The organism is Sphingomonas phyllosphaerae 5.2, assembly GCF_000419605.1.
Taxonomy (GTDB): domain Bacteria; phylum Pseudomonadota; class Alphaproteobacteria; order Sphingomonadales; family Sphingomonadaceae; genus Sphingomonas; species Sphingomonas phyllosphaerae_B.
On record NZ_ATTI01000001.1, the window covers coordinates 2032865 to 2087523 of the forward strand.

Annotated in this window: 55 protein-coding genes and 1 tRNA gene (2 of these 56 running past the window's edge); 30 read left to right on the forward strand and 26 right to left on the reverse strand. The window is 67.8% G+C overall.

The window, feature by feature from the left end; genetic code table 11:
* The 6 genes from SPHPHY_RS0109460 to rpsB form a co-directional block, all read right to left on the reverse strand.
* Positions 1-195, reverse strand: partial view of a phosphatidate cytidylyltransferase gene (locus SPHPHY_RS0109460; RefSeq protein ID WP_051148409.1) — the 5' end (the start) only. Its footprint begins 639 nt before the window's first position; 195 of the gene's 834 nt are visible here — the first part of the coding sequence; the start codon lies at positions 193-195; its stop codon lies off the left edge, out of view.
* Positions 196-205: 10 nt separating this feature from the next.
* Positions 206-937, reverse strand: coding sequence for an isoprenyl transferase (locus SPHPHY_RS0109465; protein ID WP_022686442.1), 732 nt, complete (start codon positions 935-937; stop codon positions 206-208).
* 28 nt (positions 938-965) lie between these two features.
* Entirely contained in the window at positions 966-1523 is a 558-nt protein-coding gene (gene frr / locus SPHPHY_RS0109470) for a ribosome recycling factor (protein WP_022686443.1), read from the reverse strand.
* Positions 1510-2253, reverse strand: coding sequence for a UMP kinase (gene pyrH, locus SPHPHY_RS0109475; RefSeq protein WP_022686444.1), 744 nt, complete (start codon positions 2251-2253; stop codon positions 1510-1512). The genes frr and pyrH overlap by 14 nt, the downstream gene beginning before the upstream one ends.
* 178 nt (positions 2254-2431) lie before the next feature.
* Positions 2432-3364, reverse strand: a complete 933-nt coding sequence (tsf, locus tag SPHPHY_RS0109480; protein ID WP_022686445.1) for a translation elongation factor Ts — start codon at positions 3362-3364, stop codon at positions 2432-2434.
* Positions 3365-3481: 117 nt separating this feature from the next.
* A complete protein-coding gene (rpsB, locus tag SPHPHY_RS0109485) occupies positions 3482-4315 on the reverse strand; it encodes a 30S ribosomal protein S2 (RefSeq protein WP_028056711.1) in 834 nt (277 codons plus the stop codon).
* 291 nt (positions 4316-4606) lie between these two features.
* Between rpsB and SPHPHY_RS19840 the strand changes: the two genes are divergently transcribed.
* Entirely contained in the window at positions 4607-4843 is a 237-nt protein-coding gene (locus SPHPHY_RS19840; RefSeq protein ID WP_051148411.1) for a hypothetical protein, read from the forward strand.
* On the opposite strand, the gene SPHPHY_RS0109495 is transcribed toward SPHPHY_RS19840, so the two are convergent.
* Together SPHPHY_RS0109495 and SPHPHY_RS0109500 are read right to left on the reverse strand one after the other, a co-directional pair.
* Positions 4785-5591, reverse strand: a complete 807-nt coding sequence (locus SPHPHY_RS0109495) for a CDP-alcohol phosphatidyltransferase family protein (protein WP_022686448.1) — start codon at positions 5589-5591, stop codon at positions 4785-4787. The genes SPHPHY_RS19840 and SPHPHY_RS0109495 overlap by 59 nt on opposite strands.
* A gap of 11 nt (positions 5592-5602) precedes the next feature.
* Positions 5603-6325 carry a phosphatidylserine decarboxylase gene (locus SPHPHY_RS0109500; RefSeq protein ID WP_022686449.1) on the reverse strand — a complete coding sequence of 241 codons (723 nt, stop codon included), beginning with the start codon at positions 6323-6325 and terminating at the stop codon, positions 5603-5605.
* Between the two features lie 131 nt (positions 6326-6456).
* Between SPHPHY_RS0109500 and SPHPHY_RS0109505 the strand changes: the two genes are divergently transcribed.
* Positions 6457-7677, forward strand: coding sequence for an NADP-dependent isocitrate dehydrogenase (locus SPHPHY_RS0109505; protein ID WP_022686450.1), 1221 nt, complete (start codon positions 6457-6459; stop codon positions 7675-7677).
* 46 nt (positions 7678-7723) lie between these two features.
* Here the strand turns inward: SPHPHY_RS0109505 and SPHPHY_RS0109510 are convergent, their stop codons facing one another.
* Positions 7724-7924: a DUF5818 domain-containing protein gene (locus SPHPHY_RS0109510; protein WP_028056713.1), complete on the reverse strand. Its 201-nt coding sequence runs from the start codon at positions 7922-7924 to the stop codon at positions 7724-7726.
* Positions 7925-8016: 92 nt separating this feature from the next.
* Here SPHPHY_RS0109510 and SPHPHY_RS0109515 point away from each other — a divergent pair.
* Positions 8017-8092 (forward strand) — tRNA-Ile (locus tag SPHPHY_RS0109515).
* 11 nt (positions 8093-8103) lie between these two features.
* On the opposite strand, the gene SPHPHY_RS19845 is transcribed toward SPHPHY_RS0109515, so the two are convergent.
* A complete protein-coding gene (locus SPHPHY_RS19845; protein WP_196802153.1) occupies positions 8104-9747 on the reverse strand; it encodes a sensor histidine kinase in 1644 nt (547 codons plus the stop codon).
* Positions 9748-9931: 184 nt separating this feature from the next.
* Between SPHPHY_RS19845 and SPHPHY_RS0109525 the strand changes: the two genes are divergently transcribed.
* Positions 9932-10393, forward strand: a complete 462-nt coding sequence (locus tag SPHPHY_RS0109525; RefSeq protein WP_022686452.1) for an Lrp/AsnC family transcriptional regulator — start codon at positions 9932-9934, stop codon at positions 10391-10393.
* Positions 10394-10551: 158 nt separating this feature from the next.
* Here SPHPHY_RS0109525 and SPHPHY_RS0109530 read toward each other — a convergent pair whose 3' ends face one another.
* A complete protein-coding gene (locus SPHPHY_RS0109530; protein ID WP_028056714.1) occupies positions 10552-11823 on the reverse strand; it encodes a hypothetical protein in 1272 nt (423 codons plus the stop codon).
* A 149-nt stretch (positions 11824-11972) separates the two neighbouring features.
* Between SPHPHY_RS0109530 and SPHPHY_RS0109535 the strand changes: the two genes are divergently transcribed.
* From SPHPHY_RS0109535 to SPHPHY_RS0109560, 5 genes are all read left to right on the forward strand, one after another.
* Positions 11973-12719 (forward strand): YaaA family protein, encoded by a 747-nt coding sequence (locus SPHPHY_RS0109535; RefSeq protein WP_022686454.1) that lies wholly within the window; start codon positions 11973-11975, stop codon positions 12717-12719.
* Entirely contained in the window at positions 12719-13375 is a 657-nt protein-coding gene (locus SPHPHY_RS0109540; protein ID WP_022686455.1) for an SDR family NAD(P)-dependent oxidoreductase, read from the forward strand. Before SPHPHY_RS0109535 ends, SPHPHY_RS0109540 begins: the two co-directional genes overlap by 1 nt.
* Before the next feature lie 118 nt (positions 13376-13493).
* Entirely contained in the window at positions 13494-13787 is a 294-nt protein-coding gene (locus tag SPHPHY_RS0109550; RefSeq protein WP_022686457.1) for a hypothetical protein, read from the forward strand.
* Between the two features lie 105 nt (positions 13788-13892).
* Positions 13893-16661, forward strand: a complete 2769-nt coding sequence (gyrA, locus tag SPHPHY_RS0109555) for a DNA gyrase subunit A (RefSeq protein WP_022686458.1) — start codon at positions 13893-13895, stop codon at positions 16659-16661.
* Positions 16658-17011 carry a DUF952 domain-containing protein gene (locus SPHPHY_RS0109560; protein WP_022686459.1) on the forward strand — a complete coding sequence of 118 codons (354 nt, stop codon included), beginning with the start codon at positions 16658-16660 and terminating at the stop codon, positions 17009-17011. The genes gyrA and SPHPHY_RS0109560 overlap by 4 nt, the downstream gene beginning before the upstream one ends.
* Positions 17012-17109: 98 nt before the next feature.
* Here SPHPHY_RS0109560 and SPHPHY_RS0109565 read toward each other — a convergent pair whose 3' ends face one another.
* On the reverse strand, positions 17110-17541 hold the full coding sequence (locus tag SPHPHY_RS0109565; RefSeq protein WP_022686460.1) for a DUF488 family protein: 432 nt from the start codon (positions 17539-17541) through the stop codon (positions 17110-17112).
* 59 nt (positions 17542-17600) lie between these two features.
* Between SPHPHY_RS0109565 and trmFO the strand changes: the two genes are divergently transcribed.
* A complete protein-coding gene (gene trmFO / locus SPHPHY_RS0109570; protein ID WP_022686461.1) occupies positions 17601-18911 on the forward strand; it encodes a methylenetetrahydrofolate--tRNA-(uracil(54)-C(5))-methyltransferase (FADH(2)-oxidizing) TrmFO in 1311 nt (436 codons plus the stop codon).
* A gap of 230 nt (positions 18912-19141) precedes the next feature.
* Here the strand turns inward: trmFO and SPHPHY_RS0109575 are convergent, their stop codons facing one another.
* Positions 19142-19612, reverse strand: a complete 471-nt coding sequence (locus tag SPHPHY_RS0109575; RefSeq protein WP_022686462.1) for an Lrp/AsnC family transcriptional regulator — start codon at positions 19610-19612, stop codon at positions 19142-19144.
* A 95-nt stretch (positions 19613-19707) separates the two neighbouring features.
* On the opposite strand from SPHPHY_RS0109575, the gene phhA reads away from it, so the two are divergent.
* The 12 genes from phhA (at position 19708) to SPHPHY_RS0109635 (ending at position 30216) form a co-directional block, all read left to right on the forward strand.
* Positions 19708-20568 carry a phenylalanine 4-monooxygenase gene (phhA, locus tag SPHPHY_RS0109580; protein ID WP_022686463.1) on the forward strand — a complete coding sequence of 287 codons (861 nt, stop codon included), beginning with the start codon at positions 19708-19710 and terminating at the stop codon, positions 20566-20568.
* 23 nt (positions 20569-20591) lie between these two features.
* Positions 20592-21650, forward strand: coding sequence for a 4-hydroxyphenylpyruvate dioxygenase (gene hppD, locus SPHPHY_RS0109585; protein WP_022686464.1), 1059 nt, complete (start codon positions 20592-20594; stop codon positions 21648-21650).
* Between the two features lie 118 nt (positions 21651-21768).
* On the forward strand, positions 21769-23058 hold the full coding sequence (gene hmgA, locus SPHPHY_RS0109590) for a homogentisate 1,2-dioxygenase (RefSeq protein ID WP_022686465.1): 1290 nt from the start codon (positions 21769-21771) through the stop codon (positions 23056-23058).
* Positions 23059-23106: 48 nt separating this feature from the next.
* A complete protein-coding gene (locus SPHPHY_RS0109595; RefSeq protein ID WP_022686466.1) occupies positions 23107-23457 on the forward strand; it encodes a lipopolysaccharide assembly protein LapA domain-containing protein in 351 nt (116 codons plus the stop codon).
* Complete coding sequence (gene pyrF, locus SPHPHY_RS0109600) at positions 23457-24131, forward strand: orotidine-5'-phosphate decarboxylase (protein WP_022686467.1); 675 nt, start codon at positions 23457-23459, stop codon at positions 24129-24131. Before SPHPHY_RS0109595 ends, pyrF begins: the two co-directional genes overlap by 1 nt.
* A gap of 15 nt (positions 24132-24146) precedes the next feature.
* Complete coding sequence (locus SPHPHY_RS0109605) at positions 24147-24644, forward strand: hypothetical protein (RefSeq protein WP_022686468.1); 498 nt, start codon at positions 24147-24149, stop codon at positions 24642-24644.
* Between the two features lie 168 nt (positions 24645-24812).
* Positions 24813-25451 (forward strand): phosphoribosylanthranilate isomerase, encoded by a 639-nt coding sequence (locus SPHPHY_RS0109610; RefSeq protein WP_022686469.1) that lies wholly within the window; start codon positions 24813-24815, stop codon positions 25449-25451.
* Positions 25448-26677 (forward strand): tryptophan synthase subunit beta, encoded by a 1230-nt coding sequence (trpB, locus tag SPHPHY_RS0109615; RefSeq protein ID WP_022686470.1) that lies wholly within the window; start codon positions 25448-25450, stop codon positions 26675-26677. The genes SPHPHY_RS0109610 and trpB overlap by 4 nt, the downstream gene beginning before the upstream one ends.
* A complete protein-coding gene (gene trpA / locus SPHPHY_RS0109620; RefSeq protein ID WP_022686471.1) occupies positions 26674-27474 on the forward strand; it encodes a tryptophan synthase subunit alpha in 801 nt (266 codons plus the stop codon). The genes trpB and trpA overlap by 4 nt, the downstream gene beginning before the upstream one ends.
* Positions 27471-28337 (forward strand): acetyl-CoA carboxylase, carboxyltransferase subunit beta, encoded by an 867-nt coding sequence (gene accD, locus SPHPHY_RS0109625; RefSeq protein ID WP_022686472.1) that lies wholly within the window; start codon positions 27471-27473, stop codon positions 28335-28337. The genes trpA and accD overlap by 4 nt, the downstream gene beginning before the upstream one ends.
* 37 nt (positions 28338-28374) lie before the next feature.
* Positions 28375-29700: a bifunctional folylpolyglutamate synthase/dihydrofolate synthase gene (locus SPHPHY_RS0109630; RefSeq protein WP_022686473.1), complete on the forward strand. Its 1326-nt coding sequence runs from the start codon at positions 28375-28377 to the stop codon at positions 29698-29700.
* Between the two features lie 69 nt (positions 29701-29769).
* The gene (locus tag SPHPHY_RS0109635) at positions 29770-30216 is read left to right on the forward strand and encodes a DUF6628 family protein (protein ID WP_022686474.1); all 447 of its coding nucleotides are present in this window, start codon (positions 29770-29772) and stop codon (positions 30214-30216) included.
* Here the strand turns inward: SPHPHY_RS0109635 and SPHPHY_RS0109640 are convergent.
* Both SPHPHY_RS0109640 and SPHPHY_RS0109645 read right to left on the reverse strand, forming a co-directional pair.
* Positions 30213-31547 carry an AmpG family muropeptide MFS transporter gene (locus SPHPHY_RS0109640; RefSeq protein ID WP_022686475.1) on the reverse strand — a complete coding sequence of 445 codons (1335 nt, stop codon included), beginning with the start codon at positions 31545-31547 and terminating at the stop codon, positions 30213-30215. The two genes, SPHPHY_RS0109635 and SPHPHY_RS0109640, sit on opposite strands and share 4 nt — an antisense overlap.
* Before the next feature lie 68 nt (positions 31548-31615).
* A complete protein-coding gene (locus SPHPHY_RS0109645; RefSeq protein WP_022686476.1) occupies positions 31616-32065 on the reverse strand; it encodes a response regulator in 450 nt (149 codons plus the stop codon).
* 137 nt (positions 32066-32202) lie between these two features.
* Here SPHPHY_RS0109645 and SPHPHY_RS0109650 point away from each other — a divergent pair, with 137 nt between their 5' ends.
* Both SPHPHY_RS0109650 and rsmD read left to right on the forward strand, forming a co-directional pair.
* Positions 32203-33342 carry a pseudouridine synthase gene (locus tag SPHPHY_RS0109650; protein WP_022686477.1) on the forward strand — a complete coding sequence of 380 codons (1140 nt, stop codon included), beginning with the start codon at positions 32203-32205 and terminating at the stop codon, positions 33340-33342.
* Positions 33339-33878, forward strand: a complete 540-nt coding sequence (gene rsmD, locus SPHPHY_RS0109655) for a 16S rRNA (guanine(966)-N(2))-methyltransferase RsmD (protein ID WP_022686478.1) — start codon at positions 33339-33341, stop codon at positions 33876-33878. Before SPHPHY_RS0109650 ends, rsmD begins: the two co-directional genes overlap by 4 nt.
* 171 nt (positions 33879-34049) lie before the next feature.
* On the opposite strand, the gene SPHPHY_RS0109660 is transcribed toward rsmD, so the two are convergent.
* Both SPHPHY_RS0109660 and SPHPHY_RS0109665 read right to left on the reverse strand, forming a co-directional pair.
* Positions 34050-35333: an MFS transporter gene (locus SPHPHY_RS0109660; protein WP_022686479.1), complete on the reverse strand. Its 1284-nt coding sequence runs from the start codon at positions 35331-35333 to the stop codon at positions 34050-34052.
* 221 nt (positions 35334-35554) lie between these two features.
* Positions 35555-36049 carry a hypothetical protein gene (locus SPHPHY_RS0109665; protein WP_022686480.1) on the reverse strand — a complete coding sequence of 165 codons (495 nt, stop codon included), beginning with the start codon at positions 36047-36049 and terminating at the stop codon, positions 35555-35557.
* 98 nt (positions 36050-36147) lie between these two features.
* Here SPHPHY_RS0109665 and SPHPHY_RS19850 point away from each other — a divergent pair, with 98 nt between their 5' ends.
* A complete protein-coding gene (locus tag SPHPHY_RS19850; protein WP_081645415.1) occupies positions 36148-37134 on the forward strand; it encodes a type I restriction endonuclease in 987 nt (328 codons plus the stop codon).
* Between the two features lie 3 nt (positions 37135-37137).
* Here the strand turns inward: SPHPHY_RS19850 and SPHPHY_RS0109675 are convergent, their stop codons facing one another.
* Complete coding sequence (locus tag SPHPHY_RS0109675) at positions 37138-39462, reverse strand: ATP-dependent helicase (RefSeq protein WP_022686482.1); 2325 nt, start codon at positions 39460-39462, stop codon at positions 37138-37140.
* A 204-nt stretch (positions 39463-39666) separates the two neighbouring features.
* On the opposite strand from SPHPHY_RS0109675, the gene SPHPHY_RS0109680 reads away from it, so the two are divergent.
* The 3 genes from SPHPHY_RS0109680 to SPHPHY_RS0109690 all read left to right on the forward strand — a co-directional run bounded on the left by SPHPHY_RS0109680 (position 39667) and on the right by SPHPHY_RS0109690 (position 42224).
* Complete coding sequence (locus tag SPHPHY_RS0109680) at positions 39667-39987, forward strand: UrcA family protein (RefSeq protein ID WP_022686483.1); 321 nt, start codon at positions 39667-39669, stop codon at positions 39985-39987.
* A 106-nt stretch (positions 39988-40093) separates the two neighbouring features.
* Positions 40094-40507: a GFA family protein gene (locus SPHPHY_RS0109685; protein WP_022686484.1), complete on the forward strand. Its 414-nt coding sequence runs from the start codon at positions 40094-40096 to the stop codon at positions 40505-40507.
* 82 nt (positions 40508-40589) lie between these two features.
* Positions 40590-42224: an inorganic phosphate transporter gene (locus tag SPHPHY_RS0109690; protein ID WP_022686485.1), complete on the forward strand. Its 1635-nt coding sequence runs from the start codon at positions 40590-40592 to the stop codon at positions 42222-42224.
* Between the two features lie 47 nt (positions 42225-42271).
* Here the strand turns inward: SPHPHY_RS0109690 and SPHPHY_RS0109695 are convergent, their stop codons facing one another.
* Positions 42272-42613, reverse strand: a complete 342-nt coding sequence (locus SPHPHY_RS0109695) for a hypothetical protein (protein ID WP_051148412.1) — start codon at positions 42611-42613, stop codon at positions 42272-42274.
* An 83-nt stretch (positions 42614-42696) separates the two neighbouring features.
* Positions 42697-44829, reverse strand: coding sequence for a prolyl oligopeptidase family serine peptidase (locus SPHPHY_RS0109700; protein ID WP_231370395.1), 2133 nt, complete (start codon positions 44827-44829; stop codon positions 42697-42699).
* A gap of 63 nt (positions 44830-44892) precedes the next feature.
* Between SPHPHY_RS0109700 and SPHPHY_RS0109705 the strand changes: the two genes are divergently transcribed.
* Positions 44893-46308 carry an MFS transporter gene (locus tag SPHPHY_RS0109705; protein WP_022686488.1) on the forward strand — a complete coding sequence of 472 codons (1416 nt, stop codon included), beginning with the start codon at positions 44893-44895 and terminating at the stop codon, positions 46306-46308.
* 396 nt (positions 46309-46704) lie between these two features.
* Here SPHPHY_RS0109705 and SPHPHY_RS0109710 read toward each other — a convergent pair whose 3' ends face one another.
* The 5 genes from SPHPHY_RS0109710 to radA are packed head-to-tail and all read right to left on the reverse strand — an operon-like array spanning position 46705 to position 51208.
* Positions 46705-47037 (reverse strand): DUF423 domain-containing protein, encoded by a 333-nt coding sequence (locus tag SPHPHY_RS0109710; RefSeq protein WP_028056718.1) that lies wholly within the window; start codon positions 47035-47037, stop codon positions 46705-46707.
* A 2-nt stretch (positions 47038-47039) separates the two neighbouring features.
* Positions 47040-48803, reverse strand: coding sequence for a cation:proton antiporter (locus SPHPHY_RS0109715; RefSeq protein WP_022686490.1), 1764 nt, complete (start codon positions 48801-48803; stop codon positions 47040-47042).
* Complete coding sequence (locus tag SPHPHY_RS0109720) at positions 48803-49249, reverse strand: iron-sulfur cluster assembly scaffold protein (RefSeq protein ID WP_028056720.1); 447 nt, start codon at positions 49247-49249, stop codon at positions 48803-48805. The genes SPHPHY_RS0109715 and SPHPHY_RS0109720 overlap by 1 nt, the downstream gene beginning before the upstream one ends.
* Positions 49246-49800, reverse strand: a complete 555-nt coding sequence (locus SPHPHY_RS0109725; protein WP_022686492.1) for a CvpA family protein — start codon at positions 49798-49800, stop codon at positions 49246-49248. Before SPHPHY_RS0109725 ends, SPHPHY_RS0109720 begins: the two co-directional genes overlap by 4 nt.
* A gap of 40 nt (positions 49801-49840) precedes the next feature.
* A complete protein-coding gene (gene radA, locus SPHPHY_RS0109730; protein WP_022686493.1) occupies positions 49841-51208 on the reverse strand; it encodes a DNA repair protein RadA in 1368 nt (455 codons plus the stop codon).
* Positions 51209-51367: 159 nt separating this feature from the next.
* Between radA and SPHPHY_RS19855 the strand changes: the two genes are divergently transcribed.
* Positions 51368-52027 (forward strand): hypothetical protein, encoded by a 660-nt coding sequence (locus SPHPHY_RS19855; protein WP_022686494.1) that lies wholly within the window; start codon positions 51368-51370, stop codon positions 52025-52027.
* Positions 52028-52128: 101 nt separating this feature from the next.
* Here SPHPHY_RS19855 and alaS read toward each other — a convergent pair whose 3' ends face one another.
* Positions 52129-54659, reverse strand: partial view of an alanine--tRNA ligase gene (gene alaS / locus SPHPHY_RS0109740; RefSeq protein ID WP_022686495.1) — the 3' portion only. It continues 130 nt past the right edge of the window; 2531 of the gene's 2661 nt are visible here — the last part of the coding sequence; the start codon falls outside the window, past its right edge; it ends in the stop codon at positions 52129-52131.

A 54659-nucleotide genomic window follows, 5' to 3' on the forward strand; every position in this document is an offset into this window, starting at 1 on the left:
CTGCAGGTCGCACCACTCCGCCATCATGAACAAGGCGATCACGATCGACAGCAGCCAGAAAGCGATGTCGCCCAACACGATCGCCGCGGAGGCGATCGCGATCATCCCCACGCTGGCGATCATCCGCAGCCGCAGGTTCGACGGCGTGCGCAGCTTGGCATCGGGGGTGTGCGGAAGCGGGAGATCGTCGCTCATGCGGTGCGCGTCACAGCCCGCCGTAGCGGCGCTGCCGCTGCCCGAACGCATCGACCGCGGCGGCAAGATCGTCGGCGCCGAAATCGGGCCACAACGTCTCGACGAACAGCAATTCGGCATACGCCGCCTGCCACAACAGGAAGTTGGAAAGCCGCTGCTCGCCCGAAGTGCGGATAAGCAGGTCGAGCGGCGGCAGGTCGCGTGTCTCCAGCTGCGTTTCGATCGCGTCGGCGTCGATCGCCGTCGGATCCAGCCCGCCGGCCGCCGCCTGCACAGCCAGCGCGCGCGCCGCCTCGACCAGTTCGGCCTGCGCGCCATAGTTCAGCGCGATCGCGAGGATCGGCCCGCTATTCCCTGCGGTCCGCGCCAACGCATCATCGATCAGCTCGACGACGTCGGCCGGGAAGCGGCGGTAGTCGCCCAGCACCCGCAATCGCACATTTTCGCGAACCAGCTCGGCGAGGTCGTTGCGGATGAACAGCTTCAGCAGCTTCATCAACCCGCTCACCTCTTCCGCCGGCCGCCGCCAATTCTCGGACGAGAAGGCATAAAGGGTGAGCGCCTCGATCCCCAGCGCACGCGCGGCACGCGTCACGCTGCGCACTGCCTCGACGCCCGCGCGATGCCCCATCGCACGCGGCATCCGCCGGCTCGCCGCCCAGCGGCCGTTGCCGTCCATGATGATCGCGACGTGGCGCGGCAGCACGGCCGGCGCCGCCCGCGGAACCGCGGCGGTCGCCATCAGATCGTCCTCCGGGGCATGCGTCGCGTCACTTGTTGAGGATTTCCTTTTCCTTGGCCGCAAACGTGGTGTCGATCTCGGCGATCGTCGCGTCGGTCAGCTTCTGGACCTCCGTCTCGTGGCGCTTGCGCTCGTCCTCGGAGATGACGTTCTTCTTCTCGTCGACCTTCAGCGCGTCCATCCCGTCACGGCGCACGTTGCGCACCGCGATCTTGGCCTTCTCCGAATATTGCCCGGCGAGCTTCGCCAGTTCCTTGCGGCGCTCCTCCGTCAAATCGGGGATCGGCAGGCGCAGCGTCTGGCCGTCGTTGATCGGGTTCAGCCCGAGCCCTGCGGAGCGGATCGCCTTCTCGACCGGCCCGACGTTCGTCTTGTCCCATACCTGCACCGACAGCATCCGCGGCTCGGGCACCGAAACGGTCGCGACCTGGTTGAGCGGCATGTGCGCGCCATAGACCTCGACGTTCACGGGATCGAGCAACGAGGTCGAAGCGCGACCGGTGCGCAGGCCGCCCAGGTCGCCCTTCAGCGATTCCACCGCGCCGTGCATGCGACGCTCAAGATCGGCCTTGTCATACGCGGGCATCGATATTCTCCACTTGCTTCTGCACGATCGTCGAAATGCCGTTGCCACCCAGCACCGCGGCGAAATTGCCGTGCTGCCGGATGTTGAAGACGACGATCGGAATTTCCGAGTCACGGCACAGCGCGACGGCGCTGGCGTCCATGACCTTCAGGTTCTTCGCCAGCACCATGTCGTAACTGACGGTTTCATAACGCTTTGCGCCTTCGACCTTCTTCGGATCGGCATCGTAGACACCGTCCACGGACGTGCCCTTGAACAGCGCATCGCAATTCATTTCCGCCGCGCGCAGCGCCGCGCCGCTATCGGTCGTGAAGAACGGCGAACCGACACCGGCAGCGAAGATCACGACGCGGCCCTTTTCCAGGTGCCGCTCCGCGCGCCGGCGGATGAACGGCTCGCACACCGAATGCATCGGAATCGCCGACTGCACGCGCGTATCGACGCCGATTTGCTCCAGCGCGTTCTGCACCGCCAGCGCGTTCATGACCGTCGCCAGCATCCCCATGTAATCGGCGGTGCCGCGCTCGAAACCCTGCGCTGCGGCGGCCAGCCCGCGGAAAATGTTGCCGCCACCCACGACCACGCACAGCTCGTAGCCCTGCGCCTTCACGTCGGCGATCTCCTCCGCGACGCGCGCGGTCACCGCCGGATCGATCGCAAGCCCGCCCTCGCCCATCAGGACTTCGCCCGACAGCTTGAGAAGGATGCGTTTGTAGCGAGGCTCGGTCACTGAAATTCCGTTTTATCTGGGGGCGGGCGGCGCGGACCCTAAGCGGCGGGTCGGCCACTGGCAATGGGTTGACACGATCACCTCGTCCCGAACGCAAACCGCCGCCCCGGCCGAGACCGGAGCGGCGGTTCCCGCGGTCAGGCGCCGCAGCGGATCACCGCCGCGGCGAAGGTCGCGATCAGCCCTGTGCCACGCCCGAGGCGGCGGCGACTTCCGCGGCGAAGTCGGACACTTCCTTCTCGATGCCTTCGCCGAGCTGGAAGCGGACATAATCCTTTAGCACGATCTCGGCGCCGGCGTCCTTGCCGGCCTTGGCGACCACGTCGCTGATCTTGGTCTTGCCGTCCATCACGAACAGCTGGCTGACCAGCGCATGCTCCTTGCGGTACTTGGCGATCGAGCCCTCGACCATCTTGGCGATGATGTCGGCCGGTTTGCCCGATTCGGCGGCCTTCTCGGTCGCGATCGCGCGCTCGCGCTCGATCTCGGCCTCGTCAAGATCGCCCTCGTTCAGCGCCTTCGGGAACGCGGCGGCGATGTGCATCGCCAGCTGCTTGCCGAGTGCCTGCAGCACGTCGTCGGATGCGTTGCTCTCCAGCGCAACCAGCACGCCGATCTTGCCCAGACCCGGCGCCTGCTGGTTGTGGACATAGGGCACCACGGCGCCGCTCGTCACGCTCAGCTGGCGCGCACGGCGGATCGACTGGTTTTCACCGATCGTCGCGATATTGTTGGTCAGCGCCTCGCCGACGGTCGTGCCCGACGGCATCGCCGCGCCCTTGATCGCCTCGACGTCACCGCCGGTGGCGAGCGCGATCTGCGTCACTTCGCGCACGAAGTTCTGGAACTGCTCGTTCTTCGCGACGAAGTCGGTCTCCGAGTTCACCTCGACCACCGCGCCCTTGGTGCCGGCGACGGCGACGCCGACCAGGCCCTCGGCGGCGGTGCGGCTCGACTTCTTCTGCGCCGCGGCCAGACCCTTGGTACGCAGCCAGTCCAGCGCCGCCTCCATGTCGCCGCTGGCCTCGTTCAGCGCCTTCTTGCAATCCATCATGCCCGCGCCGCTCTTCTCGCGCAGGTCCTTGACCATCGCTGCCGTGATATCGGCCATTTCACTGTCCTCAGCTTTGATTGCGTCGACGCGCGACGATCGGGTCGATCGCCGCGCGCCGAACGGGAAACAGGAAGGCTCCGCGCTTACGGAGCCTCCGTGACATTCGCGCGTCCCTTACGCGGCGGCGGGCTCGCCTTCGGGAGCCGGGGCATCAGCCATCGTCGGGGCGGCGGCGTTCTCGTCGGGGGCCGGCTCGGCGGTCAGCGCCTCCTCGACCGGCGGCTCCATCATCGCGCCCAGATCGGCGCCGCTGCGCGCCTGCTGCTGCTGATTGCCGCGGGTCGAGGCGATCGCGATCGCCTCGCAATACAGGCGGATCGCGCGCGCTGCGTCGTCATTGGCAGGCACCGGGAAAGCGATGCCGTCCGGCGACACGTTCGAATCGAGGATCGCCACGACGGGGATGCCCAGCGTGTTGGCTTCCTTGATCGCCAGCTCTTCCTTGTTGGCGTCGATCACGAACATCACGTCGGGAACGCCGCCCATGTCGCGGATGCCGCCCAGCGACAGCTCGAGCTTGTCGCGCTCGCGGGTCAGCTGCAGCACTTCCTTCTTGGTCAGGCCGGCGGTGTTGCCCGACAGCTGCTCCTCAAGGCTCTTCAGGCGCTTGATCGAGTTCGAGATCGTCTTCCAGTTGGTGAGCATGCCGCCCAGCCAGCGGTGGTTGACGAAATGCTGGCCGGCGCGACGCGCTGCCTCGGCGACCGGCTCCTGCGCCTGGCGCTTGGTGCCGACGAACAGCACCTTGCCGCCAGCCGCGACCGACTGGCTGACGAAGTCGAGCGCGCGCGCGAACAGCGGCACGGTCTGCGACAGGTCGATGATGTGGACGCCGTTACGCTCGCCGAAGATGTAGGGCTTCATCTTCGGGTTCCAGCGGTGGGTCTGGTGGCCGAAGTGCGCGCCGGTCTCGATCAGCTGCTGCATGGAGACGACAGGAGCCGCCATGGTGTTTTTTCCTTCCGGTTGAGCCTCTGGGGAGCGAGTGACGCGACCTGAAAGGCCAGCGCACCGGTTGATGATGCTCCCCATGCGGGGTTGAGGCGCGCGCCTTAGCGGATGGCGTCGTGCATTGCAACGATCACGACGGAGTTGACACGCGCGAACATAGGTGGAACAAGCAATGGAACAGAGCGCGAACTGGGTTCCAGAACGTCCACTCTGATACTGATTCAGGAACCATGACGCTGCGCGGGAATTTACAGCGGCATGGTTCGCACGATGTGCGAGGAGGCGAGCATGGCGACCTTTATGGCAGTGATGGTGTTCGGCGGCGCGGCAGCGTTCGCAATCTACGCGCTGGTCGCGACGCTGCGGCCGCAGGCGGCGCGGATCGTGGCGGTGCTGCGCGGCGGGTCGGCCGATCCGCGCTTCGAACCGCTTTCGACGCTGGTACGCGCCGAGCGGCGGATTGCGGTCAGGCGCTGGGCGGCGGGGTCGGCGATGATGACGTTGCGGTCGCGCGAAGCCGCTTGATGCGTGCATAGCTCGCGACGCTGAACGGCATCGACACGAGGTAGGCGATCCCGGCGCTGGCGGCGGTTTGCCACGGCGCACTGACCGCCGCCGCGCCCACCGCGACGACGATCGCGATCGCCTCGAAGCGGATGTTGGGGCGCAGCTTGAGCGAGCCCCACGAGAACGTGGCGAGGCTCGAGACCATCAACAACGCGACCAGCACGGTCCACGGTGCCACCAGCCGCGGATCGCGCAATATCGGTGCGTCGGTGACGAACCACAGGAACAGCGGCAGCAAGGCGAGCGCAGCACCGGCGGGTGCCGGCACGCCGGTGAGGAAGCCCGCTGATTTGTGCGGCTGGTCGTCGGCATCGATATGGGCGTTGAAGCGTGCGAGGCGCAGCGCGCAAAACACCGCCAGGACCAACGTCGCCATCCAGCCGAAGCGTGGCAACGTGTTGAGCGACCACAGATACAGGATCAGCGCCGGCGAAACGCCGAATGAGATCGCATCCGAAAGCGAATCAAGTTCCGCCCCGAAGCGGCTTTCGCCGTGCAGCATCCGCGCAACGCGGCCGTCCAGGCCATCGAGGACGCCGGCGACCAGCACCATGACCACCGCCAGCTCCCAATGTCCGGAGATCGCGAAGCGGATTCCGGACAGGCCGGAGCAGAGCGCCAACGCGGTCACCGCATTCGGGGCGACGGCGCGCAGCGGCAACCCGCCGGGAGGGCGACGCAGCGGGCGGCGGAGCGGCGGTTGCATGGTCGGCGCGCTTACTGCGACACGCCGGTGATGCGCGGAACGCCGAAGCGGCCCAGCACCGTCTCACCCGCCACCGCGCGCTGCCCCAGCGCCACCTGCGGTTCGAAACCCTCGGGCAGATAGACGTCGACGCGGCTGCCGAAGCGGATCAGCCCCACGCGTTGTCCCGCCGCGACGATGTCGCCGATCTTGGCGAAGCCGACGATCCGCCGTGCGACCAGCCCGGCGATCTGCGTGAAGCCGACGCGTCGCCCGTCGAAACCCTCGACCACGAAATGCTGCCGCTCGTTCTCCTCCGACGCCTTGTCGAGGTCGGCGTTGAGGAACTTGCCCGAGATATAGACGACCTGCCGGATCGTCCCCGCGATCGGCGAGCGATTGATGTGGACGTCGAACACCGACATGAACACCGACACGCGCACCATCGGCATCTCGCCGAGGTCGCCGATCAGCTCGCGGGGCACCGGAACGCGCTCGATCATCGTGATCAGGCCGTCGGCCGGCGAGACGATCAGATCGTCGCCGACCGGCGTGGTGCGGATCGGATCACGGAAGAAGGCCGCCACCCACAGCGTCAGCGCAAGGAACGGCCAGAAGAAAACCTTCGACACGATCGTCATCAGCAAGGTGATGCCGAAGGCGATGGCGGTGAATTTCTGCCCCTCGGGGTGGACGGCGGGGAAGCGCCACTTGACGGTGGTCGTGACGACCGGCGGCTTGTCGAGCGAAGTCATCGCTTCGTCCTACCGGCGCACGTGCCCGGTGACAACGCCCCGCTATCATCGCATGACCACGGCCGCGGTTGATCCTCGCCCCCCTTGCCCCTATCGCGACACCAAACCACCCACTCGAAGGACAAGCGAGCATGGCCAAGATCAAGGTGAAGACCCCCGTCGTGGAGATCGACGGCGACGAGATGACGCGGATCATCTGGGAATGGATCCGCGAGCGACTGGTCAAGCCATACCTCGATATCGACCTCGATTATTACGACCTGGGTGTGCAGGAGCGCGATCGCACCGACGACAAGGTGACCGTCGACAGCGCGAAGGCGATCCAGAAGTACGGCGTCGGCGTGAAGTGCGCCACGATCACGCCCGACGAGCAACGCGTCGAGGAATTCGGCCTCAAGAAGATGTGGCGTTCGCCGAATGGCACGATCCGCAACATCCTGGGCGGCGTGGTCTTCCGCGAGCCGATCGTGATGAAGAACGTGCCCCGCCTGATCCCGGGCTGGACGCACCCGATCGTCGTCGGCCGCCACGCGTTCGGCGACCAGTACAAGGCCACCGATTTCAAGGTGCCCGGCAAGGGCAAGCTGACCATGAAGTGGGAAGGCGAAGGCGGCGAGACGATCGAGCACGAGGTGTTCGATTTCCCGGCGGCGGGTGTCGCGATGGGCATGTACAACCTCGACGAATCGATCCGCGACTTCGCACGCGCCTCGCTCAACTACGGGCTCGGCCGCAACTGGCCGGTGTACCTGTCCACCAAGAACACGATCCTCAAGGCCTATGATGGCCGCTTCAAGGACATCTTCGCCGAAGTGTTCGAAAGCGAGTTCGCCGACCAGTTCAAGGCCGCGGGCATCGTCTACGAACATCGCCTGATCGACGACATGGTCGCCTCGGCGTTGAAGTGGAATGGCGAGTTCGTCTGGGCCTGCAAGAACTACGACGGCGACGTCCAGTCGGATCAGGTCGCGCAAGGTTTCGGCTCGCTGGGCCTGATGACCTCGGTGCTGATGACCCCGGACGGCAAGACGATCGAGGCCGAGGCGGCGCACGGCACCGTCACGCGCCACTATCGCCAGCACCAGCAGGGCAAGGCGACTTCGACCAACCCGATTGCGTCGATCTTCGCCTGGACCGGCGGTCTCAAGTATCGCGGCAAGTTCGACGGCACGCCCGACGTGACGCGCTTCGCCGAGACGCTGGAGCAGGTCTGCGTCGAGACCGTAGAGTCGGGCGACATGACCAAGGATCTCGCGATCCTGATCGGACCCGACCAGCGCTGGATGACGACCGAGCAGTTCTTCGAGGCGGTACGCCTGAACCTCGAGAAGAAGATGGCCAACTGGGCCTGAACGACCGGAACGTGGATGGCGGCATCGCCCGCCGTCCACGCTTCCTTCAGGCGGCGCTCACGCCGTCCACCGCGACGCGATCCTCGCCGCACAATGTCCCGCGCACCCGCACCCGCTTCTGGACGTGATCGACCGGAACGCGCGCCAGTTCCAGTACATAGCGGCCACCAACGTCGCGTTGCAGCACGAACGCGCCACCTTCGCGCAGCAGCGTACCGGTTTCATCGATCGGATTATCGTTCGTCATCCCGGCGAGATGGCCATTCGCCACTGCCAGCGCAATCGTCGGAAGCGCTTGCCAGCGGCCATCGTGCGGCGTTAGGGGGCGGCGCGGTGTCGGGGCCTGTAGCTCAATGGTTAGAGCTGGCCGCTCATAACGGCTAGGTTGCGGGTTCGAGTCCTGCCGGGCCCACCACCGCGTGGCGATTACGGCGCGCTCGTCGTCGTCGCTTGCCCGGCTCCGTCCTGGTCGCTGCCTTCGTGCCCGCTGTCGTCCTGCTCCACCGCCGGCAACAGCAACGTGAAATAGCCCGGTGCGATCACGAATCGCCCGCCCAGTTCGCTCGCGAGATTGCGCACCAGCCGCAGCGCGAACCCGACGCCGAGCAACGGCGCGCCTTCGTCGACGGTCGCATCCTCGTCATCCAGCGCCAGCAACGACGCCTCGTCGCGCGTCGCGAACGCGGCGGGCGGCACGACCGCCAGCGCCAGCGTACCCACGCCGGTGACCAGCGCCATCATCAACCGCTCGCCCGGCTGTGCCGCCGACAGCAAGGTCGCAAGCAACCGTGATACCAGCCGCTCCGCATCGCGGGGGTCGAGCGACCATGCCGCATCGCGTTGCGCCGGCAGCACCAGTTCGGCGCTGCGCAAGGTCGCCAGCGGCGCCAGATCGCTGCCGATCCGTTGCAGGAGCGCGAACGCGGGCGTGATCCCGCTGCGGCGGTCCAGTGCGCGGCCGTCGATCCGCGCCGCAAGGTCGAGATCCTCGATCGCGCCGATCAATCCCATGACATGACGGCGAATGTCGCTGGCGCGGTCGCGGTAGGCGGGCGCGACGTCGCCCAGCAATTGCTGCTCGATCAGTTCCGAAAAGCCCGCGATCGCGTTGGTCGGGGTGCGCAATTCATGCACCAGTCGCCGCAGTCCCTCGGCGCCGACGGTCGCCGCGCGATCCTCGCGGCGGCCGACACGTTCGTCGGCGCGCGGGCGGCGTGCCTGGCCGCGCATGCCCGTGAAGGCACCGGTCGCATGGTCGAACATCGGCACCCCCGCGATCCGCCACTCGCCCGCGATCGCCGATTCGCCCGGCACCATCAGCCGCGCGGCGGTGAACGCCGCCCGCTTGCGGAACGCGCCCGCCGCGACGCCGTCGACCGCAGCGTCGCTCCACGCGCCGCCACGATGATCGAGCGTCAGCCCGATCACGGCACCGCGCGGTGCAGCGTCCAGCCAGCGGATCACGCCCGCGGCGTCGGTCTCGAACCGGAACGCCGGCAACGGCGACGGCGCCTCGCCGGCCAGGGGCGCCCGCAGATGCTGATGCGCCTCGATCCGCCGCACCAGATCCGCGACCTCGAAACGCGGCGTCGCCTCCACGACCACCGCGTCCTCACCTGCTTCGGCCGGCGAATAACCGAGCCGGAGATCGTGCGTCCCCAGGCATTCGAGCGCCCGCACCACCGAGGGTGCCAGGTCACGCCGCCGCGCGACGACGTTGCGCCCCAGCGCGCCCAGTTTCGGCAACAAGGCATCCCACCCGTCGCTGTCCAGCCGCACCGCCCGCAGCGCCGTGCTCGCGATCTCGGGCGTGTCCGTGATGAAGAACTCGACCAGCGGCAGCGGAGCGTCGACCAGCGCCAGCGATCGTGCCGCCGCGACGCGCACCGCTGCGGGCACCCGCTCGCGCAACACCGCCAGCCGCCACAGCAATTGCTCGTCGGCCGGTGCGCGCCCGCGCCCGATCAGATCGACGAGCTGCCGAAACGCCGCGCGTGCCCCCAACGCGGAGGTCGCCTCGGCGGCCAGCACCGTTTTCAGGCTGTCGTCGAACCGCACGAAACCCACCACCTCATTTATGCTGCGAACCTTGTGCCCCGCTTCTAGAGCCACGGCCGCGACCGGTATATTGCGCAGATCGTCGCGCGATCCCGTAATGAAGCAGCTTTGGACAATTGCGTTTGCGCGCAATATTCCTATAGGCGCGGTTTCAGTAGCTATCGCGAAGATGCGCGTACAAGCAGAGTGAGGCGTGATGACCCTGGACCGGATCGATCGTGAAATCCTGGCGCTTTTGCAGGAGGATGGACGAATGACCAACGTCGATCTCGCCGAGCGCGTCGGGCTGACCGCGCCGCCGTGCCTGCGCCGCGTCCGCGCGCTGGAACAGGCCGGCGTAATCCGCGGCTATCACGCCGAATGCGACGCGACCAAGCTCGGTTTCCCGATCACGGTCTTCGCAATGGTCAGCCTGCGCAGCCAGGCCGAGCAGGATCTGGCTGCCTTCGAATCGCACGTCGCCGCGATCCCCGAGGTTCGCGAATGCCACATGCTCAACGGCGAGATCGACTTCATCCTGAAGATCGTCGCGCAGGATCTGGAGAGCTTCCAGCGCATCCTGACGACGAAGCTCACCTCGGCACCGAACGTCACCAGCGTGAAGTCGTCGCTGACGATCCGCACCTTCAAGGCGCAGGCCGGCGTCCCGATCGAATAGTCTCGGCTGCGCACGACCCTTCGTCCCGGACGTGAGCAGGGGAACGAAGGTCGACTCCGCCTCACCATCCGGCGCCGGTCGCGGTTCTCGATAGCACCCCCGAACGGAAAAGGGGCGACCCGCAGGCCGCCCCTTTCGCTGAAACCGTGGATCGCGGATCACGCCACCGGCGGATGATCCAGGAAGTCGATCCACCACCCCGCGATGTCGGCGCGCGGGGTACCGGTCACCGCCTGGAACGCCGTCTTCGCCGCGGCCTTGTCGCCGGAGTTGGTGAGCGCGATGCCCAGGCGGGTGTTCACCGCATTGGCATCCACCCCACCCTTCTGCAGCGCGGCGCGGTACAGCGCGATCGCCTTGGCATATTCGCCCGAGCCGAGATACGCGTCGGCGGTGCTGGCGGCCAGCTTGCCGTCCGCCGCCTTCATCGCACGCGCCTCGACCGCCGCCATCGAGCCTTCGTTCGAGATCGACTTGTTCGCGGCGGCCAGCAGGCTGCCGGCATCGGGGCTGCTTGCCGGGATCTTGCCCGCCGCCTTGCCTTCGGTCAGCACCGCCTTCGATTCCCACGGCAGGCCCTGATCGAAGGTCCACTGCGCGTAGATCTCATAGTCGTACTGATCGGCCAGCGCCTTGCCGGAACGCAGCAGGCGATACAGGTCGACCTTCTGCGACTTGTCCAGCGTCGCCATCGACTGCGGCTGGATGCCCCAGAACACCAGCATGTCGCGCCAGTTCTTCGCGGTCGGATAGGCGGTCAGGTAACGGCGCATCCATGCGCGCGCTTCCGTCGGGTTCTTGGCGGTGTTGTTGCGCGCGATCGCGTAGCGGAAGATGTCCTCCGACGGCTTCTGGCCTGCGGCCATCTGCTCGTCGACCATCTTGGCCAGCGCCGCCGAACCACCGGCGATATCGCCCGAGTCCATCTTCAGCTTGACGAGCTGGAGCGGCAGGTTCGGGTCGTTGTACCCCAGCTGCTGCGCCTGCTCGAAGAAGCGCATCGCACCCGCCGCGTCCTTGGCGTTCGCCGCGATTACGCCGCGCTGATAGGTATATTTCGCCTTGTCGGCCTGCGCCGTGCGCGGGCTGGCGATCAGCGCGTCGAGCGGCGCGACCAGGTTCGCGTTGTTCGGGCCACCCGGCTGGATCACTTCCAGGTTCAGGCGCAACGCGGCAGCGATATACTTTTCGTCGTCGCTCTTGGCCGCGGCCTCGACGGCGGCGACCAGCGGCGCGGCGGTGGCCGCGTCCTTGGCAGCCAGCGCAGTCTGCGCCTGGGCGGCGGGACCGCGCACCTCGTTGCTCAGCTTGAGCTGGTCGCCCTTCTGCTCTTCCTTCTTCTGCTTCTGCGCCGTGGCGGGTTGCGACAGCGCAACGGTTGCGCCCCCGGCCAGAAGCACAGCCATAACGGCGTTCGAAAGGGTCTTCATCGACACGTCTCTCCAGATTTCGCGGGCGTAACGCTCGTCGGCTCCTCTAGTGCCGGCCGCGCGCGTGTTCAAGGAATGTACCGTAGCAATGCATTTCCGTCGCTGAACCGCGATTGAACGCACGCCGCGCGGGCGGTACGGACGCGCGGATGATCGCCGTTCTCTCGCCCGCCAAGACGCTGGATCTCGAAACCCCTGCCCCCTTCCCGGCTACGCCCGCTCGGTTCGGGGCGGAGGCGGCGACGCTGGCGAAGGCCGCGTCGCACCTGACGCAGAAGCGGCTTGCCGAGCTGATGAAGATCTCCCCCGCGCTCGCCAAGCTCAACGCCGATCGCTTCCGCGACTTCGCCGACGCCGAAGAACGCCCGGCGCTCTATACCTTCGCGGGCGACGTCTACAGCGGGATCGAGGCCACGACGCTCGACGAACCTGCGGTCCGGTTCGCGCAGGATCATCTGCGCCTGCTCTCCGGCTTGTACGGGCTGCTCCGTCCGCTCGACGGCATGCGCCCATATCGTCTGGAAATGGGCACGCGCTGGGCGCCGCGGCGCGACAAGCTGACCGACTGGTGGGGCACGCGCATCGCCGACGCACTCGCCACGGATGTCGCCGCGGAAGGATCCGGCGTCGTCCTCAATCTCGCCAGCCAGGAATATTGGGAGGCGGTCGCGGGCAAGCTCCCGCCGGCCATTCGCGTCGTCGCGGTCGACTTCCGCGAAGCCGACGATCGCTTCATCAGCTTCCACGCCAAGAAGGCGCGCGGGATGATGGCGCGCTATCTGGTCGAGCATCATGTCGCCGATCTCGACGGCATGAAGGCGTTCGACACCGCCGGCTACCGCTACGACCCCGCTGCCAGCGACGACCTGCGCTGGTCGTTCCGGCGCGCCGCGTGATGCGCGCGGTCGTCATAGGCACCGGCGGCGGGATCGGCGCGGCGCTCGCCGACGCGCTGGAGGAGGAGGAGAACGATGTCGTTCGCCTCGCCCGTGCCGACCTGGATCTCACCGACGAGCCCGGGATCGCCGCCGCGGCCGCGAAGGTCGCGAAAGCCGACATGGTGGTCGTCGCGACCGGCCTGCTCCACGATACCGATCATGGTCCCGAAAAGGCGTTGCGCGATCTCGACCCAGTGTGGCTGGCGCGGCAATATGCGGTCAACGCGATCGGCCCGGCGCTGGTCGCCAAGCATTTCCTGCCGATCATGCCCCGCACCGGCCGCTCGGTCTTCGCCGCGCTGTCGGCACGCGTCGGCAGCATCTCCGACAATCGCCTCGGTGGCTGGTACGGCTACCGCGCCAGCAAGGCCGCGCTCAATCAGTTGATCCGCACGCTCGCGGTCGAGGACAAGCGCCGCAACGACCGCGGCATCGTCGTCGCGCTGCATCCCGGCACCGTCGACACCCGCCTGTCGAAGCCGTTCCAGCAAAGCGGGCGGGACCTGTTCCAGCCGGGTCGCGCCGCGGTCCAGCTGCTCGATGTGCTCGACGCGCTCAAACCCGGCGACAGCGGCAAGCTGTTTGCATGGGATGGTACGGAGATCGCACCGTAATCAGCCACGCGTTCATGACCGATCGGTCATGCACCGGCCATCGCCACGATGCGCGCGATGGCGGATGATCGCTCCCACGACGTCCGGATCGCGGACGCCGCTCACCAGGAGCAATGCGATGAACAGGAACCTTCCCTTCGCGATCCTCGCCGCCGGCGCCCTCTTGTCCGGTGGCGCGGCGCTGGCGGCGACCACACCACAGGCCGCCGCGCCGGCTTCGACGCATGTGGCACGCCATGTGGTGACGAAGAAGACCGGCGCCGCCACGACGGTGGCATCGCGCACCACCGCCACCAGGACGCGCCCGACGGCGACCGGTCACATGGTCACGACGAAGACCACCACCGGCAAGACCGTCACCTACGATTGTGCGAAGCGGGGCAATGCGACGAAGGCCGCCTGCAAGTCGTAAACGCGCTGCGACCACCTCCGTTCGCGATCCGGTGCGCGGGGGTGGTCAGCGCCATCGCGCTTCGCTAGTGCAGATCGGTTACCTGACACACTTGAAAGCGAAGCGTTGAGCGACGAAACCGCCGTGGCGGACCCTTCCCATATCGCCCCCATCTCCATCGTCGAGGAGATGAAGACCAGCTATCTCGACTATGCGATGAGCGTCATCGTCGCGCGGGCGCTGCCCGACGTTCGCGACGGATTGAAGCCGGTGCATCGCCGCATCCTCTATTCGGCGAACGAAAGCGGCTTCCTGTACAACCGCCCGTATCGCAAGTCGGCGCGCATCGTCGGCGACGTGATCGGTAAATACCACCCGCACGGCGACAGCTCGATCTACGAAGCCTTGGTTCGCATGACGCAGGACTGGTCGATGCGGCTGCCGCTGATCGACGGCCAGGGCAATTTCGGCTCGATGGATCCCGATCCCGCCGCCGCGATGCGCTATACCGAGGCACGGCTGGCGAAGTCCGCCAACTATCTGATGGACGACCTGGACAAGGACACGGTCGATTTCCAGCCGAACTACGACGGGTCGGAGCGCGAGCCGCAGGTGTTGCCGGCGCGCTTCCCGAACCTGCTGGTCAACGGCGCGGGCGGCATTGCGGTCGGCATGGCGACCAACATCCCGCCGCACAACCTCGGCGAGGTCGTCGACGCGTGCCTCGCCTACCTCGATAATGGCGCGATCACGATCGAGGAGCTGATGGAGATCGTCCCCGGTCCGGATTTCCCGACCGGCGCGATCATCCTCGGCCGCGCCGGCGCGCGCTCCGCCTACCAGACCGGGCGAGGGTCGGTGATCGTCCGCTCGCGCCACAAGGTCGAGACCGGGCGCGGCGACCGCACCTCGATCGTGCTCACCGAGATCCCGTTCCAGCAGGGCAAGAACGCGCTGGTCGAGAAGATCGCGGAGGCCGCGAAGGACAAGCGGATCGAGGGCGTCAGCGACATTCGCGACGAATCGAACCGCGAGGGCGTGCGGATCGTCATCGACCTGAAGCGCGACGCCACGCCGGAGGTGGTGCTGAACCAGCTGTGGCGGCACACGCCCGCCCAGGGGTCGTTCCCGGCCAATATGCTCGCGATCCGCGGCGGGCGGCCGGAATTGCTGAACCTGCGCGACATCATCGCGGCATTCATCACCTTCCGCGAGCAGGTCATCACCCGCCGCGCGAAGTTCGAGCTGAACAAGGCGCGCGAGCGGGCGCATATCTTGCTCGGCCTCGTCATCGCGGTGTCCAACCTGGACGAGATGGTGAAGATCATCCGCGGCTCGTCCAGCCCGGCGGAGGCGCGCGGCAAGCTGCTGGCGCGCGAATGGCCGATTGCGGAGATCGCGCCGTATCTGCGACTGGTCGAGGCGCTGGAGGCCGACGTCGTCGGCGACGGCTATCGCCTGTCCGAGACGCAGGTCCGCGCGATCCTCGACCTGCGCCTGCACCGCCTCACCGCGCTGGGCCGCGACGAGATCGGCGACGAGTTGAAGACCCTCGCCGAATCGATCGCCGACTTGCTCGCGATCCTCGCCGACCGCGTCAAATTGTATCAGGTGATGCGCGACGAGCTGCGCGAGGTGCGCGATCTGTTCGCCACCCCGCGCCGCACCGAAATCGCCGCCGCCGCCGACGGCATCGACGACGAGGACCTGATCGAGCGCGAGGACATGGTGGTGACCGTCACCATGGCCGGCTATATCAAGCGTACCCCGCTCGACGCCTTCCGCGCGCAGGCACGCGGCGGCAAGGGCCGCGCCGGCATGGCGACCAAGGACGAGGACATCGTCACCAAGCTGTTCGTCACCTCGACGCACACGCCGGTACTGTTCTTCTCCACGCTCGGCCGCGTCTATCGCATGAAGGTCTGGCGCCTGCCCGAGGGTGGCCCGGCAACGCGCGGCCGCCCGATGATCAACCTGCTCCCGCTGGAACAGGGGGAGACGATCTCCACCGTCCTGCCGCTGCCGGAGGACGAGGCGGACTGGGGCAAGCTGCACGTCATGTTCGCCACCGCCAAGGGTTCGGTGCGCCGCAACTCGATGGATTCGTTCACCAACGTGCCGTCGAACGGCAAGATCGCGATGAAGTTCGAGGGCGAGGACACCGACGACCGGCTGATCGGCGTCGCCTTGCTCGACGAAGGCGACGACGTGCTGCTCGCCACCCGCGCCGGCAAGGCGATCCGCTTCGCCGCGGACGAGGTGCGCGAATTCCAGAGTCGCAACTCGACGGGCGTGCGCGGCATCGCGCTGAAGGGCGAGGATCACGTCATATCGCTGTCGGTGCTGCACCGCGTCGAGGCGGACGGCGAGTTGCGGGAATTGTATCTGCGCAACGCTCCCTGGAAGGAGCGCGAAGGCGAATTGACGATGAACCAGCTCGATTTCGAGCGACTGCGCGCCAGCGAGCAGTTCATCCTCACCGTCTGCGCCAACGGCTATGGCAAGATCAGCTCCGCGTACGAATATCGCCGCACCGGCCGCGGTGGGCAGGGCATCACCAACATCGACAATATCGCGCGCAACGGCCCGGTCGTCGCGAGCTTCCCGTCCACCAAGGCCGAGCAACTGATGCTCGTCACCGATCAGGCCAAGATGATCCGCATGCCGCTGGCCAGCCTGCGCGTCATCGGGCGTGGTTCGGCGGGCGTGAGGTTGTTCAACGTTGCGAAGGACGAACACGTCGTCTCCGCCGCGCGCATCGACGAGGAGCCCGAGCCCGAGGATGCGGCCGAGGCACTGGTCGCCGCGGAGTTGTCCGGCGAACAGGCGGTTGCACCCGACGACGGCGCGACGATCGGTGACGACGACGCCGCCGGCCCGGAGGATGGCGAATGACCGACACGCCACTGACCGCCTACAAGGTGCTGACCGCCGATCAGATGGCGCTGCTCGAACATGACGGGCGGTTCGGCGGCGCACCGGTCGATATCGCCGATGGCTACATCCATCTGTCGACCGCCGCGCAGCTGACCGAGACCGTCGACAAGCATTTCGCCGGGCAAGGCGACCTCCACGTCGCCGCGGTCGATCTCGCCGCGCACGCCGACAAGATCAAATGGGAGGAGTCACGCGGCGGTCAGCTCTTCCCGCACCTCTACGGCGAGATGCTGCTGGAGACCGTGGTGGCGTACGGCCCGTTGGAGCGGCTGCCCGACGGAACCGTGCGACTCCCGATCACCGGCTGACCCGATCGGCCGCTAACCGCCGATAGTGCGACCGCCATCAAAATCCGCGCTGCCGTGTGTCCTCATGCGATTACCAACACCGGCAGCCGGATGCGCCATCACGCATACAGATCCACTACCTCACGATCTTCGCCCACCGCGTGCAGCAACAACGTCCGGTGGCAATGGCACGGCTCGCGCTCGTAGCAGACCAGCGCACTCGGCATCTCGTCGGCCAGCGCCAGCATCTGCACCGCCTGCGCCTGCGCCTCGGGCAATTCCAGTTGCGCGTCATAGACCGCGGTCAGCGTACCGACGTCGCCCTTCTTCGCCGCATCGCGCCCGCGCTTCGGCGTGCCCAGCGCCTTGAGGTGGACGTATTCGATCCCCGCCTCCTGCAACGACGCCTTCAGCGGTGACTTCGAAAACCCCGGCCGCCGCGACAGCGGCAGGGCGCGCACGTCGATCACGCGCCGCACGCCCGCGCCCTGCAACGTGGCGATGAATTCCGCCATCGTCACGCCTTCATATCCGATAGTATAGATCGTCATCGCGCCGAGGTGGCCACACGCACCTGACAAGACAAGCCGTAGCCGCTATCCGCGGGCGCATGACGCATGACATCCATATCGTTGGCGGCGGGCTCGCCGGGTCCGAGGCCGCGTGGCAACTCGCCGAGGCCGGGTTCAGGGTTCGCCTGTCCGAGATGCGCGGCTCGGGCGAGACCACCCCCGCACACCATACCACCGATCTCGCGGAGCTGGTCTGCTCGAACAGCTTCCGCAGCGACGATGCGGACAGCAACGCGGTCGGGCTGCTGCATCAGGAGATGCGCGCGCTCGGCTCGCTGATCCTGCGGGAGGGCGACCGCCACCGCGTTCCCGCCGGCTCGGCGCTCGCGGTCGACCGCGACGGCTTCTCCGCCGCCGTCACCGCGGCGGTGGCGGCACATGCCAACATCACCGTCGTGCGCGAGCGCATCGACACGCTGCCCGAAACGCCCGCGATCGTCGCGACGGGGCCGCTCACCGCCGCGACGCTGTCGAACAGCATCGCTACGGAGACCGGCCGCGATTCGCTCGCCTTCTTCGATGCGATCGCCCCGATCGTCCACCGCGACTCGATCGACATGGAGACGGCGTGGTTCCAGTCACGCTGGAACAAGGGCGAGGGCTCGGACTACATCAACTGTCCGCTCGACAAGGAGCAATATCTCGCGTTCATCGACGCGGTGCTCGCGGGCGAGAAGACCGAATTCCGCGAGTGGGAGAACGTCCCGTATTTCGAGGGGTGCATGCCGATCGAGGTGATGGCCGAGCGGGGGATCGACACGCCGCGCTTCGGGCCGATGAAGGGCGTCGGGCTCGATGATCCGCGCACCGGCCGCTGGCCTTATGCCTGCGTCCAGTTGCGTCAGGACAATGCGCTCGGCACGCTGTGGAATATCGTCGGCTTCCAGACCAAGCTGAAGCATGCCGAGCAGGTCCGCATCTTCCGCACCATCCCCGGGCTGGAGAAGGCGGAGTTCGCGCGGCTCGGCGGGCTGCACCGCAACACCTTCCTGCGCTCGCCGGAATTGCTCGACGAGACGCTGCGGCTGCGCTCCCGCCCCAACGTCCGCTTCGCCGGGCAGATCACCGGCTGCGAAGGCTATATCGAGAGCGCCGCGATCGGCCTGCTCGCCGGGCGCTTCGCGGTTGCCGAGCTACGCGGCGAAACGCTCGCCCCGCCGCCGATCGAAACCGCGTTCGGCGCGCTGCTGTCGCACATCACCGGCGGCGCGGCGGCGGACAGCTACCAGCCGATGAACGTCAACTTCGGGCTCTTCCCGCCGATCCCCGGCCGGACCAAGAAGGCGGATCGCAAGAAGATGTACACCGACCGCGCCCGTGACGCGCTCGCAGGATGGATGGCGGCATAGCCCGCCGCTGCTAGGCGGGATCGACGATCGGCGCCTCACGGGCGCCGGGCGGTTCGCCGATGAAGATCATCGGTCTGTTCTGGCGAACCGCGCTCCCGCGCTCGAGCAGATTTGCTGCCTCTACCCGTCGTTGCGAGCACCGGCTGAGGGTCGATCGGCCCTGACGGAGCGAAGCGCTCCGGCGCATTCTGATCCGGTGCCGCATCGGCTCGCCACGCGCGCCATGGCGATCACACCGGGATCGCGGTCGTATATTTCGTCATCGACAGCGCGAAATGCGACGACGCCCCCGCGACTGACGGATGGCCGAGCATCACCTGCATGAGGAAGTGATTGTAGTCGCCCACATCGGTGACGACGATCCGCAGCAGGTAATCCCACTCGCCCGACATCGAGAAACTCTCTATGATCTCCGGCCGCCCGTCGACGAAGCGTTCGAAATCCTGTCGTGCCTCGATCGCGTGGCTACGCATCCGCACATTGCACAGCACGTTAACGCCCCGCCCGACCGCGGCCGGGTCGACCAGCCGCACCGTCCGCGTCAGCACCCCCGCCGCCTCCAGCGCCTTGACCCGCCGCCAGCACGACGCCGACGATGCGCCGACCGTCTGCGCCAGATCGGCGTTGCTGAGCGTCCCGTCGTCCTGGAGGGCGGAAACGATCCGGCGATCGATGGCGTCGAGCGAGGCAGGCTGTTTCATCGTTCCCTGCTTTAACGAACTGCCCCGTTCACCGACAGCCCGAAACAGCGCTATTCTGATAAGCATTGATCGCGCCGTTGCGACATCATGCCCGAATGGCAGATGCAGCGTTGACCCGGCCCGCTACGGCCGCCGCCGATTGGACGATCCCGCAAGGCTGGGACGCATATACCGCTGAGGAACACGCCACCTGGGACACGCTGTTCGCGCGGCAGATCGCGATGCTGCCGGGCCGCGTCGCGCCTGAGTTCATGGCCGGGCTCGACGTGTTGCGGCTCTCGAAGCCCGGCATCCCCGATTTCGACGAATTGTCCGAACGGCTGATGAAGGCGACCGGATGGCAGGTAGTGGCGGTGCCCGGCCTCGTCCCTGACGATGTGTTCTTCGATCACCTCGCCAACCGCCGCTTCGTCTCCGGCAATTTCATCCGCCGCCCCGACCAGCTCGACTATCTGCAGGAGCCCGACGTCTTCCACGACGTCTTCGGCCATGTCCCGCTGCTCGCCGACCCGGTCTTCGCCGACTATATGCAGGCCTATGGTCGTGGTGGGCAGCGCGCGGCGGCAATGGGCGCGATCGAGCGGCTGTCGCGGCTTTATTGGTACACCGTCGAATTCGGCCTCGTCCGCTCCGGCGACCGGCTGGCGCTCTACGGCGCGGGCATCGTATCGTCACATAGCGAGTCGATCTTCGCACTCGACGACCCGTCGCCGAACCGCATCGGCTTCGACCTGCGCCGGGTGATGCGCACGCGCTATCGCATCGACGATTTCCAGCAGAGCTACTTCGTCATCGATAGTTTCGAGGATCTGCTCGACCAGACGCTCAACAGCGACTTCGGGCCGCTCTACGCCGGGCTGGAAGGCCAGCCGGATCATGATCCGGAGACGATCCTGCCCGACGACCGCGTCTTTTCCCGCGGCACGCAGGCGCATGCCCGCACGGCGGCGCGCTGACCTTTTCACCTGAAAGGCTGACCATGACCGACCAGACCAATCCGCTGGGCCTCGCCGGCTTCGAGTTCTGCGAGTTCACCTCGCCCGATCCGGATACGCTCGCCGGCCAGTTCGAGCAGATGGGCTTCGTCGCCGCGCATCGCCATCCGACCAGGCAGGTGACCCGCTACGTCCAGGGCCGCATCAACCTGCTGCTCAACCGCGAGCCGACCGGGCAGGCCGCGGAGTTCCGCGCGCTGCACGGCCCCTCGGCCAGCGGCATGGCATTTCGCGTCGCCGACCCGCAGGCGGCATACGATCATGCGCTCGCCGAAGGCGCGACCGCGGTCGATGCAGCGGCCGGCACGCTCGGCGATGGCAGCTTCCCGATCGAGGGGATCGGCGGCAGCTACCTCTATCTCGTGAAGGCGGACGCAGACCTGTACGCCGATTGGGACGAGGTGCCCGGCTGGCGCGAGGCAGCCGCACGGAACAACGTCGGGCTCGATATGCTCGACCACCTCACCCACAACGTCCGACGCGGCGAGATGCGGACCTGGTCGAGCTTCTACGGCCGGCTGTTCGGGTTCGAGGAACAGAAGTTCTTCGACATCAAGGGCAAGGCGACCGGCCTGTTCAGCCAGGCGATGATCGCTCCCGATCTGGCGATCCGCATTCCGCTCAACGAGAGCAAGGACGAGACCTCGCAGATCGAGGAGTTCATCCGCGAATACAATGGTGAGGGCATCCAGCACCTGGCGCTGACGACCGACGACATCTTCGAATCGGTCGAGAAGCTGCGGTCGCGCGGCGTCCGCCTCCAGGACACGATCGAGACCTATTACGAGCTGGTCGACAAGCGCGTCCCCGGCCATGGCGAGGACCTCGACCGGCTGAAGCGCAACCGCATCCTGATCGACGGCAACGTCGGCGACGAGGGCATCCTGCTCCAGATCTTCACCGAGAACATGGTCGGCCCGATCTTCTTCGAGATCATCCAGCGCAAGGGCAATCAGGGCTTCGGGAACGGCAACTTCCAGGCCTTGTTCGAAAGCATCGAACTGGACCAGATCCGGCGCGGCGTGGTGAAGGTGGACGCATAAGCGTCCACCAAACGCGCGCAGGCACCTGCGCGCCCGCGCCCGGCCGGCACGATAAGCCGGGCCTGCGGGCACGGCTTTGCCGGGTCCGACGGCCCGGCGTGTTAAGACGGAGAGGGAAATGACCGAGAACCGTTACCACCCCGGCTTCGGCAACCATGTGTCGACCGAGGCGGTGCCGGGCGCGCTGCCGATCGGTCGCAACTCGCCGCAACGCGTCCCGTTCGGCCTCTACGCCGAACAGCTCTCGGGCAGCGCTTTCACGGCACCGCGTCACGAAAATCGTCGCACCTGGTTGTACCGGCTGCGCCCCACAGCGCAGCATCCCGCCTTTTCGCGCTACCACGGCGCCCCGCATCTGCACGCCGCGCCGTTCGAGGCGCCCCCCTCCCCCAACCGGATGCGCTGGGATCCACTGCCGTGGCCCGATGCCGCAACCGACTGGTTGGACGGGCTCGTCACCTACGGCGGCAACGGCAGCGTCGCCGAGCAGAGCGGCGTTGCGATCCACCTCTATGCCGCCACCGCCGACATGGACCGCGCCTTCTTCTCCGCCGACGGTGAGTTGCTGATCGTCCCGCAGGATGGCGCGCTTGCGATCGATACCGAACTCGGCCGCATCCATGTCGCCCCGCTGCAGATCGCGGTGATCCCACGCGGCGTCCGCTTCCGGATCGCGCTCCCCGACGCGCGCGCGCGCGGCTATGTCTGCGAGAATTACGGCGCCCCGTTCCGCCTTCCGGACCTCGGCCCGATCGGCGCTAACGGCTTGGCCAATCCACGGGATTTCGAGATTCCGGTGGCATGGTTCGAGGATCGCGACGATGCGTGCACCGTCGTGCAGAAGTTCCAGGGCACGCTCTGGCAGACCACCCTCGATCATTCGCCGTTCGATGTCGTCGCATGGCATGGCAACCTTGCTCCTTATCGCTATGATCTAACACGCTTTAATACGATCAATACCGTGTCCTTCGATCATCCCGATCCGTCGATTTTCACTGTGTTGACGTCGCCGAGCGACACGGCCGGCACGGCCAATTGCGACTTCGTGATTTTTCCGCCGCGCTGGATGGTCGCGGAAGGCACGTTCCGTCCGCCCTGGTTCCACCGCAACGTCATGAGCGAGTTCATGGGGCTGATCGCCGGCGCCTATGATGCCAAGGAAGGTGGCGGCTTCGTGCCCGGTGGTGCCAGCCTCCACAATCAGATGAATGGCCACGGCCCCGATCAGGCAAGCTATGAGAAAGCTGTCGCAAGTGACTTGAGACCCGCGAAGATCGACGGAACGATGGCCTTCATGTTCGAAACGCGCCACGTCGTCCGCCCCACCGGTTGGGCGACGAGCAGCCCGACGATGCAGCTCGATTATGACGATGTCTGGCGCGGCTTTCCGAAGGCGGTGCTGCCGTGATCGCCCACGCCACTGGAAAATGCCGCCGACCGTGCTAGCGTAGCGGACATGCAGTTCCTGAAGATCCTGTTCTGGTCCCTGCTGGCCTTCGTCGCCGCGGTGTTCACGTTCGGCAACTGGACCAACGTGTCGGTCCAGTTGTTCGGCGGCCTGGTGGCGGAGGTGAACCTGCCGCTGCTGCTGCTCACGACGTTCCTGCTCGGCTTCCTGCCGACGCTGATCTATCAGCATTGGATACGCTTTCGGCTCCGCCAGCGGCTGACCGCGGCCGAGCGCTCGCTGGAAAGCGCGCTGGCGACGGCGCGCGCCGCGGAGGCGCCGGCGATCCACGTGCCCGCGGCGATCCACGTTCCGCCTGCCGAGCCCCCCGCCCCGGCCGCGCCGATGGGTGCCGCCTGATGGCCAACCGCATCTTCGTCGCGCTCGACACCCCCGATCTCGATCGCGCCCGCGCCCTCGCGCAGCGGGTTCGGGTCCATGTCGGCGGCATCAAGCTCGGGCTCGAATTCTTCTGTGCGCATGGCCCCGCGGGCGTCCGCGCGATGGAGGAGATCGGCCTGCCGGTCTTTCTCGACCTCAAGCTCCACGACATCCCGAACACCGTCGCCAAGGCGGTGCAATCGCTTGCCGCCCTCGCGCCTGCGGTGCTGACCGTGCACGCCGCCGGCGGCCGCGCGATGCTCGAGGATGCCAAGGCCGCGGCGCATCCCTCGACGAAGGTGGTGGCCGTGACGATGCTCACCAGCCTCGACGAGGATGATCTCGCCGCGACGGGTGTTGCCGGCAGCGCGCACGACCACGTCCTGCGGCTGGCGGACCTCGCGCGCACCGCCGGGCTCGACGGCATCGTCTGCTCGGGTGCGGAGGTGAAGGCCGCGCATGCCGCGTGGCCGAAAGGCTATTTCGTCGTCCCCGGCGTCCGTCCCGCGGATGGCGAGATCGGCGACCAGAAGCGCGTCGTCACCCCGCGCATGGCACTGGATCACGGCGCCTCGATCCTGGTGATCGGCCGCCCGATCACCAAGGCCGAGGACCCCGACGCCGCCGCCCGCGCGATCGCCGCGACGCTGTAGTGCTGGCGGGCGGCGATGCGACGCATCCTCGCTGCACTTGCCGTTCTGACGATCGTTCCTTCATGCTCGGTGGCCGATCCCGACCTCCCGATCGCGCCGCACCTCGACCATGACGAAGGCGTCATGATGCAGGCCGAACTGTTCGGCCGGCTGGCGGTCCGCCATACCTGCCTGGTAGTCCTTTCACTCACTCCCGATGAAGAGCGACCCACCGTGGCCTTCACGCCGATCTGGAACCACGATGCCGAGGTTGGTCGTGACACACGCGGTATCTACGTGCGGAGCCGATCCAGCGGCGCGATCATCCGGCCGGGCGATCGCGTGAGTGGCGGCGGCGGATTCATCGCCAGCGATCCGCCCTATTCCAACGATCGTGATATGGACCCGAATCCCGGGGATCGCGACCGCGCGTGGGTCAACCGTCGCGTTACGCCCGACCTGCCGCCCGCGTGCGGCGGCGACTATGCGACCTTCCACTCCTTTGAGGTCTTGGGTCCGCGCGACCCACAATAAAGCCGATCGATGTTCGGGCTCCAAACTCGATGCAACACGCCCCGCCGCCGGCGTCCCGCTTCCGTCGTCGCGCGTAAGTAGCGCGCCTCCGTCATCGGCGTCGCGGCGAGGGGCGATGCCGATGATCGAGGCTTGCTACATTCCCCGTTCGGCGCGAAACACGCGTCCATGCCTTCAACTGCCAAGATCTGCGGCCTTTCCACCGCCGCGACGCTCGACGCCGCCATCGCGCGCGGCGCGAGCCATGTCGGCTTCGTCGTCTACCCGCGCTCACCTCGCCACGTCACGATGGAGCAGCTCGCCGGGCTCGCGGCGCGCGTACCGGACCACGTCCGCAAGGTCGGGGTGTTCGTCGATCCCGACGACGACCTGCTCGCCAGCGCGATCGCCGCCGGGCGCCTCGACGCGATCCAGCTCCACGAAACCGCGCCGTCGCGGATTGCGGACCTGCGCCGCCTGTCGCGGCGCGAGACGTGGACCGCCATCGCGATCAAGACCGCCGCCGATCTCGCCGCCGCGGCCGCGTACGTCGATGCCGCGGACCGGCTGCTCTACGACGCCAAGACCCCGCCCGGGGCGACCCTGCCCGGCGGCATGGGGGTTCGCTTCGACTGGGAGCTGCTGCGCGGCTTCCGCCATCCACTGCCCTGGGCCTTGTCGGGCGGGCTGAACGCCGCCAACGTCGCCGACGCGATCGCGATCACCGGTGCGCCGCTGGTCGACGTTTCCTCCGGCGTAGAGAGCGCGCCGGGCGTCAAGGACGTGGACAAGATCGCCGCCTTCCTGCAACGGGTCTCCGCATCATGAACGCACCCAATTCCTTCCGCGCCCAGCCCGACGAGCGCGGGCATTTCGGCCCCTATGGCGGCCGCTATGTGTCCGAAACGCTGATGCCGCTGATCCTCGAGCTGGATCGCGAATATCGCGCCGCCAAGGAGGATCCGGCGTTCGCCGCGCAGTTCGACGACCTGCTCGAACATTATGTCGGCCGTCCGTCGCCGCTCTATTACGCCGAGCGGCTGACCGACACGCTGCGCGACAGCGCCGCCGACGGAATGGGCGCACAGGTCTGGTTCAAGCGCGACGAGCTGAACCACACGGGCGCACACAAGATCAACAATTGCATCGGGCAGATCCTGCTCGCGATCCGGATGGGCAAGACGCGGATCATCGCCGAGACCGGCGCCGGCCAGCATGGAGTCGCCACCGCGACGGTCTGCGCGCGCTTCGGCCTGCCGTGCGTGATCTATATGGGCGCCAAGGACGTCGAGCGGCAGCAGCCGAACGTGTTCCGCATGAAGCTGCTCGGCGCCGAGGTCCGAGCGGTCGAAAGCGGCGCGCGCACGCTAAAGGACGCGATGAACGAGGCGCTGCGCGACTGGGTCGCCAACGTCCACGACACCTTCTACATCATCGGCACCGCCGCCGGTCCGCACCCCTATCCGGAGCTGGTCCGCGACTTCCAGAGCGTGATCGGCCGCGAGGCGCGTGCGCAATTGCTCGATCGCACCGGGCGGCTTCCCGATCTGCTGGTCGCCGCGATCGGCGGCGGATCGAACGCGATCGGGCTGTTCCACCCGTTCCTCGACGATGCGGACGTGCGGATGCTGGGCGTCGAGGCGGCGGGCGAAGGGCTGGAGGCGAAGCATGCCGCGAGCCTCGCCGGCGGGTTCCCGGGCGTGCTCCACGGCAACAAGACCTATTTGCTCCAGGACGACGACGGGCAGATCGCCGAGGCGCATTCGATCTCGGCCGGGCTCGACTATCCCGGCATCGGCCCCGAACATGCGTGGCTGAAGGATAGCGGGCGCGTCGAATATACCGCGGTCACCGATCGCGAGGCGCTCGACGCGTTCCAGCTGCTCTGCCGGACCGAGGGGATCATTCCCGCGCTGGAACCGTCGCACGCGATCGCCGCGGTCGCGCGTATCGCCAAGGACATGCCGCACGACGCGATCGTGCTGGCCAACCTGTGCGGTCGCGGTGACAAGGACATCTTCACCGTCGCCGACGCGCTGGGAGTGCGGATTTGACCCGCCTCGCCGACGCCTTCATCGCCGATCGGCCCGCGCTGATCTGCTTCGTCACCGCCGGCGATCCGTCCGTGGCGGCCACCCCGGCGATCCTCGACGCGCTGGTCGAGGGCGGCGCCGACGTGATCGAGCTCGGCATGCCGTTTACCGATCCGATGGCGGACGGCCCGGCGATCCAGGCCGCGAACATCCGCGCGCTCGCCGCCGGGGTGACGACGGCCGATATCCTCGCGATTGCCAAAGGCTTCCGTGAGCGCCATCCGCTCACCCCGCTGGTGCTGATGGGCTATGCCAATCCGATGCTGCGCCGCGGTTCGGAATGGTTCGCCACCGCGCTCGGCGATGCCGGTGTCGATGGCGTGATCTGCGTCGACATTCCCCCCGAGGAGGATGACGCGCTCGGACCCGCGCTCCGCAACATGGGCATCGACCTGATCCGCCTCGCCACGCCCACGACGCAGGGCACGCGGCTCGCACAGGTGCTGAACGGTGCCGGCGGTTTCGTCTATTACGTCTCGGTCGCGGGGATCACCGGGAAGCAGCAGGCGCAGCAGGCGTCGATCGAGGAAGCGGTCGCGCAGCTGAAGCGCGCCACCGAGCTGCCGGTCGCGGTCGGCTTCGGCGTGCGCACCCCGGAACAGGCGCGTGCGATCGGGCGCGTCGCTGACGGCGTCGTCGTTGGCTCGGCGATCGTCGAGATCGTCGCGGAATACGGGGTTGCTGCGGCGGCACCCGTCGCCACCTATATCAGGACGCTGTCGGCGGCGCTTGCCGACGCACGAAAGGTTTCGGCATGAGCTGGCTCAGCAACGTCCGCAACGCGCTGTCGGGGATCGTCCCGGGCGCGGCCAAGGCACAGACCGCAGATCACTTGTGGCACAAGTGCAAGGGCTGCGGGACGATGGTCTTCACCAAGGAGCTGGAGGAAAACCTCTACGTCTGCCCGACGTGCGATCACCACGAACGGATCGGCCCGGCCGAGCGCTTCGAGCACCTGCTCGATCCCGCCAGCCTCGACGTGCTGCCGACGCCGCGTTCCACCGAGGACCCGCTCAGGTTCCGCGATTCTAAGCGCTATGCCGATCGCCTGAAGACCGCGCGCGCCGCCACCGGCGAGCAGGACGCGTTCGTCAACGCGCGCGGCACGATCGACGGCCACCGCGTGGTGATCGGCGTGCAGGACTTCGCGTTCATGGGCGGATCGATGGGCCAGGCCGTGGGTGAGGCCTTCATCCAGGGCGTCGAGGCAGCGGTGAAGGACCGTGCGCCCTTCATCGTCTTCACCGCCTCGGGCGGCGCGCGGATGCAGGAAGGCATCCTCAGCCTGATGCAAATGCCGCGCAGCACCGTCGCGATCCAGATGCTCCATGACGCCGGCCTGCCCTATATCGTCGTGCTGACCGATCCGACCTCGGGCGGGGTGATGGCCGCCTATGCGATGCTTGGCGACGTGCATATCGCCGAACCCAAGGCGACGCTCGCCTTCACCGGACGGCGCGTGATCGAGAGCACGATTCGCGAAAAGCTGCCGGAGGACTTCCAGACCAGCGAATATTATCTGGAGCATGGGCTGATCGACATGGTCGTCCATCGCCGCGAACTGCGCGAGCGGCTGTCGACCGTGATCGGCTACCTGTGCGGCGAGCGCAAGGCCGCCTGACGCACCAGCCCGCCGCCGCACGCCCGGATCCGTTACGATGGCCGATCACGCCGTCTCCACCGACACGCGCGTCCAGGCGCAGCTTGACCGTTTGTGGCGGCTGTCGCCGGGCGCGGACGTGCTCGGGCTGGACCGGATCACGCGCCTGCTCGGGCGGCTCGGGGACCCGCATCACGCGCTGCCACCGGTCTTTCACGTCGCCGGCACCAACGGCAAGGGCTCGACCTGCGCATATCTGCGCAGCGCGCTGGAGGCTTCCGGCTACCGCGTCCACGCCTATGCCAGCCCGCATCTGGTCCGGTTCAACGAACGGATCCGGCTCGCCGGGCGGCTGATCGACGACGCCGCGCTTGCCACCTTGCTGGCCGAGGTGCTCGACCGGGCCGACGGGATCGGCGCCAGCTTCTTCGAGATCACCACCGCCGCCGCATTCCTCGCCTTCGCGCGGGTGCCCGCCGACGCCTGCGTGATCGAGGTCGGGCTCGGCGGCCGGCTCGATGCGACCAATGTCCTTCCCGCACCGGTCGCCTCCGGGATCGCCGCGCTCGGCATCGACCATCAGGCGTTCCTCGGCGACACGCTGGAACAGATCGCCGCCGAAAAGGCCGGCATCGCCAAGCCCGGCGTGCCGCTCGTGACGATGCGCTATCCCGCGCCGATCGCCGCACCGGTCGCACGCGCCGCCGCAGCGGCCGGCGCGGTCTGGCGTCCGCTCGGCAGCACCTGGGATTATAGCGCCGCCGACGTGGTCGATTACGCCGACGAGGCTGGCACGCTCACTCTACCGCTGCCGACACTCCCCGGCGCCCATCAGGCCGCCAACCTCGCGCTCGCGACGGCGATGCTGCGACATCAGCACGCGCTGGCCGTTCCCGTCGCCGCGCTGGACGAGGCCGCGCGGGCCACGCGCTGGCCTGCCCGCCTGCAGCGCCTCGCCCGCGGCCCGCTCACCGCGCCGCTCGGCGATGCCGCGATCTGGCTCGACGGCGGCCACAACGCTTCGGCCGGTGCGGCGATCGCCGCCGCGCTCCCCGGGTTAGTCGGGATCGACACGGGTCGGCGGCTCACCGTCGTGTTCGGGATGCTCGCCAACAAGGATGCCGCCGGCTTCCTCGCCCCGTTCGCTGCGATGATCGATACGCTGGTCGCGCTTCCCGTGCCCGGCCACGAGCATCATACACCCGCAGCACTCCGCGACGTCGCCGCCGCGCTCGGCATCCCGCACGCCACGCAAGCGGCATCGATCCACGACGCGATCGCGCAGCTCGCCGCTGCCGCTTCGCCGCCCGCGACCGTCCTGATCGCCGGTTCGCTCTACCTGGCCGGCGAAGTGTTGAAAGCCAACGACGAACTGCCGGACTGACAAGACGTTTGCGATTGACTTGCAATAGCGGACAGGCGACCTTGTGCGGGCAAGAGGAGTCGCCTGCCCATGACCCAGCCCGCCGCTGCCCAACCGATCGCTACCCTTTCCACCCACGCCTTGCCGCACCCGCTGCCGGAATGCCCGAACGCGCGGGTCGTGCTGTTCGCGATGCGCCGCATGGGGGCGAACGGCCTGTCCGATGCGCGCGCCGCCCACGGCTTCTTCACCGCCTTCGGTGAGGCGTTCCGCCGCCCGTTGATGCTGATGCGCGCGCTGATGGCGGACATGGCCACCAACGCCGCGGTGCCGATCGCGATCGCGCCGTGCTGTTGCGCGCGGATGACCCCGTCCGAGCACGCGCTGCTCGCGATCGTCGCGCGGGTCGAGACGCGCACCGACAGCGCGCGGCTACTGCTCAGCGACCTGCTCGGCCAGCGCCACGTCGACCACGTCCTCACCAGCGCCGCCGCGCTCGCCGCGGCGTTCGCCGACGAGGGGCGCCCGATCTTTTAGCCCGACATCCCGTCGCGCGCGTCGCCTGGCCCCTCCGTTCCGGCGCTACCGACCGAACGGTCGACCAGCCCGGATCGGCTCATCCACCAGAACAGCAGCACGCCCGGCATCGCCAGCACGACGGTCAGCCAGTAGAAGCCGACATAGCCGATGCGCTCGACGATCGCCCCGGCGATGGCGCCCGTGACGATCCGACCGACCACGCTCGCCGCCGCGGAGATCAGCGCATATTGCGCGGCGGTGAAGCGCAGGTCACACAAGGCCGAGAAATACGCGACCACGGTCACGCCGCCGATCCCGGAGGCGATGTTCTCGAACAGGATCGCGCCTGCCAGCCCTTCGTTGCTGTGCCCGGCCGCCGCCAGCAGCGCGAAGCTGGCGTTCGACACTGCCATCAATACCAGGCTGACGAGCACCGACCGCTTCAGCCCCCGGCGCGCATAGAGCGCGCCGCCCAGGAAGATGCCGACCAGAAACGCCCAGAAGCCGACGCCGACGTCGTACAATGCGATCTCGTCGTTGCTGAACCCGAGATCGTTGAGCAGCAACCGCAGCACGAGCTGCCCCAGGGTGTCGCCGATCTTGTGGATCAGGATGAACGCCAGCACCACGACCGCGCCGGGCCGCGCGAAGAATTGTACGAACGGCGCCCACACCGCTGCGGCGGCGGCCGCCATCCCGCGGCGCGGCGCGACCTCGCGGTGGCGCCGGGGCTCGCCGACCACCAGCCCGGTCAGCATCGCCGGCAATGCCAGCACCGCCGTCGACAGATAGGCGGCGGTCCAGCCGTAGCGCGCCGCGATGACCAGCGCGAGCGAGGCCGCGGCGGTCGATCCGATCCGCCAGCCATATTGGCTCATCCCCGAGCCCACGCCCAATTGCCGCGGTTCCAGGATTTCGATGCGATAGGCGTCGATCACGACGTCGAACGTCGATCCCGCGACGCCGACGAGGATCGCCGCGGTCACCGTCGCGCCGATGCTGGTGCGCGGATCGACCAGCGCCAGGTTCGCAACCGCCGCGATCACCAGCACGCCCGCCACCAGCAACCACGATACGCGCTGGCCCAGGGCGCCGATCACGGGCAATCGCACGCCGTCGACCACCCACGCCCACAGGAACTTGATGTTGTAGACGAGGAACGCGAGGCTGAACGCGGTGACCGTCTTCTTGTCGATCCCGCCCTGTGCCAGCCGCGTGGTCAGCGTCGCGGCGATCATTGCATAGGGGAAGCCCGACGACACACCCAGCGCGAACGCCGCCAGCGGTCCGCGCTCCAGATACGGGCGTACACCGTCCACCCAGGTTCGCCCATCCGCCCGTGCCGCCATTCGCCCTCCGCCGATCAAAGCTCCGCTTGTCCGCGGGAGCAAGCGACGGGCTTAGCGGGAAAACGCGGTCAGGTAAGCCCGCTCGTTGTCGGTCTGTCGCCGAACAGCCGCAGCCCGACGGGCAAGCGCGGCGGCGCCTTGCCTTCGCTGCGCAGCGCGATCGCATCGATCGCCGCCAGCAGATCGCGCGGATCGTAGGGTTTGGCGAGGCATCCGACCGCGACGGACTCGCCGTCGACCGGGCAGCTGCCGGTCACGAACAGCACCGCGATACGGTGTGCCGACGCCGCCCGCGCGACCTCGAGCCCGCTGCCATCGGCAAGATTGACATCGACCAGCACCAGATCGATCGCCGTACCGGCCTCGATCAGCCGCACGGCATCCGTAACGCGGTCCACCGTCGCCACCACCGTGAAGCCCTGGTCGGTCAGCAGATACTCGGTGTCGAACGCCACCAGGGGTTCGTCCTCCACCACCAGCAGCTTCTCGATCGACCGTCGTCGCCGTCCGAACAACATTCTCTCTACCGCCCTGGTGCCGCCTCGTTCTTCTAACCCCGCGCGCCGCGATTATGTCCAGCCTATTTCCACGCCCGGCACAAGCCTGAACAAACGCGATCCTTGTCGCGGCGTGGCACCGCGCCTAAGCGCTACCGATGGCCGACGAACGTTCGCAACACCGCATCGCCAAGCTGCTCGCCCGCGCCGGGATCGCCTCGCGTCGCGAGGTCGAGCGGATGATCGCCGAAGGGCGGATCGCCAAGGATGGCGTCGCGCTCGACACCCCCGCCACGGTGCTGCCGTCGCTCGACGGCGTCACCGTCGATGGCGAGCCGGTCGCCGCCGCGGAGCCGACGCGGCTCTTCCTCTTCCACAAGCCGACCGGGTTGCTCACCGCGGAGCGCGACCCCTCCGGCCGCGCGACGATCTACGATCGCCTGCCCAAGGATTTGCCGCGGCTCGTGCCGGTCGGCCGGCTCGACCTCAATACCGAGGGGCTGTTGCTGATGACCACCGACGGCGAGTTCAAGCGTCAGCTCGAACTTCCGGCGACCGGCGTGGAGCGTAGCTACCGTGCGCGCGCCTACGGCGTGGTCAGCCAGCAGCAGCTCGAGGAATTGATCCACGGCATCGAGATCGAGGGCGTTCGCTACGGCGCGATCGACGCCAACCTCGAACGTCGCACCGGCGCCAACGTCTGGATCGAGATGACCCTGAGCGAGGGCAAGAACCGTGAGGTGCGCCGCGTGCTCGAATTCCTCGGGCTGCGCGTCAGCCGGCTGATCCGCACCCGCTACGGCCCGTTCGTGCTCGGCGACCTCCCGGTCGGCGAGATCGGCGAAGTGCGCGGCGCCGATATCGCCGCTTTCCGGCAGACGCTGAAGGTCGCGGCGAAGCTGCGCCCGCCCGTACAGGACGTCGCCGTTCCCGGTGCCCGCCGCGGTGCCGGTCGCAACGCGCCGCCCGCGCGTCCGCCGCTCGGTCGCGGTGTCGGCGCACCCGTCACCCGCCGCGCGCCTCCGGGCAGCGGCGCAACGGCTACTCGGAATCCTTCGGCGCTTCGCAGTCCCTCGCCGGCGGGCTCCGGCGCCTCGTCGGCACCGCGCGGCACGACCGCCGCACCACGCGCTGCCTCCCCGACGCGTACCCCGGCCGCAAAGCCCGTCGCGCCGGTCGCCGAACAGCCCGCGCTCGCCACGCGGCCGGCGCAGATCAAGCGCAAGCCCGGCTGGGCCAAGCCCAAGCCAAAGGCCGGTACGAAGCCGCGCGCCGGCGGACCGCGGGGGCGCAAGTGAGGGTCATCGCCGGTCAGTGGCGCGGGCGTCCGCTCGCCGCGCCCAAGGGCGATGCCACCCGCCCGACCGCCGATCGCACGCGCGAGGCCTTGTTCTCGATGCTCGCCAGCCGCGTCGGCAGCTTCGAGGGTCTGGCGGTCGCCGATCTTTTCGCCGGCTCCGGCGCGCTTGGGCTGGAGGCGTTGTCACGCGGTGCCGCCACCTGCATGTTCGTCGAACAGGATAAGCCCGCGCTCGATGTGTTGCGCGCCAATATCGCGAAGCTGGAAGCCACCGGTGCGGATGTCCGCGCCGCCTCGGTGCTGGCGCTCGGCCCGGCGCGCGCGCCGCTCGACATCGTCATGATGGACCCGCCATATGGCACGGGTGCCGGTGCGGTCGCCGCCGACAAACTCGCGCGGCTCGGCTGGATCGGCGCGGCCACCTGGGTCTCGATCGAAACCGCCAAGGGCGAGGGCGAAGTCCCAGCCGGCTTCACCCTCGATGCCGACCGCACCCACGGCCGCGCGCGCCTGATGCTGCTCCGCCGCACCTGAGCGCCGCTGCACATCTCGCGTGGGTGCGGAGCCTGTCGAAGCACATGCGCGCCGTCCGCCTGACGAGAAGCTATCAGCGAACGGCGTGAGCCCGCTCACGCGCGACACTCGCCGGCAGATTGATCGCGACCTAGCCCGTTCGTACCGGGCCGGTCGAGCAGGCATGCACCCTCACCCGCCGCGTGGCCGCATCGCCAGCAACGCCGCCAGGCTCACCAGCGACATGCCCGCCAGATACACGCCCACCAACGACAGCCCGCCATGCCGCGCCAGCGTCTCCGCCGCGACCGGCGTCAGCCCGCCACCGATGATCCCCGCCATGTTGAACGCCAGGCTCACGCCGGTGTAGCGGACGCGCGCCGGAAACAGCCCCGGCAACCACGCCCCCAACGGCCCGTAGACGAAGCCCATCGCGAACAGCGCCAGTGCCAGGCTCGCGAACACGAGCGGCAGCGATCCCGATCCCAGCCCGGGCGCCAGCACGAACCCCGCCACCACCGCGCCGACGCAGCCCCATGTCAGGACGTAGCGCGCGTCGCGCCGGTCGGCCCAGATCCCCGACAGCACGATGCCGACCGCCATGAACAGGATCGCGCCCAGCTGCATCGCCAGCATCGTCGGCCGTGCGATCCCCAACCGCGTCGTCGCATACCCCAGCGCGAACGCGGTAGCGATATAATAGACCGCGAAACACGCAATCGCGCCCAGCGTACCGCCCAGCGCCGCGCGCCAGTGATCGCGCAGCAGCTCGCCCATCGGCACCGCCGGTGGCGGCCCCTCCTCCAGCACCTGCGCGAAGGCCGGCGTCTCGGCGATCTTCAGCCGTACCCACAGCCCCAGTCCGACCAGCACGATCGACAGCACGAACGGGATGCGCCACCCCCATGCGAGGAAGTCGGCCGGCGTCATCATCAACCCAAGCAACAGGAACAGCCCGTTGGCGGCGATGAATCCGACGGGTGCGCCCAGCTGCGGCACCATGCCGTAGCGACCGCGCCACCCCGGCGGCGCATTCTCCACCGCCAGCAACGCCGCGCCGCCCCATTCGCCGCCAAGCCCGAACCCCTGCCCGAACCGCAGCACGCACAGCAGCACCGGCGCGAGATAGCCGACCTGCGCATAGGTCGGCAGGAACGCGATCGCGAGCGTCGACCCGCCCATCAGCATCAGGCTGACCACCAGAGTCGACTTGCGTCCGATCCGGTCGCCGTAATGCCCGAACGCCCACGCCCCCACCGGTCGAGCGAAGAACGCCACCGCCAGGCTGGCATAGGCCGCCAGCAACTGCGCCGACGGGTCGCCGGCGGGGAAGAACAGCGGTCCGAACACCAGCGACGCAGCGGTCGCGTAGATGTAGAAGTCGTAGAATTCGACCGACGTCCCCACCAGACTGGCGAGCAGGATGCGGCGATGGGAGGCGGCAGCGGACGGCGCGGAAGATCGGGAAACGGACATACCGTTCCTTTCCGCCGCACGACGACCTCGCGTCAACGCGCAAAAAATTCGCAGCGCGTCATGAAAACGGGCTTCCAAGACACACGACAGCAATGTTGACGCGGTAAGGAGGCTTTGTGGCGCCGCCCCCTGGCGGCTGCCGCGATCTGCCGGGCACCCCCCCTCGCCCGGCAATTCCCTGAACTACGGGGCGACCTCATCGGTCGCCCCGCCTTTTCCGGTCACCCGGCCAGTGCCGCGCGCAATTGCGCCTTGTTCATCTTGGACCGTCCTGCGACGTCGCGCTGCTGCGCCTCGGCGTAAAGTTCGTCGCGCGTCCGATGATCGCGCGCGGCTGCGGTCTTCGACGCGATATCGTCGGGCTGCGCGGAGAATTGCCTGCCTTTTGCGGTATCGGCACGCTTCTTCGCGCTGGTCCGCGCATATTCCGCCTCGGACAGTTCGGCGCGTGCCCCCCTGGGCAGATACCGCTCTCCGCTGTCGCCGCTGCGCTCGCCGGATTTCGTCCCCCACTCCTCTTCGGTCCATTGATGGAGCGAATTGTCGGGATCGCGCGCGCCTTCGTACCCGCCGCCGCGCTTCTTATACGCCGCCACCGCCAGCTGCGCCTTGCGCGCCGACCATTGTCCCTTCTTCCCGCCCTTGCCCGCGGCGGTGACCTCATCCTTCACCCGCTCCCACAGTTCACGGTCGGTCTTCTCGGCGGTCTCGGACATGGCGGCCTCCTCGACACCCCAACCGTACCGATATGGAAAGGGTCCGATAACATCGCGAACTTCTATTGACGGAGGAGGCGGCGAAGACGGCGCTGGTGATGCCGTTCTTTCAGGCACTCGGCTATGACGTCTTCAATCCATCGGAGGTCATTCCGGAATTCACCGCCGATGTCGGCGTGAAGAAAGGCGAGAAGGTCGATTATGCCCTTTGCATCGACGGGCGCCTCAGCGTGCTTGTCGAATGCAAGCCATCGACCATCGACCTCGACCTGAAACACGCCAGCCAGTTGTTTCGCTATTTCGCGACGACCGATGCCCGGTTCGCGGTTCTGACGAACGGCGTCGTCTACCAGTTTTACTCCGATATCGATCAGCCGAACAAGATGGACGAAAAGCCGTTCTTCGTGTTCTCGCTCGAGGCGATCAAGCGCACCGATCCTGCGATCCTGGAACGCTTTACGCGCGCCAGCTTCAACATCGACGCCATTATCGCAGAGGCTGGACGGCTGAAGCTAGAATCACAGATGCGGATCGAGTTGGAGAAGGAATTTGCCACGCCGTCCGATGAATTCGTTCGCCTTATGGCGGCGCGGGTTCAGCCCGGCGGTCGGATGACGGCGGCCACCCGCGAATTGTTCCAGCCGATCCTTTTGAACTCGATCGGCGCGTTGATCCGTGATCGGGTCAACGAGCGGCTGACCAGCGCGCTGAACGTCGCGAATCCGGCCGAGCCGACGCTTCCCGAAGGGCAATCCGACGACATGTCGACGGTCGAGGAGGGTTTCGTCACCACCGACGACGAGATCGCCGGTTTCCGGATCGTGCAGGCGATCGCCGCCCGCCATGTCGATCCCGGCCGGATCGTGATCCGTGATTCGAAGAGCTATTGCGCGATCCTGCTCGACGACAACAATCGCAAGCCGCTCGCCCGCCTCCACTTCAACAGCCCTACCACCCGCTATGTCGGCACGTTTGCGGGCAAGGCGGAAACGCGCCATCTCGTGTCCGCGCCGATCGACATCTACAAGCTGGAGCAGCAACTGGTCGCGCGCGTCAACGAACTCGTCGCCGCAAGGGACGGTTGACCTTCACCCCGCGGTGACGAAGCTGTCCATCACCCGCTTGCGCCCGGCCTGTTCGAAATCGATCTCGAGCTTGTTGCCCTCGATTTCCGCGATCGTGCCGTAACCGAACTTCTGGTGGAACACGCGCTGCCCGGTCGACAGGTCGCCGCGGCCCTTGTTGCCCAGGCTTACCGCAGAGGCGCGGCTCTCGACCACGCGCGCCGGTTCGCGCGTGAAGGTGCGGCTGGTCCATTCGCCGCCCGGCTTCGTTCCGCCGGGCGTCGTCCCCAGCGTTCCGGCCGCGCGCTGCCAGCCCGGCCCGCGACCGGTGCCGCGCGCGACATCGGCGAACGGGTCGGCGCGCTCGGACCAGTTCGCGCGCCACAGGCTCTCGCCGCCCGACATGCTCGTCTCGCTCTGCACATGCTGCGGCGGCAGCTCGCCGACGAACCGCGACGGGATCGAGCTGGTCCATTGCCCATAGATGCGCCGGTTAGCGGCATGCAGGATCGTCGCGCGCCGCCGCGCGCGCGTGATCGCGACATAGGCCAGCCGCCGCTCCTCCTCCAGGCTGCGCGTACCTCCTTCGTCGAGCGAGCGCTGGGAGGGGAACAGTCCCTCCTCCCACCCGGCGAGGAAGACGGTATCGAATTCCAGACCCTTGGCGGCGTGGATCGTCATGATCGTCACCTTCGGGTCCTCGCGCGTCGCCTCATTGTCCATCACGAGGCTCACGTGCTCCAGGAAGGCGCCGAGGTTCTCATACTCCTCCATCGCGCGCACCAGCTCGGTCAGGTTCTCCAGCCGCCCCGCCGCCTCGGTCGATTTCTCGGCCTGGTACATCGCGGTATAGCCGCTCTCGTCGAGGATCTGCCGCGCCAGTTCGGGATGCGGCAGGTCGCGCGCCATGTCGCGCCACCGCGCCACGTCGCCGACGAACCGCCCCAGCGCCTTGCGCGCCTGCGGGGTCAGTTCGTCGGTATCGAGGATCCGCGCCGCCGCGATCGACAGCGGCAGGCCCTCGGCACGCGCCAGCTGGTGCAGCTTGGCGATCGCCTTGTCGCCCAGCCCGCGCTTGGGCGTGTTCACGATCCGCTCGAACGCCAGGTCGTCGGCCGGCTGGTTGACGACACGCAGATACGCCAGCGCGTCGCGAATTTCGGCGCGCTCGTAGAAGCGGAAGCCGCCCACGATCCGGTACGGCATGCCGATCGAGATGAAGCGGTCCTCGAACTCGCGCGTCTGGTGCTGCGCGCGCACCAGGATCGCGACGTCGTCGAGCGTCTTGCCGGTGCGCTGCACCGCCTCGATCTCGTCGCCGACGCGCCGCGCCTCCTCCGGCCCGTCCCACACGCCCAGCACGCGCACCTTCTCGCCGGCGTCCAGCTCGGTCCACAATTCCTTGCCCAGCCGCCCGCCGTTGTTGGCGATCACCCCGGCGGCCGCGCCGAGGATATGCGGGGTCGAGCGATAGTTCTGCTCCAGCCGGATCACCGTGGCACCGGGGAAGTCCTTCTCGAACTTGAGGATGTTCTCCACCTGCGCGCCGCGCCACGAATAGATCGACTGGTCGTCGTCGCCCACGCAGCAGATGTTGCGCCGCTCCTGCGCCAGCAACCGCAGCCACAGATACTGGACCGAATTGGTGTCCTGATATTCGTCGACCATGATGTAGCGGAAGCGTTGCTGATATTGCTCCAGCACGCCGCGATCACGCTTCAGGATCGTGAGAACATGCAGCAGCAAGTCTCCGAAGTCGCACGCATTCACCGCGCGCAGCCGCTCCTGGTATTGCTGGTAGAGTTCGCCGCCGCGCCCGTTGGCGTAACGCTCGCTCTCGCCGGCGTCGACGTCGGCGGGCACCAGCCCCTTGTTCTTCCACTCGTCGATCAGCCCGGCGAGGCTGCGCGCCGGGAAGCGCTTCTCGTCGATGTCCGCGGCCACGATCAACTGCTTGAGCAAGCGCAACTGGTCGTCGGTGTCGAGGATCGTGAAGTTGCTCTGCAACCCGACCAGCTCGGCATGGCGGCGCAGCATCTTCGCGCCGATCGCGTGGAACGTGCCCAGCCACGGCATCCCCTCCACCGCATCGCCGACCAGCCGACCGACGCGCTCGCGCATCTCGCGTGCCGCCTTGTTGGTGAAGGTGACGGACAGGATTTCGGAGGGATAGGCCCGACGCGTCCATAACAGATGCGCCAGCCGCGCGGTCAGCGCCGCGGTCTTCCCGGTGCCCGCCCCGGCCAGCACCAGCACCGGGCCATCGGTGGTGAGCACGGCCTCGCGCTGCGGGGGATTCAGCCCGCCGAGATACGGCGGGTCCTGGACGGCGGAGCTGGTTTCGGTCACGCCCGAACAGGTAGGGAACGTGCAGCCATCGGGCAAGCAAAACGGCGATTCGTTACAGTCACGAAACCGTCGCCGCGCTGGCGCCCGGCCGACCCCGACGCCCGCTAGGCGCTCCTGCGTCGGCAACCACGCCGCGCCGCGACGTCCCCTGCGAGAGGCGGCGCGCGGCGGCAGCGGCCGATCCACACCGCAGGAGTAGTCCCGATGACCCTTCACGACCGCGCCGCGCTTGCGGCGATGCTGACGCTCGCCCTCGCGCCGCTCGCCGCCAGCGCCGATCCGACGCGCACCCCCGTCGTCGCCCACGTCATGGTGCGCGACCTCAACCTCGCCAGTGCCGCCGGGCAGCAGGCGTTCGACGCGCGTGTCCGCCGCGCCGCGACCACGCACTGCGGCGTCGCGGGCGTCGATCTCCACGCGCGCCGCGACGTCATGCGCTGCCGTAACGAGATGGTGGCGGACGCGCAGACGCGCCTCGTCGGCCTGACGTCCGCGCGTTCGATCGAACTCGCCGCCGCCCGCTGATCCGCGCCGGCAAGGCGCCGGGGCGGTCGCACCCGGCGCCTTGCATCGCGCGCCAACTCCTGTCAGCTTTGGAACATAGGGGAAACATTTAGCCAGGAGCACGACGATGTCGATCACGGGTCAAATCACCGGCCGCTGTCATTGTGGCGCGATCACCTACATCGCCGATGGCACGCACGAACATCACGCGGTCTGCCACTGCACCGATTGCCGCCGCTGGTCGGGCGCGCCGCTGGTCGGCTGGATCGCGTTCCACGCGGATCAGGTGAGCGTCGCCGGCACCCCCGCCAGCTACGCATCTTCCGAACACGGCGTCCGTGAGTTCTGCGCCAACTGCGGCACGGGGCTGTTCTATCGCAACGCCGCCGTCCTCCCCGGCATCGTCGACATCCAGTCGGGCACGCTCGACGCGCCGCAGGATCATGCGCCCGGCGCGCAGATCATGTGCAAGGAAAAGCTGCCCTGGGTCGATTCGATCGCGACGCTGCCTGCGTTCGCGACCTATCCCGGAATGGACTGACCTGTTTTAATTCCGGCGCGCAGTGCCACGGCGCCGCCCCGTCATCAAACTGTCACCGTGAAGGCCGACAGGCTGACTCATCATGGCATCCATTGTCCTCGCGACGTCGCCCTCGGCCCCTCCGGCAGCCGCGCGATCGTTCGACGCACCGGTCCATCCGGCGGCGCGGCTGGTATTCCTCGCCATCGTCGTCTGCGGCTTCGGCTATGCGGGGGTCAGCGTGCTGTCCGACACGCATCAGGTCGGCGAGCAGCTGGAACTCGGCGTCTTCGCCTTCCTGGGGCTCGCGCTGCTGATCGCGCTCGGCTTCGAATTCGTCAACGGCTTCCACGATACCGCCAATGCGGTGGCCACGGTGATCTACACCAACGCGCTTCCCGCCAACGTCGCGGTGGTCTGGTCCGGCTTCTTCAACTTCCTCGGCGTGATGGCCTCGTCGGGCGCGGTTGCCTACTCGATCATCACGCTCCTGCCAGTCGACCTGATCCTCAACGTCGGCTCCGGCGCCGGCTTCGCGATGATCTTCGCGCTCCTCTTCGCCGCGGTGATCTGGAACCTCGCGACCTGGTACGTCGGCCTGCCCAACAGCTCCAGCCACACGCTGATCGGATCGGTGCTCGGCGTCGGCCTCGCGAACCAGTTGCTGACGACCGGCGCGCGCGGCACCTCGGGCGTCGACTGGAGCCAGGCGACCAAGGTCCTGACCGGGCTGTGGATGGCGCCGCTGATCGGCTTCGGCGCCGCCGCGCTGCTGCTGGTCGTGCTGCGGATGGTCGCGCGCAACCCCGAGTTGATGACCCCGCCGGAAGGCGACGCCCCCCCGCCGCGTGGCATCCGCGCGCTGCTGATCTTCACCTGCACGGCGGTATCGTTCAGCCACGGATCGAACGACGGGCAGAAGGGCATGGGCCTGATCATGCTTATCCTGATCGGCTGCGCACCGACCGCTTACGCGCTCAACCGCACGCTGCCGGCCAGCGAGACTCCCGCCTTCGTGCGCAGCGCGGCAGGTGCGGGCGCGGTGCTGAAGAACCATGGCGCGGTACCGGTCGCCACGGCGCAGGCGCGCGCTCTGCTGCGCCATTCGCTGGCGAGCCGCAAGGTGATGAACGACACCACCTATGGCGCCGTCATCGCGGTCTCCGACGATCTCGCGGAGCGCGTCTCCGGCTATGGTTCGCTGGGCAAGGTGCCGGCCAGCGCCGCCCCCAACATCCGCAACGATATGTATCTGGTGATGGATGCGACGCGGATGATCGCCAAATCGCCCGACAATCACATGAACGAACGCGAGCGCGACACGCTCACCGATTATCAGGAGCGGCTGGAAAGCGGCACGCGCTTCATCCCGCTCTGGGTCAAGGTCGCGGTCGCACTGGCGCTCGGGCTCGGCACGATGGTCGGGTGGAAGCGGATCGTGGTCACCGTCGGCGAGCGGATCGGCAAGCAGCACATGACCTACGCGATGGGCGCCTCCGCCGAACTGGTCGCTGCGGGTACGATCCTCGCCGCCGATCGCTTCGGCCTGCCGGTGTCGACGACGCACATACTGTCGTCCGGGGTCGCGGGTGCCTCGGTGGCCAGCGGACAGGGGCTGCAACGCCGTACGTTGATCCAGCTCGCCGCGGCGTGGCTGATGACGCTGCCGGTCGCGATGCTGCTCGCCGGCTCGCTCTACTGGCTGCTGCTGTCGCTGGTTCGCGCCGCCGGGCTCTGAGCCCGTGACACGCCCCGGGCCGTCACGCGACGCCCCGGAGCCGCAGATCACATCTCGACGGCGAGCAACGTCACGCCGACGTATTTCTCTTCGCCGGGCACGAACAGCTCGCTCGGCTTGAAGCGCCGCGGCGTGATCCGCAGCCCGCTCAGTCCGGCCAGCTTGAAGGCGCCGATCTTCGGCTCCTTCGGCGGCTGCCCGTCACGCTCCAGCGTCAGCGCATCCAGGTAGATCTCGCCGTGCTTCGTATAGAGGACGTGCGGCGCCAGCGTCACGCTGCCGCGGTTGTACGTCGCCGCGATCGCCTGTTGCTTGACGATCGCCTCGAAGACGATGGGAACGGTGTCGGGCACGGCCGGCGCGGGCCGGCTCTCGGTTTCGGCGTTCATCGCGCGCGTCATAGCCGAACATGCCGCACCGCAGCAAGATTGTACCGTGAAACGCAGCGTTCACGCGCGCGTCGCGGCCGCCGCTATTTCCCCATCAGCTTCTGCGCGAAATAGGTCATCTGCAACGCCTGCATGCGCGCGCCCTGCTCGATGTCGGCATCGCCGGAATGGCCACCCGCCGTATCCTCATAGAAAAGGTACGGCAGCCCGTATTCCTTCAGCCGCGCCGCGAACTTGCGCGCATGTTGCGGCCCGACCCGGTCGTCCTTGGTCGTCGTCCAGATATACGGCTCCGGATACGCGACCCCGCGACGAATATTATGATAGGGCGAGATCTTCGCGAGGAACGCCCGCTCCGCCGGCACCGCTACCGACCCATATTCGTCGACCCACGACGCCCCGGCGGCGATCTTTTCGTAGCGCAGCATGTCCAGCAGCGGCACCTGGATGGTCACCGCCTTCCACAATTCCGGATGCTGGTTGAACTCCACTCCCATCAGCAGGCCACCGTTCGATCCACCATAGATGCCGAGCTTGCCCGGGCTGGTAAGACGCCGCGCGATCAGGTCCTTGGCCACTGCGGCGAAGTCGTCGTAGATCACCTGCCGCTTGGTCTTGCGCCCGGCATCATGCCACGTCGGCCCGAATTCGCCGCCGCCGCGGATGTTGGCGAGCACATAGGCGCCGCCGCGCTCCAGCCACAGCTTGCCGGTCGACGCCGAATAGCTCGGCAGCATCGGTACCTCGAACCCGCCATAGGCGGTCATGATCGTCGGCGTGGTCCCGTCGTTCGTGGCATCGCGGCGGTGGACGATGAAATAGGGCACCTTCGTGCCGTCGGTGGACGTCGCCTCGAATTGTTCGGCGACCAGCCCGGCGGCGTCGAACTTCGCCGGCAACGCCTTGACCTCGACCGGCGGCGTGGCCGCGCCGGCGTCGAAGCGCGCCAGCGTCGTCGGGGTCAGGAAGCCGGTCGTCGCCAGGAACGCGGTGTCGTTGCGCTCCGACGTGCCCGCGATGCCGAAGCTGGCGTTGTCGGGCAATGACAGCGACCGCGACGTCCAGCCGGCCGCGCCCGGCGTATGGATGCCGATCCGCCCGCGCACATTGTCGGTATAATCGATGATCAGGTGATGCCGCGTCGCGTCCACGCCCGCCACCGCCTGCCGCGGGGTCGGCGCGAAGATCAACGTCGGCGCGATCCGCCCCGCCTCCAGCTCTTTCAGCGGCACCGAAGCGACGGCACCGGTCGGGATCGCACCCCACGGCTCGCTGGTCGTGAACACCACCTGCCCGCCGATCATCGCCGCCGGCGCGGTGCGCGCCGGCAGGTTCAGCTTCGTCACGCCGGCCGGGGTCCACAACAGCCGCTCGGCCCCGAAGAACGTCTTCTGCCGCTCGATGAACACCGCGCGGTGCCCCGCGCCGTCGGTCATCACGCTGGCATAGCTGCCCAGCTGGTCGTCGGGCGCGCCGCGGAACACCTCCGTCGCCTGCGCCAGCGTCGTGCCGCGCACCAGCTTCTTCACCAAGAACGGATAGCTCGACGCCGTCATCGTCCCCGCGCCCCAGTCGCGGCTGACCAGCAACGTGTCCTTGTCGATCCACGCCGCGCCCTGTTTGGAGGTCGGCAACACGAACCCGCCAGCGACGAAATCGCCCGCCGCCAGATCGAACTCGCGATAGGTGATCGCATCCTCCCCGCCCTCCGACAGCGCGATCAGGCACAGCCGCTCCTCGGGCGCGAGGCAGGTCATTCCCTTGTAGACCCACTTGCGTCCCTCGGCCTTGCTCAGCGCGTCGACGTCCAGCAGCGTTCGCCACCCCGGCTGCGACGCGGCGTAATCCTCCATCGTCGTCCAGCGCAGGATGCCCTGCGGATGATCGGCATCGCGCCAGAAATTGACGATCCGCCCCATTACCTGTTGCGGCATCGGGATCCGGTCCTTCGCCGCCGCGATCGCCAGCGCTTCCGCATGGAATTGTGGATAGCGCGGATCGTTCTGCAGCCGCGGCAGTGTGCGCGCATTCTCCGCGGCCACCCATGCCTGCGCGCGCGGACCATCCTTGTCCTCCAGCCACACGTACGGATCGCCCCCCGACGCGCGCTGTTGCGCCAGCGCCGCTCCCGCAATGGCAACCGAAGCGATCAATGCGGCCCCGGCCAGCCATTTTCCCGTCCGTGCGCGCACCATGTCGTCTCCTTCGCTCGTCATAGCGGTCTTTTGCGATACCAATGCGAACGGAACAACCCCGCTGCCGGAGCGTCCCCGTGCCCGATGACCCAGACCAACGCCGCCGCACCGGATGGCCTGCCCCTGCCGCGCCGCTATGCCGCGATCGCCGCGCTGTGCTTCGGCACCGCGCTCGTTATCATCGACGGCGGCGTCGCCAACGTCGCGCTCCCGACGATCGCGCGCGACCTGCACGTCGGCTCATCCTCGGTGGTGGCGATCGTCACCGTCTACCAGCTCATGCTGGTCATGCTGATGCTGCCGTTCGCCGGCCTTGGCGACCGCATCGGCCTGAAGCGCATGTACCAGCTCGGGCAGCTTACCTTTACGATCGCCACCTTATTGTGCTTCTTCGCCAAAAGCTTGCCGTTCCTTCTCGTCGTTCGTGCGGTGCAGGCGATCGGCGCTGCCGGAGCGCTGGCGGTCGCCTCGGCGCTGATCCGCCAGACCTATCCGGCCGCGCAACTCGGCCGCGGGCTCGGCGTCAACTCGGTCGTCGTCGCCTCCTCCGCCGCCGCCGCGCCGACGATCGGCGGGCTCGTCCTGTCGATCGCACCGTGGCCGTGGGTGTTCGCCAGTGCGATACCCTTCGGAATCGCCTCCCTGCTGCTCGGCCGCGCGCTGCCTGATCCGGCCCCCAACGATCGTCCGTTCGACATTACCGGCGCGGTCATGTGTGCGGCGATGTTCGGGTTGGTCATCGGCGGCGCCGAGAGCGCGGTGCACGGCGACAGTCCGGTCGTCTCGGTCGCTATCGTACTGCTAGGCCTTGTAATCGGGCGCATCTACGTCCGGCGTGAGCGCGCCACCACGCAACCGATATTGCCGATCGACCTGCTCTCGCGCCCGGTGATCGCGCTGTCGACGGTCGGCGGCTTCACCGCCTTCACCGCCTCGATGACGCTACTGCTGTCGACGCCGTTCCGGCTTACGCACGAATATGGCATGACCGCGGCCGCGGTCGGCGCGGTGATCGCGCCGTGGCCGCTCACCAACATGATCGTCGCGCCGCTGATGGGCTGGCTGTCGGACCGCGTGCCCGCCGGTCTGCTCGGCGGCATCGGCATGGCGATTTCCGTTACCGCGCTGTTGCTGCTCGCGTTCATGCCCGCCGACCCGTCGTGGTTCGACATCGCGTGGCGCATGTCGTTGTGCGGCGCTGGTTTCGGCACGTTCCTGCCGCCGAACGCACGACTCATCATCGGTTCCGCCCCGCGCGAGCGCGCAGCGGCGGCCGGCGGACTGGTCAGCACCGTGCGGCTGGTCGGCCAGACCACCGGCGCCACGTTGGTCGCCGCGCTGTTGGCGCTCGATGTCGGCGCCGGCGCCACCCCGCCGCTGGTTGCGGCCGGCCTTGCCCTGGTCGCCGGGCTGTGCAGCCTCGCGCGCCTGCGCCCATCGATCCGCGATCCGCGCCGCGAAGAGGCGGAGGACGTACAACCGGCGGCGGCGGTGCGGTGAAAGTCAGCGCCGCAATGCGTCAGCGCGTGTCCGACCAGTTGATCCACTGAAACGTCGGTCCTGCGTAGTTCGCACCGGCGGCGAGTAACGGCACTGGCTGAATGCCAGCGCGAGCTTCCCGTCCGCGGGGAACATCACGGACTCGGCCAAACATTCCAAGCGGAAGCCGATCAGCGACGATCTATAGTGGGCCGTAGCGGTGACCGTTCGGGTGGACGAACGCCACGCCGGCGCCGCGAACAAAAAATCGAAACCCGAGCAGCCGGTTTGCGCGACGATCCGTGGCAAACGCCCGTTCGCCCTCCGCCCAGGGCGCGAGCGGCGCACCGGTTCGCGGCGTCGCCACGTGCCGCGTCAACATCTTCCGGCGTCCCTCCTAGGCGCGGACGCACCCCGCTACGAAACGCCGCGCGCGCCGATCCACGCCAACCACAACCAACCGGCGATCAACAACGCACCGCCGATCGGCGTGACTGCGCCCAGCCAGCGCGGCAAGCCCAGTGCCATCAGGTACAACGTCCCCGCGAAAACCGCTCCGCCCGCGACGAACAGCCACGCCGGCCCGCGCGCCTCCATTCGTAGCGCAAGCAAGGCCGCAAGCGCATGCACCAGTTGGTAATGCGCGCCGGTCTTCAGCCACTCGACCGCAGCCCCTGACGCCCCATGCGCACCGAATGCGCCCGCCGCGACCGCCAACGCACCCGAGAGCGCCGCGAACATCATGATCATGTTCACGACCGCTCGCCCCCGCCCCACGGGTGCTGCTCGGCAACCATCGCGCGCGCCGCGCGCATGTCGCCCGCCTCGACCTGGATGCGCAGCCGTTCCTTGTCGCGCGCGCGGTACATCTGCTCGGCACGGTCGATCTCGCCCGGAGCAATGCCCAGGCCGCCCATCGCCAGACGCGCCATCTTCACGGCCGATTCCAGCACCTCACGCACTACAGCGCGCGCCGGTCCCGGCTTCAGCTTGACCAACGCGCGGCGGTCGAAGGCGCGAACATACAGCGCCGCCTTTGGAAACGCCTCGTGCACCGCTTCCAGCTGGTCGGGCGACAATTGGTCTCCATCCATGCAGAACAGGATCAGCTCCGCCTCGGCAGCGCCAGCCTGCCGCAGCAAGTCCAGCCGCGTGCCGTCACCGTAATAGACCTTCGACCCGAACTCCGCCGCGATATCGATCATCTCGATGTCGGTGTCGATCAGCGTGACCGGTATGTCCTGCGTCATCAGCATCTGTCCGACGGTCTGCCCGAACCGACCATAACCGACGATGATTGCATTGGCGCCGTCCGCCTTCGGTCCGTCACGATCGTCGCTGGCAACGATCGGCTCCTCACGGAAACGGCGCGTGAACATCATCAGGAACGGCGTCGTCGCCATCGACAGCGTGATGATCGCGCCGAACAGGCTCGCGGCGTCCGGCGCGATCAGCAACGCATGTTGCGCCTGCGCCAGCAACACGAAGCCGAACTCGCCGCCCTGGCTAAGCAGCAACCCCAGCGCCAGCGCCTGCCGCCACTTCATCCGGAAGGCGAGACCCAGCGCGGTGATGATCCCCGCCTTCGCCGCGATCAACGCCGCGGCCATCGCGACGACGAACACCGGCCGCTCGCCGATTGCGCCGAGGTTCAGCATCATGCCGACCGCGAGGAAGAAGAGCCCGAGCAGGATGGCGCGGAACGGCTCGACATCGGCCTCCAGCTCGTGGCGATACGGGCTGTCCGCCAGCATCACCCCCGCGACGAAGGCGCCCAGCGCCGTCGACAGGCCCAGGAACTCCATTACCGCGGCCGCGGCGATCACCGTGAACAGCGCGGCGAACACGAACATCTCGCGCTCGCCCAGATTCCCGATCAGCCGGAACAGCGGGCGCAACACGAACCGCCCCGCGGCCACCAGCCCGCCGATCGCCAGCACGGTGTAGAGGCCGAGCAGCCACCCCGACGGCCCGCCCACGTCGGTGGGATTACGGCTCATCGCCGCGATGATCGTGATCATCGGGATGATCGACAGGTCCTGAAACAGCAGGATCGAAAAGGCGCGCTCTCCGAACGGCGTGCGCAGCCGCCCTGCCGACTGCAACATGGGCAGCACCTGCGCGGTCGAGGACAGTGCCAGTGGCATGCCCACCGCCAGCGCCGCGGCCAACGAGAAGCGCGCTGCCAGCGCCAGGATCGCTGCCAGCACCACGCCGCACGCCACCACCTGGATCAGCCCGAGCCCGAAGATGTCTTCCTTGAGCCGCCATAGCCGCTGCGGGCTCAATTCCAGTCCGACGATGAACAGCAGCAAAGTAATGCCCAGCTCGGCGAACCCGAGCTTGGCCTCCGCGTCGCCAACCAGCCCCAGCATCTGCGGACCGACGATCGCGCCGGCGACCAGAAACCCGAGCGTCGCACCCAGCCCCAGTCGCCGGAATACCAGCACGAAGATCAGCCCCGCCCCGAGCAGGATCGTCCCGTCGCGCACCATCGAGATATCGGCATGCTCCATCAGCGACGAACCTTGTCGTCGTTCGCGTCACGCGCCTGTGCCGCCGCCTCCGCCGCCGCCTCGAACGCCAGCCGGATCGACGGATGGCGCGCGGTGAGCTTCAGCCCCGGGGCAAATACCGTTATGTCGGGCCATGCCGGGGTGTCTCCTTCGCCAGCAAGCCACGCGGCGAGCTCGTCGCGCGCGACATTCAACTCTTCTACCGAGCGGCCGACGACATGCCGCGCGAGCAGCGTCGAGGAAGCTTGTCCGAGCAAGCACGCCCGAACCTGCGTTCCGACCGCCGCAACCCGTCCGTCGTCGCCGAGTCGCACGTCGACCGTCACGCGGCTGCCGCAGATCGGCGAACGCCGCTCGGCCGAGCCGGTGGCGTCCGCAAGACGGTCAGGAAAGGGATTATCGATCGCCAAGGCGCTGATTTCGGGGGTGTAAAGATCGAGACTCATGACGTGGCGTCGCTCTTGCGAGAGGGGGTGCGCGGGCCAAAAACCGGCTCGCCCTTGCGACGCCGATCGACGAAGTCCGCCACCGCGCCGCTGGTGGCGGCGAGCAAAGGATAGGTTCGTGCGCTCGTCAGCCACAGCGGCCGCCGCGTCGGCCCGCCGCCGACCAGATCCAGCGACAGCACCAGGAAGAGATAGGCCAGACTGGCCAATATCAAGCCCTTGAGCGCCCCGAACCCGAACCCGAGCGCGCGATCGATCGGCCCCAGCACCGAGGTGCGGGTGCGTGCGGCGATCGCACCGATGATGATCCGGCTGAGCAGATAAGTGCCGCCGGTCAGGATCACGAACGCCAGCACCGCCGCGCCGGAGACGCTCGCGATCGTGCCCGCCAGTGCCTTTGAAAGCGGCAAGTGGAATATCTTGAGGGCGAAAATCATCGCGACCCACGCGAACAGCGCGAGAACCTCGCCGACGAACCCACGCCGAATGCCACCGATCGCCGCCAGCGCGACCAGCACGAGGACGGCGATGTCGAGCGGCTCCAGCTTCATACCCCCTCCTTATGGCGCGTTCGCGCGCACGGCTAGGGCCTCAGCCGCGGCCGAGCATATGATCGACGAACTGCCCCAGCGTCCGGAACGCCGACTGCCGCATTGCGCCCTTCTCCACCGCGGCTGGTAGCAACGCACGCTCGAACCCCAGCTTCGCCGCCTCTTTCAGCCGCAACGGGGCGTGCGCGACCGGTCGCAACTCACCTGACAGCGCGATTTCACCGAATGCCACAGCGTCCGCCGGAACCGGTCGCTCGCTCAACGCCGAAACCAACGCTGCCGCGACCGCCAGATCGGCCGCCGGATCCTGGATGCGATACCCGCCGGCGACGTTCAGATACACTTCGCACGTCGAGAAACTCAGCCCGCAGCGCGCCTCGAGCACCGCCAGGATCATCGCGAGCCGGCCCGAATCCCAGCCGACCACCGCCCGCCGCGGCGTCGCCCCGCTCGCCAGCCGGACGACCAATGCCTGGATCTCGACCAGCACGGGTCGCGTCCCCTCCAGCGCCGGAAAAACCGTAGCCCCCGTTACGCCCTCTTCACGCTGCGTCAGGAACAGCGCGGATGGATTTGAAACCTCGACCAGACCATCGCCCGCCATCGCGAAGACGCCGATCTCGTCGGTGCCACCGAAGCGGTTTTTCAGGCTCCGCAGGATGCGATATTGATGGCTGCGTTCGCCCTCGAAGCTGAGCACGGTGTCGACCATATGCTCCAGCACGCGCGGGCCCGCGATCGTTCCGTCCTTGGTGACGTGCCCGACCAGCACGACGGCGGTGCCGCGTTCCTTGGCGAAGCGGATCAACTCCTGCGAGGACGCGCGTACCTGGCTCACCGTGCCCGGCGCACCTTCGATGAGGTCGGAGTGCATCGTCTGGATCGAGTCGATCACCAGCAGGCGCGGCGGCGTCCCCTGCCCCAACGTCGTCAGGATGTCGCGTGTCGAGGTCGCCGCAGCCAGCCGCACGGGTGCGTCGCCCAGTCCAAGCCGCCGCGCGCGCAACCGCACCTGATCCGACGCTTCCTCTCCGGAAACATAGGCCACGTCATGCCCCGCACGGGCCAGGGCCGCCGCCGCCTGCAGCAGCAGCGTCGATTTGCCGATTCCCGGATCGCCGCCGATCAGGGTCGCAGAGCCCGCGACCAGACCGCCACCCAGTGCGCGGTCGAACTCCGCCATCCCGAACGGCAGCCGGTCCGGCAATACCGCCTCTGCGTCCAGCGCGGTCAGCGAGATCATCCGCCCGCCACCTTGCAGATTATGCTTGGCCTGAAACGGCGTAGCGGAAACCGGCGCTTCCTCGACCAGCGTGTTCCACTCGCTGCAATCGGCGCATTGCCCCTGCCAGCGATGGCTGACAGATCCACACGCCTGGCAGACAAATCTCTTTTGAACCTTGGCCATCACTCCATTTAGCGCATCAGGAACGATTAGGGAACACCGCTACGATGAACAAGTCGTTCATCCCCGGTGCAGGCGCGTGGACACAGACGGGGAACCCTGATCGCGGTCGGTCGTTTCGGCCATGATCCTGATTTTTGCCAACGAGTATAGGAGTTCCTCGTGAAGCACTTCGCCGTTTTTGCCCTTGCCTCTGCCGCGCTCGTCCCGGGTGCCGCCCTCGCACAGGCCCCGGCCCAGGCGCCCACGACTGCCCCGGCTGCCGGAGCGGACACGACCGCAGCCGCAGTGACCACGGGTGCCACTGTCTATGACACTTCGGGGGGTGTCGTCGGCACCGTCGAAAGCACCGATGGCACGAATGCCGTCGTTAACACCGGCACCGTCAAGGCTGCTATCCCGCTGACGTCGCTCGGTAAGGGTGCGCAGGGCCCCGTGCTGGCGATGACCAAGGCGCAGCTCGAGGCCGCCGCCGGCCAGCAGCAGGCGCAGGCCTCCGCCGAGTTCAAGTCCAAGCTGGTCCCGGGCGCGACCGTTTACGGAACGGGCGGGACGCAGCTCGGAACGATCAAGTCGGTCGATGCGACCGGCGTGACGCTGACGACCGCCGATGGCGACGCAGTGCTGCCGGTCACCGGTTTCGGCCCTGGGCCGCAGGGTATCCTGCTCGGCATGACCGCCGACCAGCTCAAGGCTGCCATGACTGCCGCCGCCCCGGCAGCGGGTGCTACCGCCGGGGCGGACGCAGCCGCGACCGATCAGGCGGCTACCACGACCGAAACGACCACCACGACCACAAAGTCGAAGCGCAAGCCGCGCTGATGTGAAAGTGGCGGGGCGACCGGCCCCGCCACGTGACCGAAACGCCACCCGCACCTTCATGGCGCGGGTGGCGTTTTCGTTTGGCAGGATATTCTACTATCTCAGGCGCTTACGGCATGTTGCTCCAGCAGCGCACGAACGGCCGCAACGGCGTCCGCAGCCTTCCCCCCGTCCGGGCCGCCGCCCTGCGCCATGTCCGGGCGCCCGCCGCCGCCCTGTCCGCCAAGCACAGCAACCGCCTGCCGCAGTAGATCGACCGCGCTGATCTGCGCCGCCAGATCCGCAGTCACGCCCACCGCGACCGAGGCGCGGCCATCGTTGACCGCCACGAGTACCGCCACGCCCGAGCCAAGCCGCGACTTCGCGTCATCGACCGCGCCACGCAGCCCCTTCGCCTCGAACCCGTCGAGCACCTGTCCGACGAAGGCGACGCCGCCGACCGTCTCGGTCGCGGCCGGTCCGCCACTGCCGCCGCCCAGCGCCAGGGCTTTTTTCACCTCGGCGAGCTCGCGCTCCAGGCGCCGCCGCTCCTCGATCAACGCGATGACGCGTGCCGGCACATCATCCGGCGCCGTCTTGAGCGCGGTCGCGGCTTCGCGCAGCTTCTCGTCCCGCGCGTTGAGCCATTGCCGCGCCGCCTCGCCGGTCAGCGCCTCGACGCGCCGGACGCCCGAGGAAACGGCGCTTTCGCCCACGATCTTGAACACGCCGATATCGCCAAGGGCGCGGACGTGCGTACCTCCGCACAGTTCGATCGAATAGGTCTTGTCGCCGTCCTCGGTCCCCATCGAGACGACCCGCACTTCATCGCCGTATTTCTCACCGAACAGCGCCATCGCGCCCTCCGCGATCGCCTCGTCCGGGGTCATCAGCCGCGTCTCGACGCTCCCGTTGCCGCGGATCTGCGCATTCACCGCGCGCTCCGCCTCGGCGAGCTCCTCCGGCGTCATCGCATGGGAATGCGAAACGTCGAAGCGCAGCCGCTCCGGCGCGACCAGCGACCCCTTCTGCGCGACATGCGTGCCCAGCTTCTGGCGCAGCGCCTCGTGCAGCAGGTGCGTCGCCGAGTGGTTGGCGCGGATCGCCGCCCGGCGCGCGACGTCGATCGCCAGACGTACCGTGTCTCCGACCTTCACCTGACCGGCAGCGATCGTCGTGTGGTGCACGAACAACTTGCCGAGTTGCTTCGAAGTATCGGCAACGTCGGCCTGCAAGCCATTGTCGCTGCTGATGCGCCCTGCGTCGCCGACCTGCCCGCCGCTCTCTCCGTAGAATGGCGTCTGGTTGACGATCACCTCGACTTGCTCGCCCGCCGCAGCATGATCGACGCGCACGCCGTCCTTGACGAGCGCCAATATGACGCCTTCGCCGACATCGCTGCCATAACCGGTGAACTCGGTCGCGCCGACTTCCTCGACGAGATCGAACCACAGTTCGTCCGACGCCTTCGCACCGGATCCCTTCCACGCGGCGCGTGCGGCGCGCTTCTGCTCCGCCATCGCGGCGTCGAAGCCGGCGCGGTCGACCTTGAAGTCCTGCGCCCGCAGCGCGTCCTCGGTCAGGTCATAGGGGAAGCCGTAAGTGTCGTAGAGCCGGAACGCGGTGTCGCCGGCCAGCGTGTCGCCGGCCTTCATCCCCGTCGTCGCGTCGTCGAGCAGCCGCAGCCCCTTTTCGAGGGTCTGGCGGAAGCGCGTCTCCTCCTGCCGCAACGTCGCCTCGATCAACGGCTGCGCGCGCAACAGCTCCGGATAGGCGGCACCCATCTCGGCGACGAGTGCCGGAACCAGGCGGTGCATCAGCGGCTCCTTGGCGCCCAGCAGGTGCGCGTGGCGCATCGCGCGGCGCATGATCCGCCGCAAAACGTAACCGCGCCCTTCGTTCGCCGGCAACACGCCATCCGCGACCAGGAAGCCGGCGCACCGTAGATGGTCGGCGATCACACGATGGCTGGCCTGATTTCCCCCGGTGGTGGCGGTATGGGTCAGCGCGCCCGACGCCGCGATCAGCGCTTTGAAGGTATCGGTGTCGTAATTGTCGTGGACGCCCTGCATGACTGCGGCGACCCGTTCGAGCCCCATGCCGGTGTCGATCGACGGGCGCGGCAGGTCGCCGACGATCGCGTCGGCCTCCTGCACGAACTGCATGAAAACCAGATTCCAGATCTCGACGAAACGATCGCCATCCTCGTCGGGGCTGCCCGGCGGGCCACCGGCGATATGGTCGCCGTGGTCGTAGAAGATTTCAGAGCATGGGCCGCACGGTCCATCCGAGCCCATCGCCCAGAAATTATCCTTGGTGGGGATCCGGATGATGCGATGGTCGGGCAGGCCGGCGATCTTCTTCCAGAGATCGAACGCCTGATCGTCGGTGTGAAACACGGTGGCGGTCAGCCGGTCGGCCGGAAGCCCCCACTCCTTGGTCAGCAGCGTCCACGCGTGCGTGATCGCCTGCTCCTTGAAATAGTCGCCGAAGCTGAAATTCCCGAGCATCTCGAAGAATGTATGGTGCCGCGCCGTATAACCGACGTTGTCGAGATCGTTGTGCTTGCCGCCGGCCCGCACGCACTTCTGCGAGGAAGTGGCGGTCGAGTAGGGCCGCGTCTCCAGCCCGGTGAACACGTTCTTGAACGGCA

What these genes read in the sequence shown, in the direction of transcription:
- SPHPHY_RS0109700 (WP_231370395.1), bottom strand. Translation starts at nt 44,829, where the DNA reads ATGACGAGCGAAGGAGACGACATGGTGCGCGCACGGACGGGAAAATGG.
- SPHPHY_RS0109710 (WP_028056718.1), bottom strand. Translation starts at nt 47,037, where the DNA reads ATGATCATGATGTTCGCGGCGCTCTCGGGTGCGTTGGCGGTCGCGGCG.
- SPHPHY_RS0109640 (WP_022686475.1), bottom strand. Translation starts at nt 31,547, where the DNA reads ATGGCGGCACGGGCGGATGGGCGAACCTGGGTGGACGGTGTACGCCCG.
- SPHPHY_RS0109705 (WP_022686488.1), top strand. Translation starts at nt 44,893, where the DNA reads ATGACCCAGACCAACGCCGCCGCACCGGATGGCCTGCCCCTGCCGCGC.
- SPHPHY_RS0109660 (WP_022686479.1), bottom strand. Translation starts at nt 35,333, where the DNA reads ATGTCCGTTTCCCGATCTTCCGCGCCGTCCGCTGCCGCCTCCCATCGC.
- SPHPHY_RS0109630 (WP_022686473.1), top strand. Translation starts at nt 28,375, where the DNA reads ATGGCCGATCACGCCGTCTCCACCGACACGCGCGTCCAGGCGCAGCTT.
- SPHPHY_RS0109605 (WP_022686468.1), top strand. Translation starts at nt 24,147, where the DNA reads ATGCGACGCATCCTCGCTGCACTTGCCGTTCTGACGATCGTTCCTTCA.
- SPHPHY_RS19850 (WP_081645415.1), top strand. Translation starts at nt 36,148, where the DNA reads ATGCCGTTCTTTCAGGCACTCGGCTATGACGTCTTCAATCCATCGGAG.
- SPHPHY_RS0109530 (WP_028056714.1), bottom strand. Translation starts at nt 11,823, where the DNA reads ATGAAGACCCTTTCGAACGCCGTTATGGCTGTGCTTCTGGCCGGGGGC.
- SPHPHY_RS0109465 (WP_022686442.1), bottom strand. Translation starts at nt 937, where the DNA reads ATGGCGACCGCCGCGGTTCCGCGGGCGGCGCCGGCCGTGCTGCCGCGC.
- SPHPHY_RS0109715 (WP_022686490.1), bottom strand. Translation starts at nt 48,803, where the DNA reads ATGGAGCATGCCGATATCTCGATGGTGCGCGACGGGACGATCCTGCTC.
- SPHPHY_RS0109650 (WP_022686477.1), top strand. Translation starts at nt 32,203, where the DNA reads ATGGCCGACGAACGTTCGCAACACCGCATCGCCAAGCTGCTCGCCCGC.
- radA (WP_022686493.1), bottom strand. Translation starts at nt 51,208, where the DNA reads ATGGCCAAGGTTCAAAAGAGATTTGTCTGCCAGGCGTGTGGATCTGTC.
- rpsB (WP_028056711.1), bottom strand. Translation starts at nt 4,315, where the DNA reads ATGGCGGCTCCTGTCGTCTCCATGCAGCAGCTGATCGAGACCGGCGCG.
- accD (WP_022686472.1), top strand. Translation starts at nt 27,471, where the DNA reads ATGAGCTGGCTCAGCAACGTCCGCAACGCGCTGTCGGGGATCGTCCCG.
- SPHPHY_RS0109500 (WP_022686449.1), bottom strand. Translation starts at nt 6,325, where the DNA reads ATGACTTCGCTCGACAAGCCGCCGGTCGTCACGACCACCGTCAAGTGG.
- SPHPHY_RS0109550 (WP_022686457.1), top strand. Translation starts at nt 13,494, where the DNA reads ATGAACAGGAACCTTCCCTTCGCGATCCTCGCCGCCGGCGCCCTCTTG.
- trmFO (WP_022686461.1), top strand. Translation starts at nt 17,601, where the DNA reads ATGACGCATGACATCCATATCGTTGGCGGCGGGCTCGCCGGGTCCGAG.
- pyrF (WP_022686467.1), top strand. Translation starts at nt 23,457, where the DNA reads ATGGCCAACCGCATCTTCGTCGCGCTCGACACCCCCGATCTCGATCGC.
- SPHPHY_RS0109610 (WP_022686469.1), top strand. Translation starts at nt 24,813, where the DNA reads ATGCCTTCAACTGCCAAGATCTGCGGCCTTTCCACCGCCGCGACGCTC.
- SPHPHY_RS0109665 (WP_022686480.1), bottom strand. Translation starts at nt 36,049, where the DNA reads ATGTCCGAGACCGCCGAGAAGACCGACCGTGAACTGTGGGAGCGGGTG.
- tsf (WP_022686445.1), bottom strand. Translation starts at nt 3,364, where the DNA reads ATGGCCGATATCACGGCAGCGATGGTCAAGGACCTGCGCGAGAAGAGC.
- SPHPHY_RS0109525 (WP_022686452.1), top strand. Translation starts at nt 9,932, where the DNA reads ATGACCCTGGACCGGATCGATCGTGAAATCCTGGCGCTTTTGCAGGAG.
- hppD (WP_022686464.1), top strand. Translation starts at nt 20,592, where the DNA reads ATGACCGACCAGACCAATCCGCTGGGCCTCGCCGGCTTCGAGTTCTGC.
- SPHPHY_RS0109645 (WP_022686476.1), bottom strand. Translation starts at nt 32,065, where the DNA reads ATGTTGTTCGGACGGCGACGACGGTCGATCGAGAAGCTGCTGGTGGTG.
- SPHPHY_RS0109565 (WP_022686460.1), bottom strand. Translation starts at nt 17,541, where the DNA reads ATGACGATCTATACTATCGGATATGAAGGCGTGACGATGGCGGAATTC.
- frr (WP_022686443.1), bottom strand. Translation starts at nt 1,523, where the DNA reads ATGCCCGCGTATGACAAGGCCGATCTTGAGCGTCGCATGCACGGCGCG.
- SPHPHY_RS0109595 (WP_022686466.1), top strand. Translation starts at nt 23,107, where the DNA reads ATGCAGTTCCTGAAGATCCTGTTCTGGTCCCTGCTGGCCTTCGTCGCC.
- SPHPHY_RS19840 (WP_051148411.1), top strand. Translation starts at nt 4,607, where the DNA reads ATGGCGACCTTTATGGCAGTGATGGTGTTCGGCGGCGCGGCAGCGTTC.
- SPHPHY_RS0109540 (WP_022686455.1), top strand. Translation starts at nt 12,719, where the DNA reads ATGCGCGCGGTCGTCATAGGCACCGGCGGCGGGATCGGCGCGGCGCTC.
- SPHPHY_RS0109575 (WP_022686462.1), bottom strand. Translation starts at nt 19,612, where the DNA reads ATGAAACAGCCTGCCTCGCTCGACGCCATCGATCGCCGGATCGTTTCC.
- SPHPHY_RS0109505 (WP_022686450.1), top strand. Translation starts at nt 6,457, where the DNA reads ATGGCCAAGATCAAGGTGAAGACCCCCGTCGTGGAGATCGACGGCGAC.
- SPHPHY_RS0109495 (WP_022686448.1), bottom strand. Translation starts at nt 5,591, where the DNA reads ATGCAACCGCCGCTCCGCCGCCCGCTGCGTCGCCCTCCCGGCGGGTTG.
- SPHPHY_RS0109695 (WP_051148412.1), bottom strand. Translation starts at nt 42,613, where the DNA reads ATGAACGCCGAAACCGAGAGCCGGCCCGCGCCGGCCGTGCCCGACACC.
- phhA (WP_022686463.1), top strand. Translation starts at nt 19,708, where the DNA reads ATGGCAGATGCAGCGTTGACCCGGCCCGCTACGGCCGCCGCCGATTGG.
- SPHPHY_RS0109635 (WP_022686474.1), top strand. Translation starts at nt 29,770, where the DNA reads ATGACCCAGCCCGCCGCTGCCCAACCGATCGCTACCCTTTCCACCCAC.
- SPHPHY_RS0109560 (WP_022686459.1), top strand. Translation starts at nt 16,658, where the DNA reads ATGACCGACACGCCACTGACCGCCTACAAGGTGCTGACCGCCGATCAG.
- SPHPHY_RS0109725 (WP_022686492.1), bottom strand. Translation starts at nt 49,800, where the DNA reads ATGAAGCTGGAGCCGCTCGACATCGCCGTCCTCGTGCTGGTCGCGCTG.
- SPHPHY_RS0109685 (WP_022686484.1), top strand. Translation starts at nt 40,094, where the DNA reads ATGTCGATCACGGGTCAAATCACCGGCCGCTGTCATTGTGGCGCGATC.
- hmgA (WP_022686465.1), top strand. Translation starts at nt 21,769, where the DNA reads ATGACCGAGAACCGTTACCACCCCGGCTTCGGCAACCATGTGTCGACC.
- SPHPHY_RS0109510 (WP_028056713.1), bottom strand. Translation starts at nt 7,924, where the DNA reads ATGACGAACGATAATCCGATCGATGAAACCGGTACGCTGCTGCGCGAA.
- SPHPHY_RS0109535 (WP_022686454.1), top strand. Translation starts at nt 11,973, where the DNA reads ATGATCGCCGTTCTCTCGCCCGCCAAGACGCTGGATCTCGAAACCCCT.
- SPHPHY_RS0109680 (WP_022686483.1), top strand. Translation starts at nt 39,667, where the DNA reads ATGACCCTTCACGACCGCGCCGCGCTTGCGGCGATGCTGACGCTCGCC.
- SPHPHY_RS0109690 (WP_022686485.1), top strand. Translation starts at nt 40,590, where the DNA reads ATGGCATCCATTGTCCTCGCGACGTCGCCCTCGGCCCCTCCGGCAGCC.
- trpB (WP_022686470.1), top strand. Translation starts at nt 25,448, where the DNA reads ATGAACGCACCCAATTCCTTCCGCGCCCAGCCCGACGAGCGCGGGCAT.
- SPHPHY_RS0109720 (WP_028056720.1), bottom strand. Translation starts at nt 49,249, where the DNA reads ATGAGTCTCGATCTTTACACCCCCGAAATCAGCGCCTTGGCGATCGAT.